A 57,671-nucleotide genomic window follows, 5' to 3' on the forward strand; every position below is an offset into this window, starting at 1 on the left:
CTGAGCAGCGCTTCATTGTTGACGCAATCAATCGACAGCAATACGGCGATATTCGTACCGTTCGGTAAGCGGATAAGTCTGGACGCAGTCAGGAAGTGCCGGCCCTGATCATCGATGCTTGGGGAGTACGACACATTGACGGTGGCAGACCCTGCCGCCTTCAACTCCACCCTGGGGTCCTTCAAGCCAGAGCCGGACTTTAAGAGCGGCGTCCTCATATTCTTCAGGTCATAAATGGTAAGGTTCAGGTTGTCATGCCCCATCACCTGATCCAGCAATACGTGCGGTTTGATTTTGATGTCGACAGGTTTTTCATACAGCGAAAGACTGTGCTCGATTTGCCGCATTTTCTCGCTCAGGCTGTCTTTTGACAGTTTATCTAACTCATGCGTTAGCGCGATGAATGCAAGAACCGCCAGAAATAACACCAACAATGCGCCCAGGATACTCACCGCTAAACCCAACCGCGTCGACAGGCTTGCCGACTTCATTCCCGGGCCTCCAGCACGTAGCCAACGCCGCGCAGGGTATGGATTAGCTTGTTGTCAAAAGGATCATCAATTTTGGCCCTCAGGCGGCGGATGGAAACCTCGACCACATTGGTGTCGCAGTCGAAGTTCATGTCCCAGACCAATGAAATGATCTGGGTACGGGAAAGCACCTCACCCGACTGACGCATCAACAGGTGCAGCAAGGCAAACTCCTTGGTCGTCAGGTCGATGCGCTGTTCGCCCCGGAAGGCCCGATGGCGGCCCTGGTCGAGTTCCAGGTCAGCGACCTTCAAGACCTGCGGGACGGGAACGTGTTCGCTGCGACGCATCAAGGTTCGTACCCGGGCCAGCAGTTCTGGAAACTCGAATGGCTTGACCAGATAGTCATCAGCCCCCAGGTCGAGGCCGCGGATCTTGTCCGCCAGGCGCCCGCGAGCGGTCAGCATCATGACCCGGGTGTTACTGCTTTGGCGCAGTTGCTCAAGTACACCCCAGCCATCAAGTTGTGGTAGATCGACGTCAAGTATTACCAAGTCGTAGGTTTGTTGACGCGCAAGGTGAAGTCCATCCGTGCCATTCACCGCCCGATCTACTATATAGCCGCTTTCAGTCAAACCCTGATGCAGGTATTCGGCAGTTTTAAGCTCATCCTCAACTACAAGCATTCGCATGGTAGTGCCGCCCTATGTAATATGAATTGAATAATGAAATTTCGAAGTTTACTTAAATGCCCGACTAAGAAATGATGTAGAACTATTCGATCATAAAGATCTCAAAACCGCGCATTGCTCAAGTGTCCAGTATCAAGCCTGAAGCTGCTACAGGGTCAACAGGAGGAAGAGCTTTTACAATAAAAGTATTTGCGACCATATGTCGCAGGTGTGTTAAAGCGCGGTTCTCTTACATTTATTTCAGTCTGAAGCCAAGCTCCGCTCGGCTGATATCTATAGGCAATCGTTTCGAAGTGTTACGGTACAGGCAGTCAATTTAATGCCGCACGCGTTGGGGAGGAGTGGCAGGATGTACCAAGGGGAGTTGATCTCGCTTTGTTATGTGCAAATATCCCACCCTATCTATGCTCTAAGGATTTCGGAGTCGCACTCTTAGGTTGTTTTCTATTTGTTTTGATTTTAGTTAAAGTCTTACTAAAAACACTTCCCCGATTTGTGGTCTATTAGTTTACTTTACGCATTATATTTTGGAAATGTAAGTCGAAAGACTGTCGGATGACCCGACATACTTTTGACCTCTGCCGTTCCTTGGTGAAGACTCATGATGGATCGGACAATGGCCAACCCTAATCCAGTACCACCTTCAGCTCGTGAGCGACTGTTATCTACACGATAGAAACGATCGAAAATATGGAACAAGTGCTGGTGCTCAATTCCTACCCCAGGATTACTTATTGATAGTGAGACTTTTTCAGTTTGCGTTTCAATCGCTATAGCAATGGACTGCCCTGCTGGGCAGTGACGAATGGCATTTGATAAAAGATTGGAAATAGCCCGTTGAATCATGAGTCGATCACCTAAAACTTTGCCCCATCCGCTGACAGTTATACCAACGCTCTTTTCCTCAGCCGATAGAGAAAAAAGGTCGATGACTTTTAGCGCTTCATCCTCTAGTAAAATGCTTTCAAACGGCACGAGTGCAGCCGGATGACTTACTTGGGCCAAGAAAAGCATGTCTGAAACAATTCTGGTGATTCGTCCTAGTTCCTCGGTGCATGACTCTAAAACAGCCTTGTACTCTTTTGCCGGGCGTTCTCGAGAAAGTGTTACCTGAGCTTTCCCCATAAGGTTCGTAATCGGTGACCGCAGCTCATGCGCCAAGTCATCAGAAAATTGCGATAGTTGTTGAACTCCGCCGTCAAGACGGTGCAGCATGAAGTTTATACCGTGAGCAAGCTCACTGAGTTCTTGGGGCATCTTGACAACTGAGAGTCGATGACTTAAATCCTGGGCCGACACCATTGCTGCAACTTTCCGGAATTCCCGGAGGGGGGATAAGCCTCGTTGCACAATAGCCCAGGCGCTGAAACCAATCAGAATCAGCAACAGTGGAACCGCTACAATGGTCGAACTCAGGTAGGCGCTCAATAGCGTTTCATCATTCGAGCGATCAATAGACAGTAGGACCGATACGAACTCACCATCCTTTAATTTCATGAGCTTAGAGGCGGTGAGGATGTGGATTCCGGACTCTTCGGCTGGGGAGTAGTACGACAGCTTATTACTGGCGGCTGTTCCGGCTTGATTCGTAGATACTTCAGGTATATCTGCTCCAAAACTCAGCAGAGGTTCACTCATGTTGTCATCATCAAAGATGGTCAGGTTAAGATTGTCGTGTCCCAGCACTTGATCTAATAGCACGTGTGGTTTTAAACTCATGTCACGGGTACTGATATCCATCAGTAGACTGTGCTCAATCTGACTCATCTTCTTCTCTAAGCTATTTTTTGCGCGCGAATCAAGTTCGTGAGTAAGCGCTAAAAAAGCTAGTATCGCTAACAGCACTACTAGTACCGCTCCCATAATGCTAACTGTCAACCCCAGCCGCATCGATAGGCTGACCGGTTTCATTTCCTCGCCTCCAATACATAGCCTACGCCACGAAGGGTATGTATTAATTTTGTTTCAAATGGATCATCTATTTTTGCTCTCAATCTTCGTATCGAAACTTCGACAACGTTTGTGTCGCAGTCAAAGTTCATATCCCACACTAAAGAGATAATTTGAGTGCGAGATAACACCTCTCCTGATTGACGCATCAACAGATGAAGCAGCGCGAACTCCTTTGTCGTCAGATCTATGCGTTGCTTTCCGCGGAATGCGCGATGTCTGCCTTGATCAAGTTCAAGGTCAGCGACTTTTAATACCTCTGGAACTGGAACATGTTCGCTGCGACGCATTAAAGTGCGTACTCTTGCAAGCAACTCAGGGAATTCAAATGGCTTGACCAGGTAATCATCGGCTCCCAAATCCAATCCTTTGATTTTGTCTGCCAGACGCCCTCTTGCAGTCAGCATCATTACCCGAGTGCTACTAGTCTGCCGAATATTTTCAAGAACGTCCCAACCGTCAATTTCAGGTAGATTTACGTCTAGTATTACCAGATCATAAGCTTGCTGACGTGCTAGATGGAGTCCATCAGCCCCGGTCGATGCGCAGTCTACAATATAGCCACTTTCAGTCAGGCCTTGATGTAAGTACTCAGCAGTCTTCAGCTCGTCCTCTATCACAAGGATTCGCATAGGATTTCACCCTCTGGTAAATGTATCGGAATGATTGGATGCTCGTTAAACATGGTTTAAGGGCTTTATTAATCTGTATAAATGTTTCGATTCTGGCTACATCTTTAATTTTCTTCGCAATATGGTCTTTTTAAAGCTTTGCAAGGTTCGTCATGTTTCCTTGACCTCCTAAAGTACTAGGTTCGGCTCCCTTTTTTTGTTTCGGGTTGTTTCTTGGTGCGAGCACTTGTTGACTTCATCCTAATGCATTAATTGAGGTTTTTCCGCTGGATAACGTATTTGTAATTTTTCAGTCACCTTGTTGATAGGTGCGGAGAATTACATTTGCCTCATGGGAAATTCTTTTTGTTTTAAAGGTTTTAAGGAATGATGGAATTACTTCGGCGTAGAAAGTTTATTGCTCACCCAATCACGCATAAGACCATGCTAAGAGCAGGTCTCATTTCGATCCTTGCGCTTTTGACTAGTCCTTTGTTTGCGGCGACCGCTCAAATGCTAACAATGGATCAGGCGCTTGAAACCGCTTTTGCCAATAACCCTGATCTGGCGGCCGCTCAATGGGAGACTGGTATTGCTCAGGGAGAGCGACAGCAGGCAGGGTTGATCCCTAACCCTGAGGTTTCCTGGGAGGCTGAAGATACTCGGCGAAACTCGCGCACTACGACGGTAATGATCAACCAGCCGATCGAGCTTGGCGGTAAGCGCGGGGCTAGGATCGAGGTGGCCAGTCGAGCTCAAGACGCGGCCGGTATTGAATTGGACCGCAAACGCAATGTTCTGCGTGCCGATGTCATTCAGGCGTTTTACAGCTCCTCGACGGCTCAGCAAAGGCTGCTGTTATCACGTCAATCACTTGAGCTCGCCGAGCGCGGTTTGCGTGTAGCTCAAGGTCGCATCAAGAGTGGTAAATCCTCACCCGTTGAAGGTACTCGCGCAGAGGTTCAGCTATCAGAAGTGCGTCTGGAGCTGAGGCGGGCTGAGCGGGATGAGGCCAGTGCCTACCAGCGACTCGCTCAGGTCATGGGCGCGCCTTTGCCTGCATTCGTGTCTGTGGGTGATCCAGGCCGGTCGATGCCAACCGTACCGGATTCGTCACTGCTGCTTAATCGCATAGGTGAAACCGCGGAACTACGATTGGCAAAACTGCAAATAGATCAGCGGGAAGCCTCCCTTGGCCTGGAGAAGGCTCAGCGAATTCCCGACCTCACCGTGAGTATCGGGAGCCAATACGACGAGCGCGAGCGCGAGCGGGTGAATGTCGTGGGGCTGTCTATGCCCATCCCATTGTTTAACCGTAACCAGGGCAACGTACTAGCCGCTGCCCGCCGTACCGATCAAGCCCGCGACCTTCGTAACGCCAGTGAGTTACGCCTGCGCACAGAAATCCAGACCACCCTGGATCAGTGGATGACGGCTAACACTGAAGTCGCGTCGTTCAATCAAACCATCCTGCCTGCCGCGAAAAGTGCCGTCGACACCGCTACCCGAGGTTTCGAAATGGGCAAGTTTAACTTCCTCGACGTACTCGATGCTCAGCGCACCTTGATTAGCGCCCGCACGCAATACATCCAGGCTATCGCCGAGGCGACAGACGCCTGGGTGCGCATCGAGCGAATTTTCGGAGATGTCGCCCTTCTCACTCGCACTCCGTGAATTTCATATAACGCTTTTTTTACCGCTGCTCAGCATCGCAATACCACGGTAATCCGTGACTGCCGACTGGGCTGCGCAGGGAGTTTCCATGGATAAAAAACTAATTCTCGTCACTGCACTGACCTTGACGTTGGGTATAGGCATCGGCTCGTTGTGGATGGGCAGCCCATCGGTGCCCTCAGCCGAGGCTCAGGCTCAGGCTCAGGCTCAGGAGGGCAAAGGCCATGACGATCACGGCGATGAAACTACTGGCAAAAAATCAGCCGAGGGCGAACACGCCGAAGGCGAAGCGGAAGAAGGTCACTTGACTCTGAGCGAAGAGCAGATCAGCTCAGCCGGCATCCAGTTGGTCGAAGCCAAGGCGCAGAGTATTAGCCTTTCATTGCCCTTTCCTGGAGAAATCCGTTTTGATGAAGACCGCACTGCACATGTGGTGCCCCGTGTACCCGGTGTCGTCGAGTCGGTCCATGTCAATCTTGGTCAACCGGTGAAAAAAGGCCAGTTGCTGGCCGTGATCGCCAGCCAACAAATTTCTGATCAGCGTAGTGAACAAGCCGCGGCGCAACGTCGTCTTGAGTTGGCCCGTACTACCTACGAGCGAGAGCGACAGTTATGGCAGGACAAAATCTCTGCCGAACAGGATTTCCTGCAAGCCCGCCAGGCTTTGCAAGAAGCCGAAATCGCCCTCAGCAATGCTCGACAAAAAATCAGCGTACTCAGTGGCAGCTCGGTCACCAGCGGGGGTAACCGATATGAATTGCGTGCGCCGTTTGACGGGGTTGTCGTTGAGAAACACTTGGGCCTCGGTGAGGTTGTCAGCGAAACCACTAATGCCTTCACCCTCTCCGACTTGTCGCGTGTGTGGGTGACCTTTGGTGTCTCGCCAAAGGATTTAAACAAGGTACTGGTGGGCAAGTCGGTCACGGTCAGTGCGTCGGAACTGAATGCCGAAGTCACTGGAACCGTGGCCTATGTCGGCAGTTTGTTGGGCGAGCAAACTCGTACAGCCACGGTCCGCGTGACCTTGGCCAATCCACAAGGTGCATGGCGTCCCGGGCTATTCGTGACCGTGCAGGTTGACACTGATACTCGGCAAACAAAGGTCGCAGTACCAGAAGCGGCTATCCAGACGGTCGAGGACACGCAAACTGTTTTCGTTCGAACGGACGACGGGTTTAAAGCTCAGCCAGTGGAGACAGGTGGCCGTTCGGCGGGTCTGGTCGAGATCACGGAGGGCCTGGAGCCCGGTGTTCAAGTCGCCGCTGCCGGCAGTTTCATTCTGAAATCAGAACTGGGTAAAGCCTCGGCTGAACACGCCCACTGATCCGCCACTTCCACGAGAAGGTTCTCATGTTCGAACGCCTGATCCAATTTGCCATCGAGCAGCGCATCATCGTGCTGCTCGCGGTTCTCCTCATGGCCGGCCTCGGTATAGCCAGCTACCAGAAGCTGCCGATCGACGCCGTTCCCGATATCACCAACGTCCAGGTGCAAATCAACACAGGGGCAGCAGGTTTTTCACCACTGGAAACCGAGCAGCGCATCACGTTTCCCATCGAAACTGCAATGGCTGGTTTGCCGGCTCTAGAACAAACTCGCTCGCTGTCACGCTCGGGTTTGTCGCAAGTCACAGTGATCTTCAAGGAAGGCACTGACCTGTTCTTCGCCCGACAATTGGTCAACGAACGGTTGCAGGTGGCCAAGGAGCAACTACCCGAGGGGGTGGAAGCCGTCATGGGGCCGATCTCAACCGGTCTGGGTGAAATTTTCCTGTGGACGGTCGAGGCTGAAGAAGGTGCCGTCAAGGAGGACGGCAGTCCCTATACGCCGACCGACCTGAGGGTGATCCAAGACTGGATCATCAAGCCTCAGCTGCGCAATGTTCCCGGGGTCGCCGAAATCAATACCATTGGCGGGTTCGCCAAGGAGTACCAGATTGCGCCCGATCCAAAACGCTTGGCGGCTTACAAGCTTACGCTGACTGACCTTGTTACAGCGCTGGAGCGCAACAACGCCAACGTCGGTGCCGGTTACATCGAGCACAGTGGCGAACAGTTACTGATTCGCGCACCTGGCCAAGTAGCGACCACCGAAGATATCGCCAATATCGTCATGGCCAACGTCGACGGTACGCCCATCCGTGTCAAGAACGTCGCAACCGTGGACATCGGCCGTGAATTGCGCACGGGGGCAGCGACCGAAAACGGTCGTGAAGTGGTGCTCGGCACAGTGTTCATGCTGATCGGTGAGAATAGCCGCACCGTGGCCCAAGCCGTTGCTAGCAAGCTTGAGCAAATCAACCGCTCACTGCCAAAAGGGGTGGTGGCAGTCACCGTCTATGACCGTACCAATTTGGTGGACAAGGCAATTGCCACCGTTAAGAAGAACTTGATTGAAGGTGCGATCCTGGTGATCGCGATTCTGTTCCTGTTCCTTGGCAACATTCGCGCGGCTCTGATTACTGCCATGGTGATCCCGCTCGCGATGCTATTCACATTCACTGGCATGTTTACCAACAAGGTCAGCGCCAACCTGATGAGCCTCGGAGCGTTGGACTTTGGCATCATCGTTGATGGCGCGGTGGTCATTGTCGAAAACGCCATCCGTCGTCTGGCCCATGCACAGCAACACCACGGACGCATCCTCACCCGCTCCGAACGCTTTCACGAAGTGTTCGCGGCGGCCAAGGAAGCACGCCGACCGCTGATTTTCGGCCAGTTGATCATCATGGTCGTGTACCTACCGATTTTTGCCCTCACCGGCGTCGAAGGAAAAATGTTTCATCCGATGGCGTTTACTGTGGTGATTGCCTTGCTCGGCGCGATGCTGTTGTCGGTGACCTTTGTCCCGGCGGCGATTGCGATGTTCGTCACCGGTAAGGTCAAGGAAGAAGAGAACATCATCATGCGTAGCGCCCGTCGGGTGTATGCGCCAGCGCTAGAATGGGTCATGGGCCATCGATCAATGGCATTCGCCATAGCACTAGCCGTTATCGCGGTGTGCGGTGTGGTCGCCAGTCGAATGGGCAGCGAGTTTGTGCCGAGCCTCAGTGAAGGGGATTTCGCGTTGCAAGCACTGCGTGTACCAGGTACCAGCCTGACGCAATCGGTAGAAATGCAGCAACGTCTGGAAAGACTTGTGTTAGCAAAGGTACCGGAGGTCAAGCGGATGTTTGCTCGTACTGGTACAGCAGAAATTGCCTCAGACCCAATGCCACCAAACATCTCTGACAGCTACGTGATGCTCAAGCCGAAGAATCAATGGCCTGATCCGAATAAATCCAGGGAGGCGTTGATAGCCGATATCCAAAAAGCTACAGCCGCCATGCCCGGAAGCAACTATGAGCTTTCTCAGCCTATTCAATTGCGTTTTAACGAGCTGATTTCAGGCGTACGCAGTGATGTGGCAGTGAAGGTCTTCGGTGATGACATGGCGGTGCTTAACAGCACCGCTGCAAAAATTGCCGCGTCCATGCAGAAGATCAATGGTGCCTCCGAGGTCAAAGTCGAGCAAACGTCGGGACTGCCGGTACTGACCATCAACATCGACCGTGACAAAGCCGCCCGTTACGGACTGAACGTTGGCGACGTACAAGACACCATTGCGGTGGCGGTCGGTGGTCGTCAAGCCGGTACGATGTATGAGGGAGACCGCCGATTCGACATGGTGGTGCGTTTATCCGACGCCATGCGTAAGGATCTCGAGGGATTGTCCACACTGCTAATCCCGGTACCGGCGCTGCTTAACACCAATGCCGATCAGATCGGGTTTATTGCTCTTTCAGAGGTGGCTAGCCTCGATCTAGTGTTGGGACCTAACCAGGTCAGTCGTGAAAACGGCAAACGTCTGGTGATCGTCAGCGCCAACGTGCGTGGGCGTGATATCGGCTCATTTGTACAGGAGGCCAGTAGCGCCATTGATAAAGAAGTGCAGATCCCGGCCGGTTACTGGACCAACTGGGGAGGACAGTTCGAGCAGCTCCAATCCGCTGCCAAGCGACTACAGATTGTAGTCCCGGTGGCCCTGCTCTTGGTGTTCGCACTCTTGTTCATGATGTTCAACAACCTCAAGGATGGCCTATTGGTGTTCACCGGTATTCCATTCGCGTTGACGGGGGGAGTCATGGCTTTATGGCTCCGAGACATCCCGCTGTCGATCTCGGCAGGTGTTGGTTTCATCGCGTTGTCGGGCGTGGCGGTGCTGAATGGTCTGGTGATGATTGCGTTCATCCGCAATCTTCGGGAGGAAGGACATTCGTTGAGTTCCGCAATCAATGAAGGGGCTCTTACCCGGTTGCGCCCAGTGTTGATGACAGCTCTGGTGGCCTCTCTTGGCTTTATTCCGATGGCACTGGCCACCGGAACGGGGGCAGAGGTCCAGAGACCCCTGGCTACCGTGGTGATCGGGGGCATCCTATCCTCAACTGCGTTGACCCTGCTGATATTGCCTGCGCTTTATCAATGGGCGCACCGCCGAGACGAGGAAGAAGCCGAAGACGAAGACGATAAAATAGAAGCCGTATAATTCTTTAGTTTTAAAAGCCCACTATCGAGATTCGATAGTGGGCTTTTTTATGTGAGCTACATAACGAATCTGTAATCTTGGCGCCACCGTGTTGATAGGTTCGAATTGATACCCTACTAGCGTTAACTATATGAGGTGTCAGTATGAAAATTGCTCAAATCTGCGCTCTTGCGGGTGCTTTAATCCTTTCTTCAGTTGCTTTAGCCGAAGGTGGGGGGGACAGAACCTTCGAAAAAATGATGGCGGCGCGAGATGTGGCAATGGAGGCATATGTTGCTAGAGAAGGGAAGAGCGTTCCCGTGGTTTCAAGTGATGCTAAAGATGAGACAGGTAAAATGTAGTAGTACTGCGTATAAAAAACCGCTTCCGGTTTCCGGCGGCGGTTTTTTTTACGGCTTTATTACACATTCGTAACCTAGCCGCCACGCCATCGCAATGTTCGAATTGATATCCTTGTAACAGTTAATATATGAGGTACTAAATATGAAGTTCATGAGTATTATTACTTTCGCTGGAGCTCTGACGTTATCCTCTCTCGTACTGGCGGAAGGGGGAGGAGACAAAGCCTTTGAAAAGATGATGGTGGCGAATGCTAAAGCCATGGAGCAGTATGCAATTAGCCAGGGGAAAAGCGCCCCTGTGTCGAAAGAATACGAGTACGGGATGAAGGTGGATGTTGTGAAGGTTATCAGTGTGGTGCGGCCTGCAAAAGTCTGCGCAGTGGTGCCCGCCGCAATGACCTATGAAGATTCAAAAGGACAGCTAAATACAATTAGGTACACTGTGGCTGGAGAGTGTCGTAAACGAGGCGGCTAGCAGCTATGCTGCTGTCAGAGGGATTTATAACGCTCGATTAACCTCAACACTTAGAGGTATCGGGCGTTTTTTATATGCTCGTGTTTTAACGGATCGAGTAGGAGGCGGATTTACATCCGCCGTCCTCTCACACCACCGTACGTACGGATCCGTATACGGCGGTTCAAGCTATGCGGCTAAGCCGGTTTATCGTATCCAGTACCGAGACCAACCCAAGTTGATCCCATAGCTTCTTCGGCAGCGCCTGATTCATATGAGATGCTCCCGAGCTCCACCATGGGCCTCGGCCATTGAAGGCTGATTTGCAGGTGCGAGCTTCGCTAAGCCCCAGGCGCATCAAGTTACGTGCCCTCGTTGAGGGCCGCTTCCATTGACGCCAGACGACGCAGCGAAGTTTGCGTCGTACCCAGCCGTCAATTTCCTCAAGTGGCCGTTTGCTCTGACTGAGCTTGAAATAGCCTGCCCACCCGCGCAGCACAGGGTTTATTCGTTCGATGACATTCGCCATCTTGTGGCCCCGCGCCCCGCGCAGCAGGTCTCTTAACCGGTCGTGCAAGCGACCCAGACTCATCGTCGCCACTCTCAGCCTCGGTTGCTGATGCCAGCTCATCCCATAACCCAGATAGTCGCAGACCCAAGGCCGTGCTACGTGGCTCTTTTCCCGGTTCAGCGTCAGTTTCAGGCGCTGATTCAGGAAACGCTCAACACCGGCCATCACCCGCGTGCCAGCTCGCTGACTGCGCACATAGATGTTCGCGTCGTCGGCATAACGCACGAAGCGATGGCCTCGCCGTTCCAGTTCGCGGTCGAGTTCGTTGAGCAGGATGTTCGACAGCAACGGCGAGAGCGGGCCGCCTTGATACGCACGCCTAAGGTTGGCCGGTACAAGCACCTGCTCCATCAGCGTGTCCGGCTCCGCGTTCGTCCACGTCACAGACGCCGCCGATACCTGTGCGCTGTCAGCCGTCATCCTCGGATACTGTCCGGGACTCGGAGTAACAGTCTTCTCTTGGAGAAATTTCTGCATTTCGGTATTCAACGAGACTTTGACGCCTACTGGCGGCATAACTTGTTCGGCCCTTGGTGACGGGTTTATTCGCCACTTACTACGGCCTCGGCTGACTTCTGCACGTTCATCCCGTCGCCTCTCGACGCTCGGTAGCACTGTGGCAAACGTGCAGATCTCCCAGGGTAATTCGCGCGACCTTCCTGCTTATGCCTGTCGGATCTACGTCGCAGCGTCCCGTGCAAGTATTGGGCTTTAGGGAAACACGCCCCTTTACCCCGCTGCGCCGCCTCTATCCGCTTGCTGTTCGTCAGGCCAGCATTTTGCCTCGGGCTTCCTTCAGATTCGCGGTCACCCGCGACACCCTTGCCTCTGGCTAACACTTCCCCTTGCCGGGTGTGTAGAGGACTTTCACCTCCAAGTCACCAGCGAGGCCACACAGCCAAGCTGGTTGCGCTTGCGCGCAACGCGCCATGCCTGGCGCACGCATCGGCATAGGGGACGGCCTTCATAGGCCGCTCCCCTGCCACACCACCCGGCATGCGGGTCCGCACCGGGCGGTTCGAGAGATTGAGGTTATGAGAGGCGCGCCAATCCCAGCCTGTCGAACCACGCAATATTCAGCACACGATTCAACTCAAAACGGCTATTACGCCACCAGCGATGAGAGTTACTGGCCACCCTCTGCGCCACCTGCTGGCTCGCCCCCAGTGTCCGCAGCTCTCGATAGATCGTAGGGCCACGCTTCCACTGCCTGAGCTGGATCGCTCTCAGTCGATGTCGTATCCATTCGTCCAGCTTGCGCCAGACTGCCGGTGTTTGCGACAACGTGAAGTAGGCTTTCCAGCCCAAAAGATAAGGCCGAAGATTATCTGCGACCTGTTGCAAGCTACGCCCGCAGGAGCGCCGGGTAAGCCAGCGGATACGCTGCTTGAACTGTTTCTGCGCCTTATAAGAGACCGCGCGCTTGACTTCACTTCGGGCTGACCACAACTCATAGCCCAGAAACTTGCGACCAAACGCGCTCGTCACTGCACTCTTGCTCTCGTTGACGCTCAAGTGCAGCTTTTCGTACAGCCGCCTCAGCAGGGCCATTACCCGCTGCCCCGCCTTCTGACTGCGCACATACACGTTCGCATCGTCGGCATAGCGCACGAAACAATGGCCTCGGCGTTCAAGCTCCCGATCCACTTCGTCCAGCAGCACGTTCGCCAACAACGGCGACAGTGGGCCGCCTTGCGGCGCCCCGCAGCGGCTTTTCTCGACCACGCCATTGATCAGCGTTCCCGCATCCAGATAGGCGCGAATCAGCCGGATAACCGCCTGATCCGTAATCCGTTTGCGCAAACGATCCATCAAGATGTCGTGATCGACCCGGTCGAAGAACTTCTCCAGATCAACATCCACCACCACTTTACGTCCTGAAGAGGCATAGCGCTGAGCCGCTAAAACGGCGTCCTGCGCACAGCGTCCCGGACGGAAGCCGTAGCTGTGTTCACTGAAGGTCGGATCGAGTAATGGCTGCAAGGCTTGCAGCAACGCTTGTTGGATCAAACGGTCGGTGACCGTTGGGATACCCAACTCGCGTTGACCGCCGTCAGGTTTGGGAATGACCACACGCCGTACCGGACTGGGCCGGTAGACTCCTGAAAGAAGCTGTTCACGAATCCCCGCCCATTGGGTCAGCAGGTACTCGGCCGTCTGATCAATATCCAGACCGTCGACTCCCGCTGCACCTTTGTTGGCCTTGACCCGTTTCCACGCCCGTTTCAGGTTTTCTCTCGCAAAGGCCCGTTCCAGCAGCCCTTGTCCTGCGTTATCGGGTTCATTTTGCGGGCGATTGACCTCGTCGCTGACAGGATTTCTCACGGTTTCACCGCTCGTTATCTCCGTCCGCCCCGCGTTTGGCAGGCATCTGACTTCCGGTCTTTCGCATCAACATGGCCTATGACGCTTTCTCTCGTTCGGCCCTTCGTCAAAAAAAAGACTACTACGGCCTCTGCTGACTTCTCGCTCCGACTCGCGCCGTCGCCCTTTCAGGCACAAGGCGAGATCTCCCCAGGTAAGAACGCAATCCTTCACCGCACAACCGCCGGATTTACGCTGCCTGACCCTTGACCACAAGAGCTTCGCGGTTTTATGCCCGCTCGCCCTGGTCGGCTTCGCCTTGTATCCGGTTCTTGTACATCGGCTCGCGGTTTCGATTCACGCTTCCTCCCCACACTCGGTCGCCCTCATGCAGTTGCGCTTCACTTCGTTCGCTGTGGTCAGCTTACGGCGGGACTTTCACCCACAAGATTGCGCCCATGCTGGGCGCACATAAAAAAGACGTCCCGAGGGACGTCTTAAAAATTCACCTTTTTCCAAAGGAGCTTCTAAAGGTGAGCTTGGAGCTTTAACTGAACAGCAATGAGTTTCAGATTTTCACAGACTAGCTACTTGTCTATAGGAATCCAACCAGATGCGCTAGCTAGGTTCCTATTAACTCCCACTCACTATAAGCAATTTAAGTTAACGTGGAGATGATTGAAAAATTACATTTTTGAAATCTTTCTATCGAAAACGGGATATTCGTCAAGAACGAATCATCCCGTTCAGGTATTACAGAATCGCTAGTGGGTACTCAACAATCACACGGACTTCATCCAAATCCGATTCAAATGCGGTTGCACGGGTGTTCGCTTGCCGCAAGCGGAAAGACATATCTTTCAAGGAACCTGTCTGAACGACGTATTTTACTTCGATGTCGCGCTCCCAACGTTTCTGATCGGTCAACGGGTTCCCGTCCGCATCGCGCCGCATGTATGTTGCGTTAGCGTTGGAGTAGTCAGCGTCGGTGCCACGACCATAACGTGTCATAAACGACAAGCCGGGTACGCCATACGAGCTCATGTCGAGGTCGTAACGAACCATCCATGAACGTTCTTTTGGCGAGTTGAAGTCGCTGTACTGGATTGAGTTGTCGAGAAAGATGGAATCCGACTGACGCAGATAGTCGAAGTCGTCGTTACCATTATTTCGCTGGTGAGAAAGTGCAAGTGAGTGCGCACCATACTTCACGCCAATTTTAGCGCTCCAAATATTGTTGTCGAACTCGCCCAGCAGTTTTTTCCCTTCGTCAACTGCCTTATAGTAATTCACACCGCCGAATACGGAAAGCTCATCAGACAAGGAGTAGTTCAACCCGGTGCCAGCATAGTATTGATTCCAGGCGTCTTTGAGACGGCTGGAGTAAAGACTAACGATGACATTCTTGTTCACAGTGTAGTCGCCACCGAAATAGCCGACCCAAGGCGAATTAACGGGGCCCGCATAGAAGGTCGCGAAATTGTCGCGCATATTGCTGGAGACTGGTTGACTCATAGCATGCAGGCGACCACCCTGAACAGTCAGTCCTTCGATGCTGGTATTGGTCGCGGTCACACCCCGGAAACTTTCCGGTAGAAGCCTTGAGTCGCCAGACGCCACGACAGGGTTGGCGGGAAATACATCACCGACTTTCACCACAGTGTCAAAAGCGCGAACTTTGGCCGCGCCACCGACTTTCGTGTATTCATCTCGAGCTTCGCCGTCACCGTTGACAGGTAGTACATCGAACGAGCTACGACCGCCATTACGACCGTCACCCGTATCAAGCTTCAACCCGATCATCGCGAAAGCATCGACACCCACGCCAACAGTGCCTTGAGTAAATCCGGATTCGAACTTACTGATAATCGCATGCGACCAGGCTTCGGAGTAGCCATTGCCCGTGGGGCTTGATTGACCGTTACGATGATCACGATTGAAGTAGAAATTTCGATTGAGCACGGTAAGGCTGCTGTCTTCGATAAACCCCCCAGTCTTTTCCTCCGCAAACACTATAGAAGGCCCAGAACTGACAACCAACGCCAAAGCGGCCATCGAAAATTTCGTATTGTTATCCATTAATCACTCCTTAGGTTCGGCAGAACTAGAAAGCTCTTCGGCTGGAATTATTGTTTACGGGAGCAGTTTCTGCCCCCGTATCGTCGCCGACTTGTATCGTTGCAATTTGAAGATAACGGGGAGATGATTGAACAATTACAATTCTGTAATGTTCGCCTGTTTTTTCAAAATTAACTTTTTCGGCATGCCCCCAACCGATGGGTGGCTCTACCTTTACTAGGGCTTTTCTCAGGAGTACTCTTAACCAGCAGCACGAATCAACACCTGAAAGTGCGCATGCTCAGGAGCTGAAACCAGTTCTCGATGCATCGTCACAGCGAAGTCGAACCGAGATTGTTTATATTTTTGGCTCACCTGACCAATCTGACCATCACACAGCCTTATATGATTCAAGCAGTGACCGCGGTCAAGTTGGGATGCGGCAATAGCTGTACCCGGAAGGCGCTCGCCGCTAACCAAAATGAGACAGCGATAGCGGAAATATTCAGGATGTAGTGTTGTGGAGGTTTCCCATCCGCTTGTTCAAAAAACCGAGTATTTTTTAATACTGCTGGAGTTGTTTCTTTTGGACTTTATCAGCCAGTCCCTATTACGGCGCATACTGGTCAAGTTACATGCAAACGAATGTCTGCAAGAAAACAACTGGCTGGTCAGTGGTATTGCATAGGGAGCAAGAGCAGTGTAATGAAGCACGTTCTTTAACGATACGATAGTTACTGGATGGGTTTGACCGAGACCACATCGAAATATTTGAATTTCTTCTTTTTAGCTTCATTTTTTGCATCTTGTTCCGCGACAAGAGTACTCAGCGTGTTCGCATCATAAATGAATACGCTCACGTCGCCTTCGAAGTCCTTGGTAACATGCAGTGTCACCCTCAGCTTCGGTGATAGCGGTTTAGAGTTTAGTCGGGACGTTGGACTCGGCTGCGGCTTTGCGAGTACTACGGGGTCGGATTGTTTTGGGGAGCCGAATAGCGCCAAGCGCATATCCTCCTCATTCAGTTCATCGCTCATCTGGGATTTCTCGTCGCTAATGTAAGACGCGGGACCTTCAATACGTAGACTACGTGGCAACCTCCTGCTGACCGCCAACTGTGATGGCCTCAGGAGTTTCAAATGGTGGGTTTTCCTCTCTTAACGTTTATCACTGAACGATTGAAAACGACGTGGCCGAGGGATAAGCCAGATTTCCCGCAAAGCGCTGCCTTTATGAAAACCGCCGCACGCTCCAGCTCCGTTGAGGATGCTGCGTGCTCAGCCGCCACCTGTTTGTTGCGAGCATAAATTTTTTCCTCGAGCAATTGAAGACAGCGTGGATCATTATTCAACAGTTTGAACTTACTAATCCAATTTCACCTTAAAATTTTCCATAGAAATGAGGCAAAGCCTTTACGGGCTGAGAAAGTTCGGGACTACGTTGAGCGCGGAAAACACGACCGATAGGATGGTCATCAATAGCCATACGAAATCGTCCCAGTATTTTATCGAGGCCAGCAGCAAAGCCCCGACGATTGGCAGCAAGGACAGCCCCTTCAGCAAGCGAAAGGTCCCAGTTAGCGTTCGGCCCTGCTTGTCGACCTGGTCGATGGTGATCCTGAGCAAGCCCTGAAGTTTTGGGGGATAGGTTTTTATCTTGTCCTTAAAATCATCGAAGATGACATTGAAACTGTGTAGCAGGCGCTCTGTTTGCAGCATTTGATTGTGCAAGATCGCAAGCAGAACCACAGAGACCACTGCCAGCCCAAGGACAAGAATAAAACCTTCGAATTTTGAGGTTGTTTTCTCCAGCACAACCAGACCCGCCAACGATATCGGCAGGGCAAGCATCTTGCCCGCGATGTCGCCCAGTACCCCGCTAAGCTTAGTGCCATAGTCGATTTCAGCCTGGGCCACCTCGCGCCGGGCTCTCTCAAACGAGAAGCTATAGACGTAGGTTTGCAGATTCGCACGGTACGTGGCGAGGACCTCCCGCCACTCCCGCACGATCACCAAGAACAGATTCGGCTCGCTCTCAAACTTCTCGATGACGCTCGCCACCGCCATCCGAATCATCAATTTTCGTTCGGAGAGGTGCGCCTTGTTTTCGTTTTTTCGATTGAGTATTTCTTCCAACAAGCTCAGGTGGTTGAGCTCATAGTCAAGAACCTTGACGTCAACCTGGGTAGGCAACAGAAAAGTTCTCGGAGGCTTAGCCCCATCAGGAGGCAAGGCAAAAAACAGGTTATAACCATCTGGACTGCTGTCTTTGTCGACGCCGATCGCTAGCAGTGCAAGCAGCTCGATCAGCCGGCAGACGCGCCTGAGCGCCTTAATCGCCGAAGGTTCGGTGTCATCACTATCCGCCCAACTGAGCTCAACAATGTACACGTTACTCGGAAATTGGCCCTTGCCCAATGAGCCATTGCGAGCGACAAACTCGCCTAAGTTCGGGTAGAACCGGCCCGACTCGTTCGATGGCAAGCGAAACTCAATATCGAGAGAGTCAGCTTCTTCAGAGCAATGCTCGAACTTGCCATAGGCTGCGGGCAGGTCATCACACATTCGCAACGCACCGATAATGTCGGGCGTTGGCCTCCCCTCATAGCGGATGACCCCATCCTCAATGGTGGGCGCTCCGAGGGCACGGTAGAGAGCTACCACATTGGAAAACATTTTTAGCCAGCCCTAGCCAGCAATTCTTTCTCGATCACACCAACCAGTTCGGCAGTCAGATTGGACAGGGTCAACTTCTTCCGCCCCTCATCATAGTAAACGTCTGCGGCCGGATCCTTACCTAACGCTCCACGCTCGAATTGCAACGACCAGTTAGCAGCGTCCCCCTTGATACGGGTCTTCTCTTTCAGCGATTTCGCATTGACCGTAAAGTCGTCCGGCACCTTATGTTTCTCACTATTCAAATATCCTTCAACCCAACGATTTCATCCACTAAGTCAGCGGGTACGTGTGCGACAGCGACGTGGCAGATGGCGTCCAGGCGCGCGGACTTGCCTGCGGCCAACTGCTCCTCCAGATATTTGATCACCGCCTCTTTGGCCTTATAACCAAAGCTTTTTAACGCTTTGTTGTCGCGAAAAAACCGGGCAATGTTATCAATGGCATTTTTGGTAGCGCGTCCGGAGGCCACTCCTTTCGCACAACCCAGTGCAGAAATGAAATAGTCAGATGCCTGACTATCACGGCCGCGGCTGATGAAGCACAGGTAGGTTGAATCCACTTCATCCTCCGCGTCATCCTCATTCTGCTCAGGCGCAGCAGCGGCCGCAGCAGCCATAGCCTTTATGGCCACGAAGCTAGCCAAGTTGATCCTGGCGGCCTGCTGAACCTTGTTGAGATCGACTTCTTGAATTTCCTTCGGCACATAGTTTTCGTCCAGCTGAATACCACCGCGCTCCTTCATGCTGGCGACCAGGAAAAAGTCGGTTGCGCCCGAGGTGTACTGGGCGCAAAGGATGTGTCCACCAGTCGACAAGACTTGATTACCGGCTTGCTCCACCAGTTGGTCCATTGCCAAGTGGGTCAAGTCGATAAATTGCGCTTTATCATCTTGTACTTCTACGAACGCGGTGAAGCGCTCTGGAAACGGCCCCTGACGGTCATCATTGGCAAACTGTCCATAGACCACGCTGTTGCCTTCTTTGCCGATGAGGCCGTGGATGCCATTGACCAGAAAATGCAACGCAGGATTTTCAGTATCGAGCGCCACATCCTTCTTGACCACCTCGGAGATATAGCTGGTCTTGGCCAGCTTCTTGAAGCTGTGAATAATGGCAGTTTTCAGTGTGATCATAGGTCGAATTCCGTTCCGATAGTATCAATATGGAATCACTGAAAATAACACCTTACCCAACAAACTTCAGGGCTTATCTCGGCACGTGACACCGCCCAAGGGCTTCAACACTTAGGCAATGAGTAAGACCGTAAGAACCCATTAACTGTACATACATACAGCATAATGATCTATACCGTTCATCAACACGAGGGTCGGAGCGTTGAAGCGCGGACAGCACCATCTCGGATTGCCACAGACCATGGTCTCTATCATAGACTCAGTCTGAGGAAGTTTTTCCAACCTTATCCGTCAGTGCTGGAGCTCAACTGGGGAGTGTGGACCACTATCGCGAACTCTCGCGTTGGATCGCTCGGATCCTTTGTTTGAAGCAACTCTTCGAAGGAGCCGATCCCAAAGATCACCCATGGTTCTGGGTAATGCCGCAGGAGGCGTTTTGCCTGCTGACGAACAGATTCTGGGAGGGTCTGATCTCTGGACAGCTCACGCAAGAACTCGCCTGTTTGGACGATACTCCGGGTACGCTCGCAGGGCATGGTCATGTGTTGCCACTCCGCTAGAATTTGCGCTTAACCTTAGAAAACCACCGCCATCGCCGATGGATTCTGGGAGTGTGAATCATTCGTTTGAATTATAGCAAGCACGCCGCTCGGCTCCTCTGAAGTAGACAGGCCACCCCTTATACAGCCAGGTTCTAGGGGGCGATTGCTGATACGTGGCCAACACTATGTCTTGGTAAGCACCGGAAAAATATAGGGATGGCTGAGGCGGACGAAACCTAAAACGCTGAACGTCGATGACTGCCACATTGCGCACCAGTGACTTTCAGTACAGGCTCTGCGCGACGTCCAGGTCTGTTCGTACCCTTCGACCGGGTCCCATCAACACATAAACGGTGTTTTTTGTCTCGAACAGGCAATCATGGGTGAACGAAACCCCCAATGAAGTTCTTACCCAATGACCGCGAGGGAAACGTCCTTTGCTATCGTGGATAACACATAAAGCGTTGACCAAAGTGGGAGTGACTCCTCTTCTCACAACGGCCTTTAACTGACGGGGGGAGACCGCTATATCAACCACTGTCCAATCAGCGACTAGGCAATAGGCGCGTCCAGGGAAGTAAAATCCGACCAGAGCCACGGCGTCTGAATGAGCTAGCTCACATCCAGGTAATCTTTCGCCACCGGAAAGCAGTTCGACTAGGCCCGCCAGATTCATTCGTCCCTCCGACTCACCTCAAAAATCGAGTCGAATAATCAATCACACCAGTCAGCATAGCTGCGCGTAAAGCGCCTAGTCTAAACGCGATGAACAGCACGCAAAATTTGACTCATCTCCTCGAAAGCTGATGCTTAGCCCGGTCGCTATGGTCTGATTCACCCCGCGATACCTCTGATCGCGGGTTCACGTTTTCAAGACCTACAGCTCTACGTATCTCTCGCCTCACTGAACACCACTATTTCGATCGGTGGTGTCGCCGGCTGGAGTGGCTTACGCCAGTTACCGACGTCATACCATTGCCCATGCTTGAATCCCACTTCGGGATCGGTGCAAATGGGAGTGAAGCCGGGGCGTCATGAATGCTGACGTCTGCGGCATTGAGTGGGGCGATATCGGCGCGTCCAATGCCCCGTCGATATGCAATTGGCGTCGGTATAAATAGTGACATCCACTGCCCAGCAATACGCCTCAGAGATCATCGGATCCACAGCAGTACTGTGCCATTCCATAAAAATATCTACTAGAGCTTTGAATTGGACGCGATCATCTCCATGTATGCATTGCCACCCATGGGAATATCATAACCTGGTGGCCCTTCCCATTGCCGCGAGACGCCGGTATTTCTAAGCATAACTTCACCATCAATACCTTCCTTAACCATGTTGTCTAAATCCCACTCGAAGTGATTTATGAGAGCTTGGCAAGCCACATGAGGTACTGTAGTCAATAATTTTAAGCTGGAGCTGTTTGGGGGTAACTTAAGCCTCGCGATCTCCGACATCGTCCATATCATTCTCCGTAACCGGAAATGCCAAAGAGATTCTAGATGAAGCTCAAGTTGTTCTGACACCAACGGAAAAGACTTACGAGTCGCACGCTCCCTACTTACTTTTCGCGGCAAAAGTGCAAGCATGTTACCGATATTTACTCGAACCTGTTTTTGGGCGATGCGGTACAAATTCTCAACGCCTTCTTTAAGAATAGTTGCGTATTTTTCGTCCTCATCGCTCACCACCGACTCGACACTGTTCTTCTGCTTTACGTCCCTTGTAATTTCACTCAATAACCAGTCTTTATCGTTTTCGTTGAGCCAGCGTGTTACTTGATAAGCATTGACCCAAAGATAGTCCATACCAATACCTGGCTTAACCTCAAGTAGTATTGAGATTTTTTCTCGATAAGCCTTTTTTTTACTTTCTGGCAAAGCTTTCTCTTTTAGACGAACCGTCGGGTTTGCCGAGCTAGTAAGTAGAGACTCTTCTGCCAAGCATTTCTCAAATTTTTCTGCACTACCAAATAGATGTAGAGATATTAGAAGATGCCGCGCCAGCGGCATATCGATTTGACCTCTTGTTGTCGATAGCCGAATCCATTGACGTCGGATACCGGCTGCGTATGCTAGGTCAATTTTCGAAATAGTATCATCGCCAAACTTATCACGAATACTGCTAAATAATTTAGCAGTGCCAATCAGATTCCCATGAACAAACCCACGCTTCTTTGCTTGACGTCGATAACAGGCAGCCAAAATCTTATAATCCACCGATGGCAGATTGCGTTGCAGAATATCATTTACAAAAACTGCGTACTCTCGTTCTTCAGATGAGGCTAGTAAACGGTTCGCAGGTTTAATAGCGTTCCACCCACAAACACAATCTTCGGTTAAATTAGGTAATAACTTGTTTCTACGAAAGAAAGGGTGAGAACAATTCGGACAAGATTGAAGAAGTTCCTCGCCGTGCCGCCAGCAGGCCGTAACGCCCGGTACATGATGAGCTCGGTGCCAATATGCGTAACCTGACTCTATGATGTCGGCTTGCACACAGGCTAAGCAAATCTTTGCTCTGCTATTTTTAGTGCCCTCCCACCTAGGCACACGAGCAACATCTGACAAAACTCTGTCCCGTTCCTTAGATGGGTCTTTTGATAACCCTATAAAAGGCTTGTATGCAGGAAAATAAGTATTAATTTCAAGCAATTCATTAAAGTTGCTTTCTTTAACTCCAGGTAATCGAGACGCAAGATTCCCTAATTGCTTTGGTATAAACGAAAGTTGAAATGGGGCAACGTCAAAAAGATCACGAAACGTTTCTGCCTCGGTTTTGTTTCCGGACAAAAAATGGTACCTCGTAATACGAGATAACAGGGTCTCGTCGGGCATCGATATTGGAAAAAAAAGAATGCTGGACATGATTAGCCGACTTTCTAGCGTGGGTTCAGGTAGGACGCAAGTCCTGTGAAGGAGTACTTTTATCACATATCACCCTGTACCCAGGCAAGGATTTTTATGAACGCAACACAGTAGCTAACAGCCACCAACTACTACTTTAAAAAATCAGCCCATTTTTATTCGGTTTCACAATATAATACCGAACACATATAAATACCCTTCGTGTATTGCTTCGCCAAAACCTCACACAGGGAATCTACGCACTGCTCATTTACGGGGCTTCTGGCGACGGAGTTACAGAACAATATCCATACGAGAATCAGAATGCAGTCCCCCTGTGCGCGGTTTTCTGATACACGCTGTTCGATATATCGATGATTGAGTAATTGGTTTGCCGTCCAGTTTTAGCTTACGCTCTGCCCAGCTCAAACGCCTCCTATGGAATGCATCCAGGGTTTCGCATTCGGCTGCTAGGGCAGCTGCACAGTGCGGCAGCTTGTTGAGCTGTTTTTCAAACCTAGACAACATATGAAGCTCTCTGCCTATTTTTGTCCGTGAGATACGGACAGGTTTTCCTGGAAGCGTTCGTAACATTTCAGCGCATTGAACCACTTCGTTGGCAAGGTTACGGTCGAGGTCTTTGAATCTTTCTGCCTGCTGTCCACATGGTCTGTGGGCTTTACCTAGCTCTTGTGTACGCTCGGACAGCCATTGCCGATCGTTTCGATGAAGCCACACATAATCTCGACACTCATGAGCTAGGCGAGCTATGTAGTCCCCCTCAAATCGATTCCTCCTATCACCCAGCTGTTTCGAAAGCCTCGCCTCTTTCCATCGGCCTGGTCCATCCGAAATCGTGCGTATCGCTCGGTAAACGCACGCAACCGAGCTCCCCGTTTCTGACGCTATGGTCTTCGCGTCAGCCCCCGAGAGTGCCCGCGTCCAGATCGCTTCAGATGCCTCACTCATATACTCATTGGCGCTTGCCCCATGGATTTGAGGTCCGTTGGCCGCGCTATCCCTAGAAGTTTCGGTATTGCCTGTTCGGTTAAGCGGCCCGGTAATAGGCCCGTTCTGCCGCAGTATCCTTTCCATGTCGACCTTCAGCGCGCAGGCCAGCAGGATAAATTTCAGCGGATGATGGGTGCCCCTCGGCTTACGCAAAAGCTTCACAACCCAGGCCGCCGGTATATCCGCAGACGATTTGCTCAGTATCGAGTACTCCCCTAAGGAGGGGAGAGCCTCAAAGAACGCAGACATGTGCCGCGCCAATCTGCCTAAGTGCAGCCGACCAGTGTCGGAAGCCATTTCCAAGGCAATAGCGCTATCCAGAAACACCGATCGAATCGCATCAGGAGATAATGGAGGAACATCGGTCTCAAGCACCTGCATCGAACGCCGTGCTATTTCGTGCAGAGCACTTTGTAGATTTTGAGGGATGTCTAACGAAATGGAGTGAGACTGAACGTCCTCATCGTCCGGCAAGTGCATTCTTCGAGAATTTCGGCTCAACCAGCGGTAATCAAGGAACTTCAACGGGGTTCCATGGTGTGGACAGATCAAAACGCCTGGAAGCTGATGCACACGGTGCCAGTACGCTGCTCCCACACAGGCCATGTCCTGGTTGATACAGTCGAAGCACAATCGCACTCTCGAAGCGAACTCGAGTCGACTCGCGATTAACCCCAACCTTAGCATCAACCCCTCGCCATTTCCCGCCATCAAGGTATTGGCGTCGTCCACTTGTTGCTGGGTCAAAAAAGGTTCGTAGTAGGGCAGCTGCGTATGGCGCTTTATAACCCCGGCTAGCGATAAGCCTGTGCCGCACGGCAGCGCCTCGGCAAGCTCAGCTAGTCGACATGGAAAAGCCACGTTCTGCGAGAAGAAGTTTGCGGACTGCGCTCCATCGAAAACTGCTCCGCAGCTACGTACGCCACAGAGCCGGGCGTATCTTGAAAGGACGCTGTGAAGCGTCTCATCGTGAAACACGGCCGGAAAGAAATGGAATTTGAGCCCCATTTCGTCACCTTTTATTCACCCCTTCCGATACAACGGAGAGAACTCAAATAGATCTCTGTTTATCCAACCGGCGCTCTTCAACGCCTCAATGGAGTCTTCACTTTCACTTAACGCCTGTGCCTCTGACGTCTCAACCGCCACCGCCGAAGGAGGCTGCGATTTGAGTGGGTTAACGGGCGCCGCATTAGGCTTTGGGGCACTATTGTCGCTGCGACTGATGACACTGCGCAGCAACGCCAGTCGCTCCGGCCGAGCCAAACCATCGAACGCCATCATGTCGCTTAGTTGGTCTTCAATCGGAAGCAAATCGTCGAACTGCCGCATCCGTTTCGGATCTCGGCTTCGCAGGGCGGACAAAGCTGGCTTCAATATTTGCATCTTGGTGTTGCTCACCAACGCGATTGTCTCGGCGGTAACGCATTCCGAACCACTCTGGATCGCATACCTCTGACTGAGCACCAAAAGCTTCACCAAAAAGTCGGTGACGCCTTGTGTATGCTCATACAGCGCATCAAACACTTCTTCGGTCAGTTCGACCGGCTGCTGGTACCACTGATAGCTCCAGAGGTTTTCAACGAGCATTCGCCACTCGTCATCGTCCTTCTCAAAGCGTTTAAATTCGAGTACCCCGACGCCGCAGCAACGCCGTGCGTTGCGCATGACGTCCGAAAATAGGCTAATCATCGAATTTGTCCCGATGAACACCACGGGAATGCCGATGTTGTTCACTAGATGGAGGAAGAAATTCAGCATGTTGTCCTTGCCCCCAGTTTTCGCCAGGTGCAGGTTCTGTAGTTCGTCGATCAACAGAGCGCCGATGAAAAATGTACTCGCAACCTGCTCCATTTGTTGCAACGAGTCATTGATGTTCCGAGCCCGATGCCGCTTGTAGTAATCCTCATCACCTAACGCTCGCCCGACCGCATAGAAGAATTGCTGACAGAAGCCTGCCAGCGACCCATCTCGGGGGCAGTCAAGCTTGAGCCAGGTGATCTGGGTATGAACGAACTGCTTTCCTTCATAACGCTCGTGTCGGATCGTTTGAGGGTAGAGACTCAAAATGGCTTCGAGGGCGGTGGACTTCCCAATGCCACTAAGGCCAACCAGACTGAACGTTTCGGCAGTGGACTTGAATCCATCGTGGTAGCGCTGTGCACCCGAAAGCGAGTGTAGATGTCTGACAGTGTCTGGAGAAGTCGGGTTGCGTCCGACGTACCCTCGTCGGACCAGCAATGAAAATACGGACTCCAGATCCATGTGGACAATCAGAGGCTGAACCACCGTCCTCAACCGGTCGATACAGTGGATCCGAGTCGAACGGTCAAGGGCGAGCTCTTCTGGATCAACAGGACGGGGAAAATTCGAGATCAGTTGGATTGCTACCTCTTCTGAGAAGATAGGTGGCAGCGCTTCGATGAGCGGATTTCCCGCGTAGTCCGCTATCGCCTGCTTGGTGTAGCTTGCGAAAACTTGGGCGCCTTTCATTAGTTTTGTCCTGGGCGGAGTCGTTTGAGCATATCGATGACCTGAGCGCTGCGAGGGCCGGCAAAGTTCTCCGAGCGTTCTGGGGCGGTCTCTGCCTTCTGCCCAGGCGGGTCAATCCTCACACCCTCTGGCACATGGGCGGTCTCCCGCTCCTTGAGGCGTTCAACAGCGCGGTTCTCACGAATATTTCCAATCATCTCGGCCTTGGTCGCAGGGACTGGCTCTTCTTTTCGCTCAGCCATCGCACCACTGACGATTTGATTAACCTCCTCTAGAAGCGAAATCCGACTCTCCAACTCAGCGCGTTTATGAGCCGGTGGAGCCTGGCGGTAAGCTTCGAGCAGGTCGAAAATTTCATCGGATCGATAATCAGCATACTTGTGATCGGACTTACGCAAATCGCAACGGATGAACTGTTTGTTGTCGCCCCGGATCCAAATATGTGCCGCGGAATTTGGATCATACCAACACTCTATAGACCAAACCCCGCGGCTACGGGCTTTCGCAAACCAGTTGTTCTCGATCGCTACATCACAGACATAGTGCATCCCTCGGAATAGCACACCACCCTTTTGCACCGTTGCTTGCTCGCGCGGAAGCAAATGGAGATAGACCAGCTCGTCGGGATGATTGTTTGGTTCGACGTGGCCATTTTCCAACGCCCAAGTCCAAATACCTACCGGCGTCGGGTCGACACCGTCGTTCATCATCTCTTGAGTGAGCCTGTCGGGCTGCCGGTTGAAGCGGTTATAGTGAAGGACGCACTGGATGATGATCTTAGTGAACTCTTTCATGCTCAGCGTCGCGTCGAGTCGGTAATCTCGCTCGCCACGCTCCTTCTCCCTGGCCGCTACGCCACCTGGTAGCCACCTGATGCCCGTCAAATCGTTCAGGATACCGAACCGACTCTCCACCATCGACTTCCAGTCCGGCCGGTAAGGCGGAGCGATTCCCAGCTCGATATTCAGGCCAGTGGCAAGACCTTCAGCTGCTTTCCCCAACATCTCGCCTCGATCAGCGTAGATGTGATGCGGGAGGTGGTGACAGGCCCATTCTTCGGGATCGATTGTGACCCCGTTGGTAGCGCAAAACTGAACCTTCGAAGTGAAAGCGTTGAACAGCGCTTGCCTGGCTCCGTTCCAGCTCGGCCCCTCCAACCCGATGTAGAGACCGACGATCATGCCGGAGAAGCTATCGATGACGACGTACACCACCGGCCGTCCAATGAGCATCCGCCTGGAGTAGCCGTTCACGAGATAAATGTCAGCAATGGTGGCATCGATCTCAAACTGATGGCAGGGGCCACGAAGCCAGTCACGCACGGTTCCAGAAAGGGGGCGGCAATCTTTTAGCCACTTCCGCATTCCCTTACGCCCGCGTTCAGTTTCAACTTCGTCGAAATATTGCTTTCCCCAATAATCGAACTGCCTGAAGGAAGGAATTTCCGAATCGGGTAGGAGGCGACCACCCGATTCTGGATTTTTCGAAAGGTCTTTCGCTGTGTAGAACCTTCTAAGCATCTCGACATAGGCGCTGGTTATCGTAGAAGTCTTATCCCCCACGAATAACGAGTAACCGACACGGATACAGCGCTTATCCACGGCATCAATAAGCTTGGTCGGCGAAACGGCAATACCTTGGTATCGTGGTTTTCTGCCGGGCGGTTTTGCGGGATCATACTTGCGCTCAGGAACTCCGACGCCCGCGTAGTTTTTCAAGAGCGCATTTCGAACCTGGCCATTGATCCAGTAACGGTACAGAAGTCGATAGATACTCTTGCGCTGCATGCCAAGCTCAACAGCTCTAGCGCCCACCATTCGCCCCATCTCATCGGGAGCAAATATCTGACCTGGGTAATCTGAGTCGATCAGGGGAGCGATGATGTTCCACTTTTCATCCCTTTCCCGCTTCTTTTTCTCATCCAGGTCATCCTCTAGCACTAAGAGAAACTCAGGCGTAACAACCTTGGATGGCTTCGTATCGCCTGCTATGACAGAGCCGCGAAGCTCTTCCAAGCCCAAACCAATCGGTTGGCGTGGCGGGTCCGTTAATTGGATCAAAACTACCGCATCGTATCGCTCACTGAGATACAAGACCCTAACGATACCAGGCACGACGGAAAACTCAGTGACCGGTTCAAAAATATCATTGACTTGGACTTTCATGATAAGCCCTCCGCCGCCAGTGAAATTTTTATTGGGTTTTCGATGATTTCAAAGGTTGGTAGTAGTGCAGTCATTTGAATGGGAGTACCAACCAAATCTACGTTGATCGACTTGGACCATATCAGGTGATGATATAAAGCCCGAGAATCTTGATAGGAGATAAATAAACGTGCGGCAATCTTTCGCAGACTTTCAGCAGTACTCCAAGGGTATGGACGGCAGCTAGCTAAGTGCTCCAGAAAATCTGAATGTAATGAGGGCTCTACCAAAGCGCGCGGCAGCTGAGCGAATTTCCTGAGCAAGCCTAAGTTTTTGATCAAATCGGGACTGAACATTTCTTCAGTGACAATGGCCCAATCAACGTGTTGACCAGCCCAGAAACGCTTTTCGATCTCAAGTTTTTCCAACGTTCTCCTGGCTTGTTTGCCTTCGAGGTCGCTGCGGTATTTGATTGTTCGTGCTACGGATTTAAAGCTGCCATCGGGCTTTTTTATTGTTAATAAAAAATCCGTGGTCATGACGTAAGGAAGCACTGTCTTCGGATACCTGGGGTATCGCACTCCGATAGAGCTAGCGATTGCTTGAGCACTTTCTCGCGGCAGCAATGGATACTGCTCGCGTATATCCACAACATCTTCCGAAAATTCACATACCAAAAAATAGGCGCGTTCTAGGTCAGAAAAGAGGTGATGGAGGCGATCGATCTTCACACCTTGGATCTTATGGGAGCGTCCTCTGGAAGGCACGTCTTGGACGCGCAGCCAGGGCAGATAACTGGCACCAGCACCGCTACCGAATCCATTCGTAATATGCCGCTGAATATCTGTCTCAGACGAAAACCTACGACCGCGCAATGCTACCTCCTTCGTCCGCCGGGACCGCCTCTCCTCGCCCTGAAAATAGTTATAGGAAAAAATCGTCCACCATCTGCCGATGGTACAGCGCTCTTTAGCCTACTCCCGGAGCGGGAAGAAGCGGAGAATCTAGACCGACGGCTCAGCCCAAAAATGGAAACCCCCGTAGATACGGGGGTTTCGGCCTTGTGTCAATCTATGTTGCGTCGTGTCAATCTTTATTGTTTTGTGTCAATCTTTATTGTTAGAAACCAGCCCCTTGTTTCAGCTGTGGATAACTTATTCCACCGTCACCGATTTCGCCAGGTTACGCGGCTGGTCAACGTCCGTGCCTTTCAATACCGCGACGTAGTACGACAGCAACTGCAGCGGAATGGTGTAGAGGATTGGCGACAGGATGTCGTGGATGTGCGGCATGTGCACAACATGGGTGCCTTCGCCGTTGGTCATGCCGGCCTGCTCGTCGGCGAAGACGATCAGTTGGCCGCCACGGGCGCGGACTTCCTGAAGGTTGGACTTCAACTTCTCCAGCAGTTCGTTGTTCGGCGCCACGGTCACCACAGGCATGTCGTTATCCACAAGCGCCAACGGGCCGTGTTTCAGCTCGCCGGCGGGATAGGCTTCGGCGTGGATGTAGGAGATTTCCTTGAGTTTCAAGGCACCTTCCATCGCCACCGGGAACTGCGCGCCACGACCGAGGAACAGCGTGTGATGCTTCTCGGCGAACAACTCGGCGATTTTTTCCACGGTGCTGTTCATCGCCAGAGCTTCGCCAAGACGTGTTGGCAGGCGACGCAGTTCTTCGACCAGAGTGGCTTCGACGCCTTTAGCCAATGTGCCGCGAACCTGACCCAGGGACAGGGTCAACAACAGCAGGCCGACCAGTTGAGTGGTAAACGCTTTGGTCGATGCGACACCGATTTCGCGACCGGCATGCGTCAGCAGAGTCAGGTCGGATTCACGCACCAGCGAGCTGATGCCGACGTTGCAGATAGCCAGGCTGGCGAGAAAACCCAGTTCCTTGGCGTTGCGCAGCGCAGCCAGCGTGTCGGCGGTTTCGCCGGACTGGGAAATGGTCACGAACAGGGTGTCGGGCTGCACCACCACTTTGCGGTAGCGGAATTCACTGGCGACTTCGACCTGGCACGGAATGCCGGCCAGTTCTTCGAGCCAGTAACGGGCAACCATGCCGGCGTGATAACTGGTGCCGCAAGCGACGATCTGCACGTTACGCACTTTGGCGAACAACTCGGCGGCCTGTGGGCCGAACGCCTGTACCAGCACGCCGTTCGGGCTCAGACGACCTTCGAGGGTGCGTTGCACAACAGCCGGTTGTTCGTGGATTTCCTTGAGCATGAAGTGGCGGAATTCGCCCTTGTCAGCCGCTTCGGCGCCGTCACGGTACTGTACGGTTTCACGGGTGACGGCATTGCCGCTGACGTCCCAGATCTGCACGTTGTCTCGACGAATTTCGGCGATATCGCCTTCTTCCAGGTACATGAAACGGTCAGTGACCTGACGCAGGGCCAACTGGTCGGAGGCGAGAAAGTTTTCCCCCAGACCCAGTCCGATCACCAACGGGCTGCCACTGCGGGCAGCGACCAGGCGATCCGGTTGATCGGCACTGATCACGGCCAGACCGTAAGCACCGTGCAGCTCTTTCACGGTGGCCTTGAGCGCCACGGTCAGATCCTTCAGATCCTTGAGTTTGTGATTCAGCAGATGGGCGATGACTTCGGTGTCGGTGTCCGAGGTGAACACGTAACCCAGCGCCTTGAGTTGTTCGCGCAGGGCTTCATGGTTCTCGATGATGCCGTTGTGCACCACTGCCAGATCGCCGGAGAAATGCGGGTGCGCATTACGCTCGCACGGCGCACCGTGTGTGGCCCAGCGAGTGTGAGCGATACCGAGGCGACCGATCAGCGGCTCGGCTTCAAGTGCCAGTTCCAGCTCGCTGACTTTGCCTGGACGACGCATGCGCTCAAGCTTTGCATCGTTGGTGAAGATCGCCACACCGGCGCTGTCATAGCCACGGTATTCGAGGCGTTTGAGGCCTTCGAGCAGGATGGCGGTGATGTTACGTTCTGCGACTGCGCCGACAATTCCACACATGCTATTTCTCCTGACTGACAGCCGCGCAAATCAAAGTGATGCCGCGGGCCTGAATCTGATCCCGTGCCTCAAGCGGCAGGCGATCATCGGTAATAAGGGTATGGACACTGCTCCAGGGCAGTTCCAGGTTGGGAATCTTGCGGCCGATCTTATCGGCCTCGACCATCACGATCACTTCGCGGGCGACATCGGCCATGACCCGGCTCAGTCCCAGCAATTCATTGAAGGTGGTGGTTCCACGTACCAGGTCGATGCCATCGGCGCCGATGAACAACTGGTCGAAATCGTACGAGCGCAGAACCTGCTCGGCGACCTGCCCCTGAAAGGATTCGGAGTGCGGATCCCAAGTGCCGCCCGTCATCAACAGCACCGGTTCGTGTTCGAGTTCGCTCAGGGCGTTGGCGACGTGCAGGGAATTGGTCATCACCACCAGGCCAGGTTGCTGCCCCAGTTCGGGGATCATCGCAGCGGTCGTGCTGCCGCTGTCGATGATGATCCGTGCATGCTCGCGAATTCGCGTGACGGCAGCGCGGGCGATGGCCTGCTTGTATTTGGAGACTGGCTGACCGATGTCGGCCACCAATTCCTGAGGCATGGTGACGGCACCGCCGTAACGGCGTAGCAACAAGCCATTGCTTTCGAGCGCCGCCAGATCCTTGCGAATCGTAACTTCCGAAGTTTCGAAACGCTTGGCCAGCTCATCCACACTGACTTCGCCCTGCTCATTGAGCAAGGCGAGGATATTGTGACGACGTTGGGGAGTATTGCGTTTCGACATGGCTTAGTAAGTTTCGATTCGAAAGATAACGGAAGCAATCAAAACCTATCGGCGAAACTTCGTCAAGCGAGACGCGACAAAAAGATCTGTGGATAACTCAGCTCTTCTTGATTTTCTCCGGCCGCTTCCAGCCGTCAATGTTCTTCTGGCGTGCACGGCCCACAGCCAATTGTGCGTTATCCACATTTTGCGTAATGGTCGAGCCGGCGGCGGTGGTCGCACCGCTGGAGATATCCACAGGCGCCACCAATGAGTTGTTGGAACCGATGAACACATCCTCACCCAGGACGGTTTTCCACTTGTTGGCGCCGTCATAGTTGCAGGTGATGGTGCCGGCGCCGATGTTGGTGCGCGCGCCGATTTCGGCATCGCCCAGGTAGGTCAGGTGACCGGCCTTGGCGCCTTCGCCCATATGCGCGTTTTTCAGCTCGACAAAGTTACCCACATGGGCGCGAGCCTCCAGGACTGTGCCGGGACGCAGGCGAGCGAACGGTCCGGCATCGCTGCCTTCTCCAAGAATGGCGCCTTCGATATGACTGTTGGCCTTGATCACCACGCCTTTACGCAGAGTGCTGTCCTTGATCACGCAATTCGGACCGATCACCACGTCGTCTTCGATGACGACTTTGCCTTCGAGGATCACGTTGATGTCGATCAGCACATCGCGGCCGACGGTGACTTCACCACGCACGTCGAAACGCGCCGGGTCACGCAGGGTCACGCCTTGAGCCATCAAACGACGACCCGCGCGCAATTGATAGTGACGCTCAAGTTCAGAGAGCTGCTTGCGATCGTTGGCGCCCTGCACTTCCATGGCGTCGTGAGGCTGTTCGGTCGCCACGACCAAACCGTCGCTGACCGCCATGGCAATCACGTCAGTCAGGTAATACTCGCCCTGGGCGTTGTTGTTGGAGAGACGACTCATCCAGCCACCCAACTGCGCGAACGGCAGCGCCAGGATGCCGGTATTGCCTTCAGTGATCGAGCGCTCGGCTTCGCTGGCGTCTTTTTGCTCGACGATCGCCGTGACCTTGCCGGCGCCATCGCGGACGATGCGGCCATAGCCGGTCGGGTCGTCCAGTTCGACGGTCAGCAAACCCAATTGCTGCGGTGCAACGTGCTTGAGCAGGCGCTGAAGGGTTTCGACTTCGATCAACGGCACGTCGCCGTAAAGAATCAAAACGGTGTCGGACTCAATGAATGGCACGGCTTGAGCTACCGCATGACCAGTACCCAGCTGTTTGTCCTGCAGGACAAAATTCAGATCATCCGCCGCCAGACGCTCACGAACGGCATCGGCACCGTGGCCAATCACCACGTGGATGCGCTGTGGATCAAGTTGTCGAGCGCTGTGGATAACGTGGCCAAGCATCGAGTTGCCGGCAATCGGGTGCAGCACTTTCGGCAATGCCGAACGCATGCGAGTGCCCTGACCAGCAGCGAGGATAACGATTTCAAGAGACATGACTGGCTACCAATCCTGGGGTGGTCAGCGGCTGTGACCAGGTTTATTAAATTCGGAAAAGAAAAAAGGGTAGCCGAGGCTACCCTTTTTAATCAATCGCGCAACAAGTGATGGCCTGTTAGTGGCCGAACTTCTTGCGGATCTGCTGGACGGTGCGCAGCTGAGCTGCAGCCTCGGCCAGACGTGCGGCAGCAGAACCGTAATCGAATTCCGCGCCCCGCTCATGCAAGGCCTTCTCGGCAGCCTTAACGGCTTCCTGAGCGGAGGCTTCGTCCAGGTCGGCAGCTCGTTGCACGGTGTCGGCAAGAACCTTGACCATGTTCGGCTGAACCTCGAGGAAACCACCGGAGATGTAATACACCTCCTCTTCCCCGCCCTGCTTGACCAGGCGGATCGGGCCAGGCTTGAGATTAGTGATCAGTGGCGCGTGGCCCAGGGCGATACCAAGATCACCCAGTGCACCGTGCGCAATCACCATCTCGACCAGGCCGGAAAAGATTTCTCCTTCCGCACTGACGATATCGCAATGGACTGTCATAGCCATCTGATTGCCTCAAACTAAATTAGCGCCCGTTGCCGGGCGCCGGGATTACAGTTTCTTGGCTTTCTCGATCGCTTCTTCGATGCCGCCGACCATGTAGAACGCTTGTTCTGGCAGGTGGTCGTAGTCACCGTTGAGGATGCCTTTGAAGCCAGCAATGGTGTCTTTCAGGGAAACGTATTTACCCGAAGCACCGGTGAAGACTTCAGCCACGAAGAACGGCTGCGACAAGAAACGCTGGATCTTACGAGCACGGTTTACCAACTGCTTGTCGGCTTCCGACAGCTCGTCCATACCCAGGATCGCAATGATGTCCTTCAGTTCTTTGTAACGCTGCAGAACATACTGTACACCGCGAGCGGTGTCGTAGTGGTCCTGGCCGATCACGTTCGGGTCCAGCTGACGCGAAGTCGAGTCGAGTGGATCGACCGCCGGGTAGATACCCAGGGAAGCGATGTCACGGGACAGAACGACGGTGGCGTCCAAGTGGGCGAAGGTGGTCGCTGGCGACGGGTCAGTCAAGTCATCCGCAGGTACGTATACCGCCTGGATCGAGGTGATCGAACCGTTCTTGGTCGAAGTGATACGCTCTTGCAGAGTACCCATCTCTTCGGCCAGGGTCGGCTGGTAACCTACTGCGGAAGGCATACGGCCCAGCAGTGCGGATACTTCAGTACCGGCCAGGGTGTAACGATAGATGTTGTCGACGAACAGCAGAACGTCGTTACCTTCGTCACGGAACTTCTCGGCCATGGTCAGGCCGGTCAATGCTACGCGCAGACGGTTACCCGGCGGCTCGTTCATCTGACCGTAAACCAGTGCCACTTTGTCCAGAACGTTGGAATCCTTCATCTCGTGGTAGAAGTCGTTACCCTCACGAGTACGCTCACCCACACCGGCGAACACGGAATAACCGCTGTGCTCGATGGCGATGTTACGGATCAGTTCCATCATGTTTACGGTTTTGCCTACACCGGCACCACCGAACAGACCGACTTTACCGCCCTTGGCGAACGGGCAAACCAGGTCGATAACCTTGATGCCGGTTTCCAGCAGGTCGTTGCCGCCCGCTTGTTCAGCGAAGGTTGGCGCAGGACGGTGAATGCCCCAACGCTCTTCGGTGTCGATCGGGCCTGCTTCGTCGATCGGGTTGCCCAGTACGTCCATGATCCGGCCCAGCGTCGCTTTACCGACCGGTACGGAGATGGCAGCGCCAGAGTCGGTGACTTCCAGACCGCGCTTCAAGCCCTCGGTGGAACCCATCGCAATGGTACGAACCACGCCGTCGCCCAGCTGCTGCTGAACTTCCAGGGTGGTTTCGGCCGCGCTCACTACTTTCAGCGCGTTGTAGATGCTCGGTACGCTGTCGCGTGGAAATTCCACGTCGATAACGGCGCCGATGATTTGAACGATACGTCCGCTACTCATAGCTGGATCCTCTGAATATTTGAACCGTTAAACCGCGGCAGCGCCGCCGACGATTTCCGAGATCTCTTGGGTGATCGCAGCCTGACGCGCCTTGTTGTAGACCAGCTGCAAATCGCTGATCAAATCACCGGCGTTGTCGGTAGCGTTCTTCATCGCGATCATCCGCGCAGCTTGTTCAGCCGCGTTATTCTCGACCACCGCCTGGTAGACCTGCGACTCCACGTAACGGACCATCAAGCCGTCAAGCAGCTCTTTGGCGTCCGGTTCGTACAGATAATCCCAGTGGTGCTTGAGTTCTTGATCCGGGGTTGCCACCAGTGGAATCAACTGCTCCACGGTAGGATGTTGCGTCATGGTGTTGATGAACTTGTTGGACACCACGGACAGGCGATCAATACGGCCGTCCAGATAGGCATCCAGCATCACCTTGACGCTGCCGATCAGGTCATTGATCGACGGCTCTTCACCCAGGTGGCTGATAGCTGCTACGACGTTACCGCCGAAGTTGCGGAAGAAAGCCGCACCCTTGCTACCAACAACACACAGATCAATCTCGACGCCGTTTTCGCGGTTTACCGCCATGTCCTTGACCAGAGCCTTGAACAGGTTGGTGTTCAAGCCACCACACAGACCACGGTCACTGCTCACCACGACGTAACCGACGCGCTTTACTTCACGGTCGATCATGAACGGGTGGCGATATTCCGGGTTGGCGTTGGCCAAATGACCAATAACCTGGCGGATGCGCTCCGCGTAAGGACGGCTAGCAGCCATGCGCATTTGTGCCTTGCGCATTTTACTGACCGCCACTTTTTCCATGGCGCTGGTAATCTTTTGCGTGCTTTTGATGCTCGCAATCTTACTGCGAATCTCTTTTGCGCCTGCCATGTAACACCTATCAGGTTAGCAAGCGGGAGCCTTGCGGCCCCCGCTGCGGCTTACCAGGTTTGGGTGGCCTTGAACTTCTCGATACCGGCTTTCATGCCAGCGTCGATTTCGTCATTGAAGTCACCCTTCACGTTGATCTTCGCCATCAAATCGGCGTGATCGCGGTTGAAGAAAGCAATCAGCGCTTGTTCGAAGCTGCCGATCTTGGCGATTTCAACGTCAGTCAGGAACCCACGCTCAGCGGCATACAGCGACAGCGCCATGTCAGCGATCGACATTGGTGCGTATTGCTTCTGCTTCATCAGCTCGGTAACGCGCTGACCATGCTCAAGTTGCTTACGGGTCGCTTCGTCCAGGTCAGAAGCGAACTGGGCGAATGCCGCCAGTTCACGGTACTGAGCCAGAGCGGTACGGATACCACCGGAGAGCTTCTTGATGATCTTGGTCTGAGCGGCACCACCCACACGGGATACCGAAACACCGGCGTTCACAGCAGGACGGATCCCGGAGTTGAACATGGCCGATTCCAGGAAGATCTGACCGTCGGTGATGGAAATCACGTTGGTCGGAACGAACGCGGAAACGTCGCCAGCCTGGGTTTCGATGATCGGCAGTGCGGTCAGGGAACCGGTTTTGCCGGTCACTGCGCCGTTGGTGAACTTCTCTACGTATTCTTCCGAAACGCGGGATGCGCGCTCGAGCAGACGGGAGTGGAGATAGAACACGTCGCCTGGGTAAGCTTCACGGCCTGGTGGACGGCGCAGCAGCAGGGAAATCTGGCGGTAAGCCACTGCTTGCTTGGACAGATCGTCATAAACGATCAGCGCGTCTTCACCGCGGTCGCGGAAGAATTCACCCATGGTGCAACCGGAGTACGGTGCCAGGAATTGCAGTGCTGCAGATTCCGAAGCGCTCGCTGCCACGACGATGGTGTTAGCCAGTGCGCCGTTTTCTTCCAGCTTGCGAACCACGTTGGCGATGGTCGATTGTTTCTGACCGATTGCTACGTAGACGCAGAAAATGCCGCTGTTTTTCTGGTTGATGATCGCGTCGATCGCCAGAGCGGTTTTACCGATCTGACGGTCACCGATGATCAGCTCACGCTGGCCACGGCCGACAGGGATCATGGCATCGACAGCCTTGTAGCCAGTCTGTACAGGCTGGTCTACCGACTTACGCCAAATCACGCCTGGAGCAACTTTCTCGACCGCATCGGTCTCGGTGTTGTTCAGCGGACCTTTGCCGTCAACAGGGTTACCCAGTGCGTCGACTACGCGACCCAGCAGTTCCTTACCAACCGGAACTTCGAGGATGCGGCCGGTGCACTTGGCGCTCATGCCTTCAGCCAGGGACTGGTAGGCGCCCAAAACTACGGCACCAACGGAGTCCTGCTCCAGGTTGAGAGCCATACCGAAGACGCCGCCCGGAAACTCGATCATCTCGCCGTACATTACGTCGGCCAGACCGTGAATCCGCACGATACCGTCAGATACGCTGACGACAGTGCCTTCGTTACGGGCTTGGGAGGTCACATCGAGCTTGTCGATGCGGCCCTTGATAATTTCACTTATTTCGGAAGGATTGAGTTGCTGCATTGCTCTGCTGCCCCTTCAAACTCAAGATTTCAATGCTTCGGCAAGGTTCGCGAGTTTGCCGCGAACCGAGCCATCGATAACCAGGTCGCCGGCGCGGATGACAATGCCCCCAATAAGGGATTTGTCTTCCTCGACTTGCAGGCGCACTTCCCGGTTGAGTCGTGCACTGAGAACCTTGGCGAGTTTGTCTTGCTGTTCTTGGTTCAATGCAAAAGCACTGGTCACTTCAACGTCTACCGACTTCTCTTGTTCGGCCTTGTACAGGTCGAACAGAGCGGATATCTCCGGCAACAGCGGGAGACGGTCGTTTTCGGCAACGACGTTGATGAAGTTCTGTGCCTTCACATCAAACTTGTCGCCGCACACGTCAATAAACGTGGCGGCCTTGTCTGCGCTCGTCAGTCGCGGGGCCTTGAGCACGCGCTGCATGGTGTCGTCTTGCGACACTGCTGCAGCCAGGCCGAGCATGGCTGACCAAGAGGCCAGTTGCTGGTGGGCCTGGGCGTGCTCGAAGGCTGCCTTAGCGTAAGGTCGGGCCAACGTGGTCAATTCTGCCATGATCGCCCTCGCTTAAATTTCAGCAGCCAGTTTGTTAACCAGCTCCGCGTGCGCGTTTTGATCGATTGTGGCACCCAGGATCTTCTCGGCGCCGCCGACGGCCAGTGCACCCAGTTGGGCACGCAGCGCGTCTTTGACACTGTTCAGTTCCTGCTCGATCTCGGCCTGAGCCTGAACCTTCACACGGTCAGCGTCGATACGGGCTTTTTCAACAGCCTCTTCAACGATCTGGTTACCGCGTTTCTTGGCTTGCTCAATGATTTCAGCTGCCTGAGCCTTAGCTTCGCGCAGTTGTTGACCCGCTTTATCTTGGGCCAACTCCAGGTCGCGAGCTGCTCGGGCGGCAGCGTCCAGTCCATCCGCGATCTTCTTCTGACGTTCGTGCAAAGCCGCGATGACCGGAGGCCACACGAACTTCATGCAAAACAGTACAAAAATGAAGAACGCAACGGACTGGCCAATCAGGGTTGCATTAATGTTCACGCCAACACCTCGCTCGTTCGTTGCACATCAAACCAATCACTCGAAGGTTCGAGTGATTAGCCAGCGAGTTGACCAACGAATGGGTTCGCGAAGGTGAAGAACAGAGCGATACCAACACCGATCATGGTTACGGCGTCGAGCAGACCGGCAACGATGAACATTTTAACTTGGAGCATTGGAACCATTTCTGGCTGACGCGCTGCGCCTTCCAGGAACTTGCCGCCCAACAGGCCGAAACCAATTGCGGTACCCAGTGCGCCCAGGCCGATCAACAGTGCAACAGCGATAGCGGTTAGACCAACTACAGTTTCCATCTTTCCTCCCGACTTTTACGTCGTATGGTTTAGGTTTTTTAGATTTTAAAGCGGTAAAACAAATCGTTTCATAGCCCTGTTCGGGCACCCACCCGTTTGACCGGGTGGGACATCAGACTAGTCGAGACTGGTCTTAATGGTTCTCTTCGTGCGCCATCGACAGGTAAACGATGGTCAGCATCATGAAGATAAACGCCTGCAGGGTGATGATCAGGATGTGGAACACAGCCCACGCCCACTGCAGAACTATGCCCAGGCCGCTAAGCCAGAGCAGACCGCTGCCGAACATCACAGCAATCAGAATGAAGACCAGTTCGCCGGCGTACATGTTGCCGAACAGACGCAGTGCCAGCGAGATTGGCTTGGCCACCAGCGTCACGAACTCCAGCAGGAAGTTCACCGGAATCAGCAGGGCCTGAACGAAGATGTTCTTGCTGCCGAACGGGTGCAGGGTCAGTTCGCCGATGAAGCCGCCGATACCCTTGACCTTGATGCTGTAGAAAATGATCAACGCGAACACCGACAGGGCCATGCCCAGGGTAGCGTTCGGGTCAGTGGTCGATACGGCACGGAATGGAATGTGCGCATCACCAGTGATCAGGATGGCCAGCTGAGGAATCCAGTCGACCGGGATCAGGTCGACGGCGTTCATCAGGAAGACCCAGACGAAGATGGTCAGTGCCAGCGGTGCAATCACCGGGCTACGGCCATGGAAGCTGTCTTTCACGCTGCCATCGACGAATTCGACCAATACTTCAACGAAGTTCTGCAAAGCACCAGGCTGACCGGAAGTCGCCTTCTTCGCCGCCATGCGGAAAAGAAGAACGAAGATCAGACCCAAAGCGACCGACCAGCCGAGAGTATCGACGTGGAAAGCCCAGAAGCCCATTTCTTTGGCTTCTGCTGCGGTGTGGGCAAAACCCCACCCGCCGGTTGGGTGCTGACCGAAGGTCAGGTTCTGCAAGTGGTGCTGGATATAGCCCGAAGCGGTTGTTTCTGCCATGGTTGCCTCAAACGCCCTAAGGTCTCGAAAGTCTTGTTCTCATCAGCAGGGGCGCGAACCAGCTGACCAGTTGGGTCAACACGAAGACGCCGAATACTGCTAGCGGCGCCAATGGCTTCACACCTGCGAACGTCAATGCAAAGAGCACTGCCGTCAAAATCAGTTTGCCCGCCTCACCGGCATAAAAAGACCGGACGATGGCTTGAGCTGCTCGGGCGCCGGAAAACCGAAATGCCCTGTGAGCGAAATAAACATTGGGTAGCAAGGCTATCAGGCCTCCGCAGAGTCCCGAGTACCCGGCAACGACTCCGTGCCATTGCCAGAGCGCCAAAGCGGCGATCAGCAAAACGACAAACTGAGCCATCAACACCGGAAAAACTGCCAGGCGATGGAACGGCAAGCGGTTTGGCGTGCGGCTTTCCATCACAATTACTCCCCAATGGTCGGCTGCCAGAATTCAATAACTTGGCATAATTTGTGCCGACAAAATGCGCGCAGAGTATAGGGGCGGTTCTGCCCCTATTCAACTGTCAGGTAGTGATTTCCGACTGCACGCTACATGAGGAAATGTTTCAGCGAATGTGCGCAAGCACACCCTGAAGCTCATCGAGGGAGTTGTAACCGATCACCAACTGCCCCTTCCCCTTCTTTCCGTGTCGGATCTGCACCGCAGAGCCTAGCCGCTCGGCCAGACGCTGCTCAAGTCGGGCGATATCCGGGTCCGGTTTTACCGGTTCGGCAGGCTCCTGTTTGCCACTCAACCACTGGCGAACCAGTGCCTCAGTCTGGCGCACAGTCAGCCCCCGTGCGACAACATGTCGCGCCCCTTCAACCTGTTGATTTTCCGGCAAACCAAGCAAAGCACGCGCATGACCCATTTCCAGGTCGCCGTGGGACAGCATGGTTTTGATAACTTCCGGCAACGCGATCAAGCGTAGCAGGTTGGCCACGGTCACGCGGGATTTGCCCACCGCTTCGGCCACTTGTTGCTGAGTCAGCTGGAATTCCTGCTGCAAACGCTGCAGGGCGACCGCTTCCTCGATCGGATTGAGGTCTTCGCGCTGGATGTTCTCGATCAGTGCCATGGCGATGGCGGTTTCATCCGGCACATCGCGAACCATCGCCGGGATGGTTTCCTGGCCAGCCTGCTGGCTGGCGCGCCAGCGGCGTTCGCCGGCAATGATTTCGAAGCGACCGCTGCCGATCGGACGAACCACGATCGGCTGCATCACACCTTGGGCCTTGATCGACTGCGCCAGTTCTTCCAGCGCTTGCGGGTCCATGTCCCGACGTGGCTGGTACTTGCCGCGCTGGATCAGGTCCAGGGGCAAATGCTGCAGCTCACGCTGATCGGCTTGTACGGCCTGCTCTTCCAGCGAGCTGACAGTCGGACCGCTCAGCAGTGCATCCAGTCCACGTCCGAGACCTCGTTTCTTGACGGCCATGGGGATTCCTTAAGTTGGCTGAGCAGCGGCGGTGCGTGAGTTTTTGCGCTGACGGCGAACCATCTCGCCCGCCAATGCCAGATAGGCAATGGCGCCCCGTGATGTTTTGTCGTACGCCAGCGCCGGCATGCCATAGCTTGGCGCTTCGGCCAGGCGGATGTTGCGCGGAATGACGGTGTCGTAGAGCTGCTCGCCGAAGTGTTCCTTGAGCTGAGCCGACACGTCGTTCATCAGGCTCAGGCGCGGGTCGTACATCGTGCGCAACAAGCCTTCGACTTTCAGGTTCGGGTTCAGCAGTTCAGCGATGCGCTTGATGTTATCCACAAGGTCGCTCAAGCCTTCGAGCGCAAAGTACTCGCACTGCATGGGGATAATGACCCCGTCAGCCGCGACCAGAGCGTTCAGTGTCAGCATCGACAGCGACGGCGGGCAGTCGATCAAAATGTAATCGTAGTTTTCACGGATCGGCGCCAACGCGCTGCGCAAGCGGCTTTCCTTCATCTGCATTTCCAGCAGGACCACTTCGGCCGCGGTCAGGTCACGGTTGGCCGGCAACAGCTGGTAACCACCATGCTCGGAGTAGTGCATGGCCTGGGCCAGATCACACTCGCCGATCAGCAGGTCGTAAACCGAATTTTCCAGGCCGTGTTTATCCACACCGCTGCCCATGGTGGCGTTGCCCTGTGGATCAAGATCGATCAACAGCACCCGGCGCTTGGTAGCGACCAGGGAAGCTGCGAGGTTGATGCAGGTGGTGGTTTTACCCACACCACCCTTTTGGTTCGCTATCGCGAATACCTTAGCCATTCTTGCTTGTGTTCCCAATCATGCCGTGCGGCGCAGTATCAGCAGATGGCGTTGGCCTTGGCAACCAGGTACGGCCAGGGCGTGTTCGCTATCGAGGTGGAAGTCTGCCGGCAATGCTACCAGCTCATCGGCTGGATGAACGCCCTTCATTGCCAGCCAGCGTGTATCGGCGTCGCCGAGGTGCCGCGTCCAGTTGCTGAAGTTCTCCATGCTGCTGAACGCCCGGGAGATGATCCCGTTGAATGGCTGCGCAGGCTGGAAGGCTTCGACGCGACTGTGGATAACTTGCAGGTTATCCAGTTTGAGTTCGAGTTTGACCTGGGTCAGGAAGCGGGTTTTCTTGCCGTTGCTGTCCAGGCAGGTCACTTGCGACGCTGGAAACAGGATGGCAAGCGGTATACCCGGCATGCCGCCACCGCTGCCAACGTCCAGCCAGCGGCCGTTTTCGATGAACGCCATCACGCTCAAACTATCGAGCAGGTGACGCGAGACCATTTCGTCCGGATCGCGAACGGCGGTCAGGTTGTAAGCCTTGTTCCATTTGATCAACAGGGCCAGATAGCCCAGCAATTGCGCGTGCTGGGTTTCGGTCAGTGTGACACCGAGCTGGCGAGCACCTGTGGATAACTCTTCTGCGTGTTGCGAGGTGACCAACGAACTCAAGCGCTTTGCTCCAACTGACGGCCCGCGCCGCGTTTTTTCAAATGAATCATCAACAGCGAAATCGCTGCCGGGGTAACGCCCGGAATACGCGACGCCTGGCCCAGGGTCTCTGGATGGGTCGCACCGAGCTTGCTCTGGATCTCTTTCGAGAGACCGGAAATGTTCGTGTAATCGATATCCACAGGCAGTTTTGTATCTTCGCTGGCCCGCAGACGGGCGATTTCATCCTGTTGGCGATCGATGTAGCCGGCGTATTTGGTCTTGATTTCAACCTGCTCGGCAACCTGTGGATCTTCTGCGCCACCACCGGTGACGGCGATCAGACCAGCGTAGTCGATTTCCGGACGGCTCAGCAGGTTGAGCAAGTTGTATTCGTGGGTCAGTGGAGTGCCGAATTTTTCGGAAATCGCATCGCCCTGCTCGGTGCCCGGGCGAACCCAGGTGCTTTTCAGACGTTGTTCTTCCAGAGCGATGCTTTCGCGTTTGGTGCAGAAAGCCGCCCAGCGCGCATCATCGACCAGACCCAGTTCGCGACCTTTTTCGGTCAAGCGCAGGTCGGCGTTGTCTTCGCGCAGGATCAGGCGGTATTCGGCGCGGGACGTGAACATCCGGTACGGTTCCTGAGTGCCCAATGTAATCAGGTCATCGACCAAAACGCCGATGTACGCCTCGTCGCGACGCGGGCACCAGGCGTCTTTGCCCTGCGCGCGCAGTGCCGCGTTGGCCCCGGCCAGCAAACCTTGGGCCCCGGCCTCTTCATAACCGGTGGTGCCATTGATCTGTCCGGCGAAAAACAGGCCGCCAATCACTTTGGTTTCCAGGCTGTACTTCAGGTCGCGAGGATCGAAATAGTCGTATTCGATGGCGTAGCCCGGACGCACGATGTGCGCATTCTCCATGCCGCGGATCGATTGCACGATCTGCAATTGCACGTCGAACGGCAGGGAAGTGGATATCCCGTTCGGGTAGAGCTCGTGGGTGGTCAGCCCTTCCGGTTCGATGAAGACCTGGTGGCTTTCCTTGTCGGCAAAGCGGTGGATCTTGTCTTCGATCGACGGGCAATAACGCGGGCCGATGCCTTCGATCAACCCTGCATCGGAATACATCGGCGAACGGTCGAGGTTCGCTGCGATGATCTCGTGGGTTCGGGCGTTGGTGTGGGTAATCCAGCAGCTCACCTGTTTCGGGTGCTGCTCTTTGGAACCCATGAACGACATCACCGGGATCGGCGTATCGCCGGCTTGCTCGGTCATCACCGAGAAATCAACCGATCGACCGTCGATGCGCGGAGGTGTCCCTGTTTTCAAGCGGCCAACACGCAGCGGCAATTCACGCAGACGATGAGCCAGGGCAATCGATGGCGGATCACCGGCGCGACCACCGGAATAATTCTGCATGCCGATGTGGATAAGTCCACCGAGGAAGGTGCCAGTGGTCAACACCACGGAATCCGCGAAGAAACGCAGGCCCATTTGGGTGACAACACCGCGCACCTGTTCCTGCTCGACGATCAGGTCATCAGCGGCTTGTTGAAATATCCACAGGTTCGGCTGGTTCTCCAATGCTTCGCGGACAGCGGCCTTGTACAGAACCCGGTCTGCCTGAGCGCGAGTTGCACGCACGGCAGGGCCTTTGCGGCTGTTCAGAACGCGAAACTGGATGCCACCTTTATCGGTCGCCATGGCCATCGCGCCGCCGAGGGCATCGATTTCTTTCACCAGATGGCTTTTGCCGATCCCGCCGATGGCAGGGTTGCAGCTCATGGCACCGAGGGTTTCCACGTTATGCGTCAGCAACAGGGTTTTTGCACCCATGCGTGCTGAGGCCAGTGCTGCCTCGGTACCGGCATGACCGCCGCCGATGACGATCACTTCAAAACGGGAAGGGAAATCCACCACGCACCTCGTGCCTGCTTCAGTTAGGTAATCAGGAATAGTTTGAGCTCAGGTTTTTGGACCTGGGCGGCAAGTATAGGGACTTCGCCCTTCCTAAAGAACCCTTTGCACAAAGTTTAACCAGCTGTGGAGAAGTCGGGGTTATAGAAATTAAAAAGAGAGAAATTTATTAAATCTTTGTTTTTATGTTTATTTCTACTGAGGCACATTTCTGTGGATAGATTTATACAGCCCTTTAAATTCAATATGTACAGAGATTCAAAACCCTGTGGTCATGTGCCAATGAGGGCCTTGGATAACCGGTGTAAGCCTGTGGATGAAAGGGGTGGTTATCCACAGAGGCGGTTATCTTCAGTTTTGAGGCCCTGTTATCAACTGACCTTAGTGGCAGTTATTCACAGGGCTTAATCCACAGAAAGACGGTGATTGGTCAAATTCCAGGCATGGAAAATCCACCCAAGCAGAAAGAATCTGCCCGGCACTGGAGACAATTCAAGAAAAGGAAGGAGAACAGACAGGCACGAACGGCCTGTCTGTGGATAACGGAAAGACTATTTACCGATACAGAAGCTGGAAAAGATTCGTCCCAGCAGATCATCGGAGCTGAATGCGCCGGTGATTTCACCCAAAGCGTGCTGTGCCTGGCGCAAATCCTCGGCCAGCAATTCACCGGCACCTGCCAGGGTCAGCTGTGCACGTCCATGCTCGAGGGAAGCACTGGCATGACGCAATGCTTCAAGGTGACGCCTGCGAGCACTGAAGCTGCTTTCCGAGGTCTGCTCATAGCCCATGCAGGCCTTGAGGTGGTCACGCAGCAATTCCAGGCCCTCGCCTGCAGACTTGGCGCTGAGGCTGATGGTGACGTGCCCATCCTCGCTGACTTCCAGGGCAATAGCTTCACCGGTCAGGTCTGCCTTGTTACGGATCAGTGTGACTTTGGCCGGATCCGGGCGGGTCTCGAGGAACTCCGGCCATAGCGCGAACGGATCGAGTGCTTCGGGAGCGGTGGCGTCGACGACCAGCAGCACGCGATCTGCCTCGCCGATGGCTTTCAATGCCCGTTCCACACCGATTTTCTCGACCTGATCCTCGGTGTCCCGCAGGCCTGCCGTATCGACCACATGCAACGGCATGCCATCAATGTGGATATGTTCGCGAAGAATGTCCCGGGTTGTGCCGGCAATCTCGGTCACGATCGCCGCTTCTCGTCCGGCCAGGGCGTTCAGCAAGCTGGATTTACCAGCGTTCGGCCGACCGGCGATGACCACCGTCATGCCGTCACGCAACAACGCACCCTGCCCGGCTTCTCGCAGTACGGTGGATAACTCGTCGCGAACTTTGTCGAGCATGCTCAGCACGTGGCCATCGGCAAGGAAGTCGATTTCTTCTTCAGGAAAATCGATCGCTGCTTCGACATAGATACGCAGGCCAATCAGTTGCTCGGTGAGGTTATGCACACGGTCGGAAAAGGCGCCCTGCAAGGAACGCAGTGCATTTCGCGCTGCCTGTGCAGAACTTGCCTCGATCAAATCGGCGATGGCTTCAGCCTGGGCGAGGTCGAGTTTGTCGTTGAGGAACGCACGCTCGCTGAATTCACCCGGACGGGCCAGACGGCAGCCCAGTTCCAGACAACGTTTGAGCAGCATATCGAGAACAATCGGGCCGCCATGGCCCTGGAGCTCCAGCACATCTTCACCGGTGAACGAATTAGGCCCCGGGAAATAAAGCGCGATGCCTTGGTCCAGCACCTCATCGTTTTCACTCAGGAACGGGCCATAGTGGGCAAATCGCGGCTTGAGTTCACGACCACTGAACGCTTTGGCCGCAACGCTCGCCAACGGCCCGGAAATACGGACGATGCCCACACCACCGCGACCTTGAGCGGTGGCGACGGCAGCGATGGTTTCACGAGGAACGCTCATAAACCGGTATCCAGACAAAAGTGACAGATAGCAAAACGCCCCACTAGGGGGCGTTTTGAGTGGTTACCCACAGAGTAAGTTACGCCTCGGCTTTTTTGGTAGCCGCTTCGACCTTACGCGTGATGTACCACTGTTGGGCGATGGACAGGCAGTTGTTCACTACCCAGTACAGCACCAGACCAGCCGGGAACCACAGGAAGAAGAAGGTGAAGATGATAGGCATCAGCTTCATTACCTTGGCCTGCATCGGGTCCGGAGGAGTCGGGTTCAACTGCTGCTGGATAAACATGGTTGCACCCATGATGATCGGCAGAATGAAGAACGGATCCTTGATCGACAGGTCAGTAATCCACAGCATGAACGGCGCCTGGCGCATTTCAACGCTTTCAAGCAGAACCCAGTACAGCGAAAGGAATACCGGCATCTGCACGAGGATTGGCAAGCAACCACCCAGCGGATTGATCTTCTCTTTCTTGTACAGCTCCATCATGGCTTGCGACATTTTCTGCCGGTCATCGCCATGTTGCTCTTTCAGTGCCGCCAGTTTCGGGGCCACTGCACGCATACGAGCCATGGACTTGTAGCTGGCTGCCGACAACGGGAAGAAGATCCCTTTGATCAGCATGGTCAGGAAGATAATCGACCAGCCCCAGTTACCGACGATGGCGTGGATGTGTCCGAGCAGCCAGAAGATTGGCTGGGCAATGAACCACAGAATGCCGTAGTCGACGGTCAGTTCCAGACCTGGGGACAACTCTTTCAGCACGGCCTGGCTTTTCGGACCGGCGTACAGAATAGCGCTGGTTTCGGCTTTTGCACCTGGGGCAACGCTCATTGCCGGGCCGGTATAACCGATGATGTAGTTGCCTTTGCTGTCTTTGCGGGTCTGGACGACGTTGTTTTCGCCCTTCGCCGGAATCCATGCGGTCACGAAGTAGTGCTGCAACCAGGCAACCCAACCACCGCTGACGGTTTCCTTCAACTGCGCCTTGTCCATGTCCTTCATGGACACTTTCTTGTACGGCTCGTTACTTGTCCACAGGGCTGCGCCCAGGTAAGTGGCGGTACCGGTGGCGGTAGTTGAAGAAGGATCGCCGCTGGCGTCACGCTTCAGTTGCGCGAACATCGCACCAGACCAGGGCTGTGCGCTCTGGTTGTCGATCAGGTAGGAAACGGTTACGTCATACAGGCCACGTTTCAGAGTGAAACGTTTGATGTAGTTGACGCCGTCCTTGCTGAACTTCAGGTCCACGACCAATTGGTCCTGACCGTCAGCCAGTTGATAAATCTTCTTCTCCGAGGTGTACACCGGACGACCAGCCGGGCTTGCGTCCGGGCCGTTGGTGCCAATCAACCCGCTTTGCGCCAGGTAAGTCAGTTCACCGCCGTTATCAAACAGCTGGAACGGAATTTCCGGATGGTCCTGGCGACGTGGGTACAGCGGCAATTTCAGCTGGGCGACATCGCCACCTTGTGGATCGATAGCCAGGTCGAGCACATCCGTTTTGATCTGGATGAGGTCTTTGCTTGCAGCTACTGGCGTTTCAGCAGGAGCAGTGGCACTGGTATCGCTTGCGGCGCGTGGAATGTCGTCACTGACAGAAGCATTATTGCCAGTCGCCGTGTCCGGTAGGCCCGGTGCGGTAGTACTGGAAGCAACATTCTGAGTCGGCAGGGCAGCCTGGCCATAGTCCTGGTTCCATTTAAGAACCATAACGTAGGACACGATTGCCAGGGCGACGATCAGGATCGTGCGTTTGATATCCATGATTACTCGGCCATCGAAGAAGAACGGGAGGTAGGGATAGGTGGAACCGGGTCATAACCACCGGGATTCCACGGATGACAGCGACCTAAACGACGAAAGGTCAGCCAGCCACCGCGCAGAAGGCCATGATTTTCTATGGCTTCTAACGCGTAGCAGGAACAACTGGGGTAGAAACGACAGTGACTGGCCATCAGAGGACTAATGGCATAGCGATAAAACTGGATCGGAACGAGTGCCAGTTTACGCATCGGGACTGTCTACCCCTACAGTTTCGGTTTTGACTGCTGGTACCGGCGTGCTGCGTGCCAGTCGCTTCCAGAGTTTGCCGAAATGCTGAATCAATTCGGGGTTTTCTACGTCACCCAAACCTTTGCGCGCGACGATAACGATGTCCCAACCGGCCAGTGAATCCTGGTTCAGACGGAACGATTCGCGCATCAGACGTTTGAGGCGATTGCGCTCGACGGAGAGCTTTACGCTCTTTTTCCCGATAACCAGCCCGAGACGGGGGTGATCAAGATCGTTGTTGCGCGCAAGGAGCAGGAGATTTTTCCCCGGAACCTTGCCGGTAGGGGAGTCAAAGACTGCCTTGAAATGCCGGGGAGTAAGCAGACGCTTTTCCCGACTGAAGTCCTGACTCACCTCCAGTGCCGGCTTATCAAACTGCCAGACGCGCACGACCTTTGGCGCGACGACGCGACAGAACGGCACGGCCGTTCTTGGTAGCCATGCGAGCACGGAAGCCGTGGGTACGAGCGCGTTTGATAGTGCTTGGTTGGAAAGTACGTTTCATTGTCGTGTTACCTGGTTCGTCCACAACGGGCCGGAATGGCCCCCGTTTTAAGAGACCGGGGATTCTAGAGAAAGCAAGCCTCTAGGTCAATTTCCAACCAGCGTTTCCTTATAAATAGATCTCCAGTGGTTTTACTCGCCTTCCGCCTTGGCCAAATATAAAAATAAAGAAGGAAAGTATTTAAAGCTTTTCTGTAAAGCTTATAAAAGCTAGGGCACCGATCATCTGTGGATAACTACATTTAGGCCTTATATCCCGTGGTGTACAGAGAATGACAACTACGGTGGAAAACGGTGGTCAGCCTGTGCTGCGCTGTCGGATAAGCTGTGTGTGAAACGCGTGGTTATCCACAGGCAGGTTATCCACCGAGTTTCGCCCCCACTTGTACAACGACCTCAGGGTCGGTTATCCACAGACCTTATGCACAGACCATTGGTCGCCTTTTTTGCGTATAAATCGTTGATTCTTCTTGGTCGGTGACCCACCTACGTGTGGATAAGTCGGCGTCTGGTCGCTACAATGGCCGCTTGTTTTTGCCTCACCGGCTTTCAACTTAGGGGATATCCGTGTCAGTGGAACTTTGGCAGCAGTGCGTAGAGCTTTTGCGCGATGAGCTGCCTGCCCAACAATTCAACACTTGGATCCGTCCACTACAGGTCGAAGCCGAAGGCGACGAGTTGCGTGTCTACGCGCCGAATCGTTTTGTTCTCGACTGGGTTAACGAAAAGTACCTGGGTCGCGTCCTTGAACTGCTTGATGAGCACGGCAATGGCATGGCGCCTGCGCTGTCCTTATTAATAGGCAGCAAACGCAGTTCGGCGCCGCGTGCCGCTCCGAATGCGCCATTGGCTGCTGCCGCGTCCCAGGCACAGGCGGCGCAAGCACCTGTCAGTGCTCCGGCACCTGCCCCGACGGCTACGCCGACCAAGCGTTCGACACAGAAAGTTGCCGACGTCAGTGAAGAGCCATCGCGTGACAGTTTCGACCCGATGGCCGGTGCGAGTTCTCAACAGGCCCCGGTGCGTTCCGAGCAGCGCACTGTGCAGGTGGAAGGTGCGCTCAAGCACACCAGTTACCTGAATCGCACGTTCACCTTCGAAAACTTCGTGGAAGGCAAGTCCAACCAACTGGCCCGCGCAGCGGCCTGGCAGGTGGCAGACAATCCCAAGCACGGTTACAACCCGCTCTTTCTTTATGGCGGTGTTGGTTTGGGTAAAACCCACTTGATGCACGCTGTGGGTAACCATCTATTAAAGAAGAACCCGAATGCCAAGGTTGTGTACCTGCATTCGGAGCGTTTTGTGGCCGACATGGTCAAGGCACTGCAACTGAATGCAATCAACGAGTTCAAGCGCTTCTACCGTTCGGTGGATGCGTTGCTGATCGATGACATCCAGTTCTTTGCCCGCAAGGAACGCTCCCAGGAAGAGTTTTTCCACACCTTCAACGCCCTGCTCGAAGGTGGCCAGCAGGTCATTCTCACCAGTGACCGCTACCCTAAAGAGATTGAAGGCCTTGAAGAACGCCTGAAATCCCGCTTTGGCTGGGGGCTGACGGTTGCCGTCGAACCGCCGGAGCTGGAAACCCGTGTAGCGATCCTGATGAAAAAGGCCGACCAGGCCAAAGTCGATCTGCCCCACGATGCGGCGTTCTTTATTGCCCAGCGTATTCGTTCCAACGTCCGTGAGCTGGAAGGCGCGCTCAAGCGCGTGATCGCCCACTCGCACTTCATGGGCCGCGATATCACCATCGAGCTGATTCGCGAATCCTTGAAAGACCTGTTGGCGTTGCAGGACAAACTGGTCTCTGTGGATAACATTCAGCGCACTGTCGCCGAGTATTACAAGATCAAGATTTCCGACCTGCTGTCCAAGCGTCGTTCGCGCTCGGTCGCTCGTCCGCGTCAGGTTGCCATGGCGTTGTCCAAAGAGTTGACTAACCACAGCCTGCCGGAAATCGGCGATGTGTTTGGCGGCCGCGACCATACGACCGTTTTGCACGCCTGCCGCAAGATCAACGAACTTAAGGAATCCGACGCGGACATCCGCGAGGACTACAAGAACCTGCTGCGTACACTGACCACTTGATGCATACCAGCGCAGCTTATTAAGGCAAGGGACTAGACCATGCATTTCACCATTCAACGCGAAGCCCTGTTGAAACCCCTGCAACTGGTCGCAGGCGTCGTCGAGCGCCGACAGACCTTGCCGGTGCTCTCCAACGTGCTGCTGGTTGTCGAAGGCCAGCAACTGTCGCTGACCGGTACCGACCTGGAAGTCGAGCTGGTCGGTCGTGTGCAACTCGAAGAACCGGCGGACCCGGGTTCCATCACTGTGCCTGCGCGCAAGTTGATGGATATCTGCAAAAGCCTGCCGAACGACGCGCTGATCGACATCAAGGTCGACGAGCAGAAGCTGGTGGTGAAGGCTGGCCGTAGCCGCTTCACCCTGTCGACGCTGCCGGCCAACGATTTCCCGACTGTAGAAGAAGGCCCGGGTTCGCTGACCTGCAGCCTGGAGCAAAGCAAGCTGCGTCGTTTGATCGAACGCACCAGCTTCGCCATGGCCCAGCAGGACGTGCGTTATTACCTCAATGGCATGCTGCTGGAAGTCTCGGCCGGTATCATCCGCGCCGTGGCCACCGACGGTCACCGTCTGGCCATGTGCTCGATGCAGGCCGACATCGGTCAACCGGATCGCCACCAGGTCATCGTGCCGCGCAAGGGTATCCTTGAGCTGGCGCGCCTGCTGACCGAGCCGGACGGCATCGTCAGCATCGTCCTGGGTCAGCACCACATCCGCGCTACTACGGGCGAGTTCACCTTCACCTCGAAACTGGTTGACGGTAAATTCCCGGACTACGAGCGCGTTCTGCCGAAGGGCGGTGACAAGCTGGTACTCGGTGATCGCCAGGCGTTGCGTGAAGCGTTCAGCCGTACAGCGATCCTGTCGAACGAGAAGTACCGTGGCATCCGTCTGCAACTGGCCAATGGTCAACTGAAGATCCAGGCCAACAACCCTGAGCAGGAGGAAGCGGAAGAGGAAGTCGGCGTTGAATACAACGGCGGCAATCTGGAGATCGGCTTCAACGTGAGCTACTTGCTCGACGTTTTGGGCGTGATGACCACCGAGCAGGTCCGTCTGATCCTGTCCGACTCCAACAGCAGTGCGCTGGTGCAAGAGTCCGACAACGACGACTCGGCCTACGTCGTCATGCCGATGCGTCTGTAATCATGCTCAGCAGAAGCTAGATGTCCTTAAGTCGCGTCTCGGTCACCGCGGTGCGCAATCTGCACCCGGTGACCTTCTCCCCCTCCCCCCGAATCAACATTCTTTACGGCGCCAACGGCAGCGGCAAAACCAGTGTTCTGGAAGCCATTCACCTGCTGGGGCTTGCCCGCTCGTTTCGTAGCACCCGCCTGCTGCCGGTCATTCAGTACGAGCAAGTGGCGTGCACGGTGTTTGGCCAGGTCGAATTGGCTGAGGGCGGGCATAGCGCATTGGGGATATCTCGGGATCGCCAAGGTGAGTTCCAGATTCGCATTGACGGTCAAAATGCCCGTAGCGCCGCGCAACTGGCTGAAATCCTGCCTCTGCAACTCATCAACCCTGACAGTTTCCGCTTACTGGAAGGTGCACCGAAGATACGTCGACAGTTTCTCGACTGGGGCGTGTTCCACGTGGAACCGCGATTCATGTCCACTTGGCAACGCTTGCAGAAGGCCCTGCGCCAGAGAAACTCTTGGCTGCGGCATGGTACACTTGACGCCGTTTCGCAAGCGGTTTGGGACAGGGAACTGTGCCAGGCCAGTGCTGAAATCGATGAATACCGCCGTGCTTACATCAAAGCCTTGAAACCAGTCTTTGAACAGACCTTGAGCGAACTGGTTGAGCTTGAGGGTTTGACGCTCAGCTATTACCGAGGCTGGGACAAGGACCGCGAATTGAGCGCTGTACTCGCTGGGTCCGTTCAGCGGGATCAGCAAATGGGTCATACCCAGGCCGGACCACAACGCGCAGATTTGCGCCTCAGATTGGGCGCACATAATGCCGCGGACATCTTGTCTCGCGGTCAGCAGAAGCTGGTGGTCTGTGCATTGCGGATTGCTCAAGGGCACCTGGTCAGCCAGGCCCGACGCGGGCAGTGTATTTATCTGGTGGATGACCTGCCGTCCGAACTGGACGAGCACCACCGTCGCGCGCTTTGCCGCTTGCTGGAAGACTTACGCTGCCAGGTGTTCATCACCTGTGTAGATCACGAATTATTGAGGGAAGGCTGGCAGACGGAAACGCCAGTCGCTCTGTTCCACGTGGAACAGGGCCGTATCACCCAGACCCACGACCATCGGGAGTGAAGGCATTGAGCGAAGAAAATACGTACGACTCAACGAGCATTAAAGTGCTGAAAGGCCTGGATGCCGTACGCAAACGTCCCGGTATGTACATTGGTGACACCGACGATGGCAGCGGTCTGCACCACATGGTGTTCGAGGTGGTCGATAACTCGATCGACGAAGCTTTGGCCGGCCACTGCGACGACATCAGCATCATCATTCACCCGGATGAGTCCATCACCGTTCGCGACAACGGCCGTGGCATCCCGGTAGACGTGCACAAAGAAGAAGGTGTTTCGGCTGCAGAGGTCATCATGACCGTGTTGCACGCCGGCGGTAAGTTCGACGACAACTCCTACAAAGTATCCGGCGGTCTGCACGGTGTAGGTGTGTCGGTTGTTAACGCACTGTCCAAAGAACTGATCCTGACCGTTCGCCGCAGCGGCAAGATCTGGGAACAGACTTACGTCCACGGTGTTCCGCAAGAGCCGATGAAAATCGTTGGCGAGAGCGAAACCACGGGTACCCAGATTCACTTCAAGCCTTCGGCTGAAACCTTCAAGAACATCCACTTCAGCTGGGACATCCTGGCCAAGCGGATTCGTGAACTGTCCTTCCTCAACTCCGGTGTCGGCATCGTCCTCAAGGATGAGCGCAGCGGCAAGGAAGAGCTGTTCAAGTACGAAGGTGGCCTGCGTGCGTTCGTTGAATACCTGAACACCAACAAGACTCCGGTCAACCAGGTGTTCCACTTCAACATCCAGCGTGAAGACGGCATCGGCGTGGAAATCGCCCTGCAGTGGAACGACAGCTTCAACGAGAACCTGTTGTGCTTCACCAACAACATTCCACAGCGCGATGGCGGTACTCACCTGGTGGGTTTCCGCTCCGCACTGACGCGTAACCTGAACACCTACATCGAAGCTGAAGGTCTGGCGAAGAAGCACAAAGTCGCGACCACCGGTGACGATGCCCGTGAAGGCCTGACCGCGATCATTTCGGTAAAAGTACCGGATCCGAAGTTCAGCTCCCAGACCAAAGACAAGCTGGTTTCTTCCGAAGTGAAGACAGCGGTCGAACAGGAAATGGGCAAGTACTTCTCCGACTTCCTGCTGGAAAACCCGAACGAAGCCAAACTGGTCGTCGGCAAGATGATCGACGCGGCACGTGCGCGTGAAGCGGCGCGTAAAGCCCGTGAAATGACCCGTCGTAAAGGCGCGCTGGATATCGCCGGCCTGCCGGGCAAACTGGCTGACTGCCAGGAAAAAGACCCTGCCCTGTCCGAACTGTACCTCGTGGAAGGTGACTCTGCTGGCGGCTCCGCCAAGCAGGGACGTAACCGCCGCACCCAGGCCATCCTGCCGCTGAAGGGCAAGATCCTCAACGTCGAGAAGGCGCGTTTCGACAAGATGATCTCTTCGCAAGAAGTAGGCACCTTGATCACCGCGCTGGGCTGTGGCATTGGCCGCGACGAGTACAACATCGACAAGCTGCGTTATCACAACATCATCATCATGACCGATGCTGACGTCGACGGTTCGCACATCCGTACCCTGCTGCTGACCTTCTTCTTCCGTCAGTTGCCGGAGCTGATCGAGCGTGGCTACATCTATATCGCTCAGCCACCGCTGTACAAGGTCAAGAAAGGCAAGCAAGAGCAATACATCAAAGACGACGACGCCATGGAAGAGTACATGACGCAGTCGGCCCTGGAAGACGCGAGCCTGCACCTGAACGAAGAAGCCCCAGGGATCTCCGGTGAAGCGCTCGAGCGCCTGGTGAATGACTTCCGTCTGGTGATGAAGACCCTCAAGCGTCTGTCGCGCCTGTACCCACAGGAGCTGACCGAGCACTTCATTTACCTGCCAGCGGTGAGCATGGAGCAGCTGTCCGATCACGCTGCGATGCAGGATTGGCTGGCCAAGTACGAAGTTCGCCTGCGCACGGTCGAGAAGTCTGGCCTGGTTTACAAAGCCAGCCTGCGTGAAGACCGTGAACGTAACGTCTGGCTGCCAGAGGTCGAACTGATCTCCCACGGTCTGTCGAACTACGTCACGTTCAACCGCGACTTCTTCGGCAGCAATGATTACAAGACCGTTGTCTCTTTGGGCGCTCAGCTGAGCAGCTTGCTGGACGAAGGCGCGTACATCCAACGTGGCGAGCGCAAGAAGCCGGTTACCGAGTTCAAGGAAGCTCTTGAATGGCTGATGACTGAAAGTACCAAGCGTCACACCATCCAGCGATACAAAGGTCTGGGTGAGATGAACCCGGATCAGCTGTGGGAAACCACCATGGACCCGAGCCAGCGCCGGATGCTCAAAGTGACCATCGAAGACGCCATTGGCGCGGACCAGATCTTCAACACCCTGATGGGTGATGCGGTCGAACCTCGTCGTGACTTCATCGAAAGCAACGCCTTGGCGGTGTCCAACCTGGACTTCTGATCCAGCGGACTTGCCAGACAAAAAGGCCAGCGCATTGCGCTGGCCTTTTTTATTTCCTTGAATACTTTGTTCGCTTATTCACAGGAACTTAATCGTATAGAACGCGGGCTTTATGCCTCGGCACCTCGCAGAAAAATCCTACATACGACATCCCTGGTGCTCTTTATCCTACAGCCTTCTCGTCAAGTGCATGACTGGCGGGGAGCTATCATTTTTGGGATATCGAACAGGGAATGCTGTTATGCCAACACCCGCGTATTTAGTTATAAATGGAAACCGGCAAGGAATGATTACTGCCGGAACATTTACTCCGGAGTCGGTTGGTAATGTCTACCAGGAGGGTCACGAAAACCAAATCCTGGTCCAGGCATTCAGTCACCAAATAATTATTCCGAGAGATCCCCAATCGGGTCAGCCAACGGGCCAGCGCGTGCATAAACCGCTGATGATCTCAAAAGTATTTGATAAATCGTCACCGTTGATCTTAACCGCGTTAACGAGCGGAGAAGTATTGGATAACTGCCATATCGCTTGGTATCGGACCTCGGCGGCTGGAAAACAAGAACATTACTTCAGCATAGAGCTGGAAGACGCAGTGATCGTAGATGTGCAGACAAGAATGCCAAGCTGCCAGGATCCGGCCATGGCCCACTTTACACATCTGGAGGACGTGTACTTCACCTACCGAAAAATAACCTGGACTCACGAAGTCTGCGGTACCTCCGGTTCCGATGACTGGCGTGCTCCGCTTATCAGCTAGGACTCCCGACCCAAATCGCAGGCATAAAAAAACCGGCTATATCAGCCGGTTTTTTTACGTCCGAAAAAAACTTATGCACCTTTTCCGACATTTTATGAGCTTAAGAAATATGTATATAAATCATAATCTTACGAATATATCACGTCGTTTTTGAGCAAAACGGTACACAGGTTATCCACAGAATCTCAGACAGCCACCTGATCATTTGCAACCGGAGCTTGCGGAGCAGGCGGAAGCGAGCCCATATCACGCTGCATCTGCTCATTCCAGGCCTGAACACGATCGTTTAGATCGGCAATGGCT

50 protein-coding genes and 1 pseudogene (2 of these 51 only partly in view) are annotated in these 57,671 nt (G+C 54.3%); 10 read left to right on the forward strand and 41 right to left on the reverse strand.

Features of this window, described 5'->3' with window-relative positions; translation table 11 throughout:
* From B723_RS05035 to B723_RS05050, 4 genes are all read right to left on the reverse strand, one after another.
* Nucleotides 1-491, reverse strand: the start of a protein-coding gene (locus tag B723_RS05035) for a heavy metal sensor histidine kinase (RefSeq protein WP_017341672.1). Its footprint begins 922 nt before the window's first position; the window shows 491 of its 1,413 coding nt (coding positions 1-491); it begins with the start codon at nucleotides 489-491; its stop codon lies beyond the left edge, outside the window.
* The gene (locus B723_RS05040; RefSeq protein WP_017341673.1) at nucleotides 488-1,162 is read right to left on the reverse strand and encodes a heavy metal response regulator transcription factor; all 675 of its coding nucleotides are present in this window, start codon (nucleotides 1,160-1,162) and stop codon (nucleotides 488-490) included. The genes B723_RS05035 and B723_RS05040 overlap by 4 nt, the downstream gene beginning before the upstream one ends.
* A gap of 513 nt (nucleotides 1,163-1,675) precedes the next feature.
* Nucleotides 1,676-3,073, reverse strand: a complete 1,398-nt coding sequence (locus tag B723_RS05045) for a heavy metal sensor histidine kinase (RefSeq protein WP_017341674.1) — start codon at nucleotides 3,071-3,073, stop codon at nucleotides 1,676-1,678.
* The gene (locus B723_RS05050; RefSeq protein WP_017341675.1) at nucleotides 3,070-3,744 is read right to left on the reverse strand and encodes a heavy metal response regulator transcription factor; all 675 of its coding nucleotides are present in this window, start codon (nucleotides 3,742-3,744) and stop codon (nucleotides 3,070-3,072) included. The genes B723_RS05045 and B723_RS05050 overlap by 4 nt, the downstream gene beginning before the upstream one ends.
* 366 nt (nucleotides 3,745-4,110) lie before the next feature.
* Here B723_RS05050 and B723_RS05055 point away from each other — a divergent pair, with 366 nt between their 5' ends.
* The 5 genes from B723_RS05055 to B723_RS05075 all read left to right on the forward strand — a co-directional run bounded on the left by B723_RS05055 (nucleotide 4,111) and on the right by B723_RS05075 (nucleotide 10,737).
* A complete protein-coding gene (locus tag B723_RS05055) occupies nucleotides 4,111-5,397 on the forward strand; it encodes a TolC family protein (RefSeq protein WP_017341676.1) in 1,287 nt (428 codons plus the stop codon).
* An 88-nt stretch (nucleotides 5,398-5,485) separates the two neighbouring features.
* Complete coding sequence (locus tag B723_RS05060) at nucleotides 5,486-6,721, forward strand: efflux RND transporter periplasmic adaptor subunit (protein ID WP_017341677.1); 1,236 nt, start codon at nucleotides 5,486-5,488, stop codon at nucleotides 6,719-6,721.
* Nucleotides 6,722-6,747: 26 nt separating this feature from the next.
* Nucleotides 6,748-9,921 carry a CusA/CzcA family heavy metal efflux RND transporter gene (locus tag B723_RS05065; RefSeq protein ID WP_017341678.1) on the forward strand — a complete coding sequence of 1,058 codons (3,174 nt, stop codon included), beginning with the start codon at nucleotides 6,748-6,750 and terminating at the stop codon, nucleotides 9,919-9,921.
* A 143-nt stretch (nucleotides 9,922-10,064) separates the two neighbouring features.
* The gene (locus tag B723_RS05070) at nucleotides 10,065-10,262 is read left to right on the forward strand and encodes a co-regulatory protein PtrA N-terminal domain-containing protein (RefSeq protein ID WP_017341679.1); all 198 of its coding nucleotides are present in this window, start codon (nucleotides 10,065-10,067) and stop codon (nucleotides 10,260-10,262) included.
* A 142-nt stretch (nucleotides 10,263-10,404) separates the two neighbouring features.
* Complete coding sequence (locus B723_RS05075) at nucleotides 10,405-10,737, forward strand: DUF2790 domain-containing protein (RefSeq protein WP_017341680.1); 333 nt, start codon at nucleotides 10,405-10,407, stop codon at nucleotides 10,735-10,737.
* Nucleotides 10,738-10,900: 163 nt separating this feature from the next.
* On the opposite strand, the gene B723_RS05080 is transcribed toward B723_RS05075, so the two are convergent.
* The 36 genes and pseudogenes from B723_RS05080 to rpmH form a co-directional block, all read right to left on the reverse strand.
* A complete protein-coding gene (locus tag B723_RS05080; RefSeq protein WP_031319199.1) occupies nucleotides 10,901-11,803 on the reverse strand; it encodes a group II intron maturase-specific domain-containing protein in 903 nt (300 codons plus the stop codon).
* A 516-nt stretch (nucleotides 11,804-12,319) separates the two neighbouring features.
* The gene (gene ltrA, locus B723_RS05085) at nucleotides 12,320-13,612 is read right to left on the reverse strand and encodes a group II intron reverse transcriptase/maturase (protein ID WP_017341082.1); all 1,293 of its coding nucleotides are present in this window, start codon (nucleotides 13,610-13,612) and stop codon (nucleotides 12,320-12,322) included.
* A gap of 732 nt (nucleotides 13,613-14,344) precedes the next feature.
* On the reverse strand, nucleotides 14,345-15,670 hold the full coding sequence (locus tag B723_RS05090; protein ID WP_017341682.1) for an OprD family porin: 1,326 nt from the start codon (nucleotides 15,668-15,670) through the stop codon (nucleotides 14,345-14,347).
* Nucleotides 15,671-16,383: 713 nt separating this feature from the next.
* Nucleotides 16,384-16,686 (reverse strand): hypothetical protein, encoded by a 303-nt coding sequence (locus B723_RS05100; RefSeq protein WP_017341685.1) that lies wholly within the window; start codon nucleotides 16,684-16,686, stop codon nucleotides 16,384-16,386.
* A 375-nt stretch (nucleotides 16,687-17,061) separates the two neighbouring features.
* On the reverse strand, nucleotides 17,062-18,324 hold the full coding sequence (locus B723_RS05105) for a hypothetical protein (protein ID WP_017341686.1): 1,263 nt from the start codon (nucleotides 18,322-18,324) through the stop codon (nucleotides 17,062-17,064).
* A 2-nt stretch (nucleotides 18,325-18,326) separates the two neighbouring features.
* Complete coding sequence (locus tag B723_RS33895) at nucleotides 18,327-18,548, reverse strand: nucleoid-associated protein (RefSeq protein ID WP_274521489.1); 222 nt, start codon at nucleotides 18,546-18,548, stop codon at nucleotides 18,327-18,329.
* 17 nt (nucleotides 18,549-18,565) lie between these two features.
* Complete coding sequence (locus B723_RS05110) at nucleotides 18,566-19,459, reverse strand: nucleoid-associated protein (RefSeq protein ID WP_017341688.1); 894 nt, start codon at nucleotides 19,457-19,459, stop codon at nucleotides 18,566-18,568.
* Nucleotides 19,460-19,743: 284 nt separating this feature from the next.
* Nucleotides 19,744-20,001 carry a BPSL0761 family protein gene (locus B723_RS34030; protein WP_017341689.1) on the reverse strand — a complete coding sequence of 86 codons (258 nt, stop codon included), beginning with the start codon at nucleotides 19,999-20,001 and terminating at the stop codon, nucleotides 19,744-19,746.
* A 283-nt stretch (nucleotides 20,002-20,284) separates the two neighbouring features.
* On the reverse strand, nucleotides 20,285-20,677 hold the full coding sequence (locus B723_RS34035) for a DUF6957 family protein (RefSeq protein WP_075946966.1): 393 nt from the start codon (nucleotides 20,675-20,677) through the stop codon (nucleotides 20,285-20,287).
* A 523-nt stretch (nucleotides 20,678-21,200) separates the two neighbouring features.
* Entirely contained in the window at nucleotides 21,201-22,871 is a 1,671-nt protein-coding gene (locus B723_RS31945) for a TnsD family Tn7-like transposition protein (RefSeq protein ID WP_080370510.1), read from the reverse strand.
* A gap of 273 nt (nucleotides 22,872-23,144) precedes the next feature.
* Nucleotides 23,145-24,386: a TnsD family Tn7-like transposition protein gene (locus B723_RS05125; RefSeq protein WP_238588335.1), complete on the reverse strand. Its 1,242-nt coding sequence runs from the start codon at nucleotides 24,384-24,386 to the stop codon at nucleotides 23,145-23,147.
* Between the two features lie 9 nt (nucleotides 24,387-24,395).
* A pseudogene (locus tag B723_RS33595) lies at nucleotides 24,396-24,869 on the reverse strand (TniQ family protein); the annotation flags it as partial.
* A gap of 15 nt (nucleotides 24,870-24,884) precedes the next feature.
* Complete coding sequence (locus B723_RS05130) at nucleotides 24,885-26,354, reverse strand: ATP-binding protein (RefSeq protein ID WP_017341692.1); 1,470 nt, start codon at nucleotides 26,352-26,354, stop codon at nucleotides 24,885-24,887.
* Complete coding sequence (locus B723_RS05135; RefSeq protein WP_017341693.1) at nucleotides 26,354-28,519, reverse strand: Mu transposase C-terminal domain-containing protein; 2,166 nt, start codon at nucleotides 28,517-28,519, stop codon at nucleotides 26,354-26,356. The genes B723_RS05130 and B723_RS05135 overlap by 1 nt, the downstream gene beginning before the upstream one ends.
* Nucleotides 28,516-29,373 carry a TnsA endonuclease N-terminal domain-containing protein gene (locus tag B723_RS05140; RefSeq protein ID WP_017341694.1) on the reverse strand — a complete coding sequence of 286 codons (858 nt, stop codon included), beginning with the start codon at nucleotides 29,371-29,373 and terminating at the stop codon, nucleotides 28,516-28,518. Before B723_RS05140 ends, B723_RS05135 begins: the two co-directional genes overlap by 4 nt.
* 279 nt (nucleotides 29,374-29,652) lie before the next feature.
* Nucleotides 29,653-31,485 (reverse strand): glutamine--fructose-6-phosphate transaminase (isomerizing), encoded by a 1,833-nt coding sequence (glmS, locus tag B723_RS05145; RefSeq protein WP_017341695.1) that lies wholly within the window; start codon nucleotides 31,483-31,485, stop codon nucleotides 29,653-29,655.
* 1 nt (nucleotide 31,486) lies between these two features.
* Nucleotides 31,487-32,263, reverse strand: coding sequence for a DeoR/GlpR family DNA-binding transcription regulator (locus B723_RS05150; RefSeq protein WP_017341696.1), 777 nt, complete (start codon nucleotides 32,261-32,263; stop codon nucleotides 31,487-31,489).
* Between the two features lie 97 nt (nucleotides 32,264-32,360).
* Nucleotides 32,361-33,728 carry a bifunctional UDP-N-acetylglucosamine diphosphorylase/glucosamine-1-phosphate N-acetyltransferase GlmU gene (gene glmU, locus B723_RS05155; protein WP_017341697.1) on the reverse strand — a complete coding sequence of 456 codons (1,368 nt, stop codon included), beginning with the start codon at nucleotides 33,726-33,728 and terminating at the stop codon, nucleotides 32,361-32,363.
* Between the two features lie 118 nt (nucleotides 33,729-33,846).
* Entirely contained in the window at nucleotides 33,847-34,272 is a 426-nt protein-coding gene (locus B723_RS05160; RefSeq protein WP_007969909.1) for a F0F1 ATP synthase subunit epsilon, read from the reverse strand.
* Nucleotides 34,273-34,317: 45 nt separating this feature from the next.
* Entirely contained in the window at nucleotides 34,318-35,697 is a 1,380-nt protein-coding gene (gene atpD / locus B723_RS05165) for a F0F1 ATP synthase subunit beta (RefSeq protein WP_008155715.1), read from the reverse strand.
* 27 nt (nucleotides 35,698-35,724) lie between these two features.
* Nucleotides 35,725-36,585, reverse strand: a complete 861-nt coding sequence (atpG, locus tag B723_RS05170) for a F0F1 ATP synthase subunit gamma (protein ID WP_017341698.1) — start codon at nucleotides 36,583-36,585, stop codon at nucleotides 35,725-35,727.
* Nucleotides 36,586-36,635: 50 nt separating this feature from the next.
* A complete protein-coding gene (gene atpA, locus B723_RS05175; RefSeq protein ID WP_017341699.1) occupies nucleotides 36,636-38,180 on the reverse strand; it encodes a F0F1 ATP synthase subunit alpha in 1,545 nt (514 codons plus the stop codon).
* A 21-nt stretch (nucleotides 38,181-38,201) separates the two neighbouring features.
* Nucleotides 38,202-38,738 (reverse strand): F0F1 ATP synthase subunit delta, encoded by a 537-nt coding sequence (locus B723_RS05180; protein ID WP_017341700.1) that lies wholly within the window; start codon nucleotides 38,736-38,738, stop codon nucleotides 38,202-38,204.
* 12 nt (nucleotides 38,739-38,750) lie between these two features.
* Complete coding sequence (locus B723_RS05185; protein WP_008027535.1) at nucleotides 38,751-39,221, reverse strand: F0F1 ATP synthase subunit B; 471 nt, start codon at nucleotides 39,219-39,221, stop codon at nucleotides 38,751-38,753.
* A 56-nt stretch (nucleotides 39,222-39,277) separates the two neighbouring features.
* Nucleotides 39,278-39,535, reverse strand: a complete 258-nt coding sequence (gene atpE / locus B723_RS05190; protein WP_002555987.1) for a F0F1 ATP synthase subunit C — start codon at nucleotides 39,533-39,535, stop codon at nucleotides 39,278-39,280.
* Nucleotides 39,536-39,668: 133 nt separating this feature from the next.
* On the reverse strand, nucleotides 39,669-40,538 hold the full coding sequence (gene atpB, locus B723_RS05195) for a F0F1 ATP synthase subunit A (RefSeq protein ID WP_017341701.1): 870 nt from the start codon (nucleotides 40,536-40,538) through the stop codon (nucleotides 39,669-39,671).
* Nucleotides 40,539-40,554: 16 nt separating this feature from the next.
* A complete protein-coding gene (locus tag B723_RS05200; RefSeq protein ID WP_010465473.1) occupies nucleotides 40,555-40,962 on the reverse strand; it encodes a F0F1 ATP synthase subunit I in 408 nt (135 codons plus the stop codon).
* A gap of 148 nt (nucleotides 40,963-41,110) precedes the next feature.
* The gene (locus B723_RS05205; RefSeq protein ID WP_008027541.1) at nucleotides 41,111-41,983 is read right to left on the reverse strand and encodes a ParB/RepB/Spo0J family partition protein; all 873 of its coding nucleotides are present in this window, start codon (nucleotides 41,981-41,983) and stop codon (nucleotides 41,111-41,113) included.
* Between the two features lie 9 nt (nucleotides 41,984-41,992).
* Nucleotides 41,993-42,790 carry a ParA family protein gene (locus tag B723_RS05210; protein ID WP_017341702.1) on the reverse strand — a complete coding sequence of 266 codons (798 nt, stop codon included), beginning with the start codon at nucleotides 42,788-42,790 and terminating at the stop codon, nucleotides 41,993-41,995.
* Nucleotides 42,791-42,808: 18 nt separating this feature from the next.
* Nucleotides 42,809-43,453, reverse strand: a complete 645-nt coding sequence (gene rsmG, locus B723_RS05215) for a 16S rRNA (guanine(527)-N(7))-methyltransferase RsmG (protein ID WP_017341703.1) — start codon at nucleotides 43,451-43,453, stop codon at nucleotides 42,809-42,811.
* Nucleotides 43,450-45,348, reverse strand: coding sequence for a tRNA uridine-5-carboxymethylaminomethyl(34) synthesis enzyme MnmG (mnmG, locus tag B723_RS05220; protein ID WP_017341704.1), 1,899 nt, complete (start codon nucleotides 45,346-45,348; stop codon nucleotides 43,450-43,452). Before mnmG ends, rsmG begins: the two co-directional genes overlap by 4 nt.
* Before the next feature lie 551 nt (nucleotides 45,349-45,899).
* Complete coding sequence (mnmE, locus tag B723_RS05225; protein WP_017341705.1) at nucleotides 45,900-47,270, reverse strand: tRNA uridine-5-carboxymethylaminomethyl(34) synthesis GTPase MnmE; 1,371 nt, start codon at nucleotides 47,268-47,270, stop codon at nucleotides 45,900-45,902.
* A gap of 79 nt (nucleotides 47,271-47,349) precedes the next feature.
* Nucleotides 47,350-49,038 carry a membrane protein insertase YidC gene (gene yidC, locus B723_RS05230; protein ID WP_017341706.1) on the reverse strand — a complete coding sequence of 563 codons (1,689 nt, stop codon included), beginning with the start codon at nucleotides 49,036-49,038 and terminating at the stop codon, nucleotides 47,350-47,352.
* Nucleotides 49,039-49,040: 2 nt separating this feature from the next.
* Nucleotides 49,041-49,286 (reverse strand): membrane protein insertion efficiency factor YidD, encoded by a 246-nt coding sequence (gene yidD, locus B723_RS31955; protein ID WP_010207715.1) that lies wholly within the window; start codon nucleotides 49,284-49,286, stop codon nucleotides 49,041-49,043.
* Complete coding sequence (rnpA, locus tag B723_RS05235) at nucleotides 49,279-49,680, reverse strand: ribonuclease P protein component (RefSeq protein WP_031319201.1); 402 nt, start codon at nucleotides 49,678-49,680, stop codon at nucleotides 49,279-49,281. The genes yidD and rnpA overlap by 8 nt, the downstream gene beginning before the upstream one ends.
* Before the next feature lie 16 nt (nucleotides 49,681-49,696).
* A complete protein-coding gene (gene rpmH / locus B723_RS31960) occupies nucleotides 49,697-49,831 on the reverse strand; it encodes a 50S ribosomal protein L34 (RefSeq protein ID WP_003213577.1) in 135 nt (44 codons plus the stop codon).
* 566 nt (nucleotides 49,832-50,397) lie between these two features.
* On the opposite strand from rpmH, the gene dnaA reads away from it, so the two are divergent.
* The 5 genes from dnaA (at nucleotide 50,398) to B723_RS05260 (ending at nucleotide 57,368) form a co-directional block, all read left to right on the forward strand.
* A complete protein-coding gene (gene dnaA, locus B723_RS05240) occupies nucleotides 50,398-51,918 on the forward strand; it encodes a chromosomal replication initiator protein DnaA (protein WP_017341708.1) in 1,521 nt (506 codons plus the stop codon).
* A 39-nt stretch (nucleotides 51,919-51,957) separates the two neighbouring features.
* Nucleotides 51,958-53,061 (forward strand): DNA polymerase III subunit beta, encoded by a 1,104-nt coding sequence (gene dnaN / locus B723_RS05245; protein ID WP_017341709.1) that lies wholly within the window; start codon nucleotides 51,958-51,960, stop codon nucleotides 53,059-53,061.
* Nucleotides 53,062-53,081: 20 nt separating this feature from the next.
* Nucleotides 53,082-54,185: a DNA replication/repair protein RecF gene (gene recF, locus B723_RS05250; RefSeq protein WP_017341710.1), complete on the forward strand. Its 1,104-nt coding sequence runs from the start codon at nucleotides 53,082-53,084 to the stop codon at nucleotides 54,183-54,185.
* A 5-nt stretch (nucleotides 54,186-54,190) separates the two neighbouring features.
* Nucleotides 54,191-56,608: a DNA topoisomerase (ATP-hydrolyzing) subunit B gene (gene gyrB / locus B723_RS05255; RefSeq protein WP_031319202.1), complete on the forward strand. Its 2,418-nt coding sequence runs from the start codon at nucleotides 54,191-54,193 to the stop codon at nucleotides 56,606-56,608.
* 241 nt (nucleotides 56,609-56,849) lie between these two features.
* Entirely contained in the window at nucleotides 56,850-57,368 is a 519-nt protein-coding gene (locus B723_RS05260) for an Hcp family type VI secretion system effector (protein WP_017341712.1), read from the forward strand.
* A 185-nt stretch (nucleotides 57,369-57,553) separates the two neighbouring features.
* Here the strand turns inward: B723_RS05260 and B723_RS05265 are convergent, their stop codons facing one another.
* Nucleotides 57,554-57,671, reverse strand: the 3' end of a protein-coding gene (locus B723_RS05265) for a lysophospholipid acyltransferase family protein (protein WP_017341713.1). 662 nt of this gene lie beyond the right edge of the window; the window shows 118 of its 780 coding nt (coding positions 663-780); its start codon lies off the right edge, out of view; the stop codon is at nucleotides 57,554-57,556.

The organism is Pseudomonas fluorescens NCIMB 11764 (assembly GCF_000293885.2).
GTDB lineage: Bacteria > Pseudomonadota > Gammaproteobacteria > Pseudomonadales > Pseudomonadaceae > Aquipseudomonas > Aquipseudomonas fluorescens_B.

What these genes read in the sequence shown, in the direction of transcription:
- B723_RS05040 (WP_017341673.1), bottom strand. Translation starts at nt 1,162, where the DNA reads ATGCGAATGCTTGTAGTTGAGGATGAGCTTAAAACTGCCGAATACCTG.
- B723_RS05045 (WP_017341674.1), bottom strand. Translation starts at nt 3,073, where the DNA reads ATGAAACCGGTCAGCCTATCGATGCGGCTGGGGTTGACAGTTAGCATT.
- B723_RS05050 (WP_017341675.1), bottom strand. Translation starts at nt 3,744, where the DNA reads ATGCGAATCCTTGTGATAGAGGACGAGCTGAAGACTGCTGAGTACTTA.
- B723_RS05055 (WP_017341676.1), top strand. Translation starts at nt 4,111, where the DNA reads ATGATGGAATTACTTCGGCGTAGAAAGTTTATTGCTCACCCAATCACG.
- B723_RS05060 (WP_017341677.1), top strand. Translation starts at nt 5,486, where the DNA reads ATGGATAAAAAACTAATTCTCGTCACTGCACTGACCTTGACGTTGGGT.
- B723_RS05065 (WP_017341678.1), top strand. Translation starts at nt 6,748, where the DNA reads ATGTTCGAACGCCTGATCCAATTTGCCATCGAGCAGCGCATCATCGTG.
- B723_RS05070 (WP_017341679.1), top strand. Translation starts at nt 10,065, where the DNA reads ATGAAAATTGCTCAAATCTGCGCTCTTGCGGGTGCTTTAATCCTTTCT.
- B723_RS05075 (WP_017341680.1), top strand. Translation starts at nt 10,405, where the DNA reads ATGAAGTTCATGAGTATTATTACTTTCGCTGGAGCTCTGACGTTATCC.
- B723_RS05080 (WP_031319199.1), bottom strand. Translation starts at nt 11,803, where the DNA reads ATGCCGCCAGTAGGCGTCAAAGTCTCGTTGAATACCGAAATGCAGAAA.
- B723_RS05090 (WP_017341682.1), bottom strand. Translation starts at nt 15,670, where the DNA reads ATGGATAACAATACGAAATTTTCGATGGCCGCTTTGGCGTTGGTTGTC.
- B723_RS05100 (WP_017341685.1), bottom strand. Translation starts at nt 16,686, where the DNA reads ATGAGCGATGAACTGAATGAGGAGGATATGCGCTTGGCGCTATTCGGC.
- B723_RS05105 (WP_017341686.1), bottom strand. Translation starts at nt 18,324, where the DNA reads ATGTTTTCCAATGTGGTAGCTCTCTACCGTGCCCTCGGAGCGCCCACC.
- B723_RS05110 (WP_017341688.1), bottom strand. Translation starts at nt 19,459, where the DNA reads ATGATCACACTGAAAACTGCCATTATTCACAGCTTCAAGAAGCTGGCC.
- B723_RS34030 (WP_017341689.1), bottom strand. Translation starts at nt 20,001, where the DNA reads ATGACCATGCCCTGCGAGCGTACCCGGAGTATCGTCCAAACAGGCGAG.
- B723_RS34035 (WP_075946966.1), bottom strand. Translation starts at nt 20,677, where the DNA reads ATGAATCTGGCGGGCCTAGTCGAACTGCTTTCCGGTGGCGAAAGATTA.
- B723_RS31945 (WP_080370510.1), bottom strand. Translation starts at nt 22,871, where the DNA reads ATGTCCAGCATTCTTTTTTTTCCAATATCGATGCCCGACGAGACCCTG.
- B723_RS05130 (WP_017341692.1), bottom strand. Translation starts at nt 26,354, where the DNA reads ATGAAAGGCGCCCAAGTTTTCGCAAGCTACACCAAGCAGGCGATAGCG.
- B723_RS05135 (WP_017341693.1), bottom strand. Translation starts at nt 28,519, where the DNA reads ATGAAAGTCCAAGTCAATGATATTTTTGAACCGGTCACTGAGTTTTCC.
- glmS (WP_017341695.1), bottom strand. Translation starts at nt 31,485, where the DNA reads ATGTGTGGAATTGTCGGCGCAGTCGCAGAACGTAACATCACCGCCATC.
- B723_RS05150 (WP_017341696.1), bottom strand. Translation starts at nt 32,263, where the DNA reads ATGTCGAAACGCAATACTCCCCAACGTCGTCACAATATCCTCGCCTTG.
- glmU (WP_017341697.1), bottom strand. Translation starts at nt 33,728, where the DNA reads ATGTCTCTTGAAATCGTTATCCTCGCTGCTGGTCAGGGCACTCGCATG.
- B723_RS05160 (WP_007969909.1), bottom strand. Translation starts at nt 34,272, where the DNA reads ATGGCTATGACAGTCCATTGCGATATCGTCAGTGCGGAAGGAGAAATC.
- atpD (WP_008155715.1), bottom strand. Translation starts at nt 35,697, where the DNA reads ATGAGTAGCGGACGTATCGTTCAAATCATCGGCGCCGTTATCGACGTG.
- atpG (WP_017341698.1), bottom strand. Translation starts at nt 36,585, where the DNA reads ATGGCAGGCGCAAAAGAGATTCGCAGTAAGATTGCGAGCATCAAAAGC.
- atpA (WP_017341699.1), bottom strand. Translation starts at nt 38,180, where the DNA reads ATGCAGCAACTCAATCCTTCCGAAATAAGTGAAATTATCAAGGGCCGC.
- B723_RS05180 (WP_017341700.1), bottom strand. Translation starts at nt 38,738, where the DNA reads ATGGCAGAATTGACCACGTTGGCCCGACCTTACGCTAAGGCAGCCTTC.
- atpE (WP_002555987.1), bottom strand. Translation starts at nt 39,535, where the DNA reads ATGGAAACTGTAGTTGGTCTAACCGCTATCGCTGTTGCACTGTTGATC.
- atpB (WP_017341701.1), bottom strand. Translation starts at nt 40,538, where the DNA reads ATGGCAGAAACAACCGCTTCGGGCTATATCCAGCACCACTTGCAGAAC.
- B723_RS05200 (WP_010465473.1), bottom strand. Translation starts at nt 40,962, where the DNA reads ATGGAAAGCCGCACGCCAAACCGCTTGCCGTTCCATCGCCTGGCAGTT.
- B723_RS05205 (WP_008027541.1), bottom strand. Translation starts at nt 41,983, where the DNA reads ATGGCCGTCAAGAAACGAGGTCTCGGACGTGGACTGGATGCACTGCTG.
- B723_RS05210 (WP_017341702.1), bottom strand. Translation starts at nt 42,790, where the DNA reads ATGGCTAAGGTATTCGCGATAGCGAACCAAAAGGGTGGTGTGGGTAAA.
- mnmE (WP_017341705.1), bottom strand. Translation starts at nt 47,270, where the DNA reads ATGAGCGTTCCTCGTGAAACCATCGCTGCCGTCGCCACCGCTCAAGGT.
- yidC (WP_017341706.1), bottom strand. Translation starts at nt 49,038, where the DNA reads ATGGATATCAAACGCACGATCCTGATCGTCGCCCTGGCAATCGTGTCC.
- yidD (WP_010207715.1), bottom strand. Translation starts at nt 49,286, where the DNA reads ATGCGTAAACTGGCACTCGTTCCGATCCAGTTTTATCGCTATGCCATT.
- rpmH (WP_003213577.1), bottom strand. Translation starts at nt 49,831, where the DNA reads ATGAAACGTACTTTCCAACCAAGCACTATCAAACGCGCTCGTACCCAC.
- dnaN (WP_017341709.1), top strand. Translation starts at nt 51,958, where the DNA reads ATGCATTTCACCATTCAACGCGAAGCCCTGTTGAAACCCCTGCAACTG.
- recF (WP_017341710.1), top strand. Translation starts at nt 53,082, where the DNA reads ATGTCCTTAAGTCGCGTCTCGGTCACCGCGGTGCGCAATCTGCACCCG.
- B723_RS05260 (WP_017341712.1), top strand. Translation starts at nt 56,850, where the DNA reads ATGCCAACACCCGCGTATTTAGTTATAAATGGAAACCGGCAAGGAATG.